Genomic DNA, 57,671 nt, shown 5'->3' with positions numbered 1-57,671 from the left:
AGCCGCTTTGCGCCGTTACTTGCGACAGCTCTCCCTCCTCCATATCGCGTAATTCCGAGGCGGCCATTTCGGAAGCGGTTAGCGCCAGACACACCAGCATTGCGCGACTCAGAAGACGTTTATCAGTGACTGGTTTGTGCTGTGTCATTGTCACTCCGCCTAGTTGCGCACGTTGAATATAAGATGATCCAAGGTGACGCCGTGGATGCGGGATTCATTCAGCTTCGATTGCGTCATCTGCGCCTGGAATGTGAGGTCCACTTTAGGGAAATTGGGATCGTAATCTGGATGCTGGGTATCCGGCAGCCCTCCCCCCGACGGGATGATACCGCCGTCTTCCGTAAAAGGCTGCGGGTCGGAATAGGCGAAGCGCAAGCCGTTGGGCGCGGCTTCAAAGGTGGCGGAGTGCAGGTGTAGATTTTCCAGCCTGAAATTGTAGAGAATAAAATCCGTGGCGGGATCGAACACGCCATCGCCAATCTGAGATTCGACCAGCCACTCAGGGATCAAGAGCTCATTGATGTCCACATTGAGCAGCATTCCCTGACGCGAATCCGCGCCGCGGCTGCCATCATCGACGCGCGTGCTTTCTATCTTATAGCCCTCAGGAATCCCGCTATAGGCCACGCCGCCGAGAATGGAAATGTCATTCATCGACACGCTCCCCAGCATGGTGTGCTCCGACGGTGTTCCGCCAGCGCGGATATTGGGGTTATTGGGATTAGGGACGTCCGGGTTGCCGAACGCCTCATTGAAGCGCACGTCCAGATTGCGCCAGCCTTCCATTCCAGGCAGCCCGATACGCAGCATGGGAAGCCCGGCGCCCGAGTTATTCACCAGAGAACCGTCCATCTCCACCAGACTAAAGGTCAACGGCGACTCAAAGGTGCCGATCGCGTCAGCGGAAAGCTGGAACTCTTTCAGACCCAGGCTGGAGCCGTCCGCAGCAATGATATTGATGCTGCCCGCTTCCGCGCCGTCTATCGCCATCCCTTTGAACTTGACGTTATCGAAAGCGAAACTGAACCCGCTGCGACCGTCCACTTGCCCCAGCTCCTCATCGGTCAACGCCTCCATCGCCGTAGCCGCGGCGCTGAGCGTCAGGCAACAGAGCGCCAGCACTGGTTGCGGATGTTTCATGGTTCCCTCCCGATACAGTTCATCGCCGTTTAAAACAACTTGTTGTTCTGATATCCCATGCGCGGATTGTCATCCCCGACGCCGAAAAAGATCTGCTGCAACGTCGGCCCAACGTCGGTATGCGCTTCCAGATAACCGTCTGTTGGATGGTTGGGGTCGTTGAAAGGAATGCCGAAGTTCCAGCCCGGCAAATCCGGTCGGGAGTCAGGGATAATCCCTTCAAGATGCTGTGACCACATGGCTCCGTTGATCGAACCATTCTGATTCGACATCAGATTGCCCGCGCCCTGCACAAAGGAAATATAGAAGTTTTTAACGTTGTGATAGTCGAGGCTGGTTACATTCGAAAGATTCAACTCCTTCCCGCCGTAGCTGTAACCAATGCCAGCGTTGCCGGTCAGGCCCACATTGTCTGGAGTAAAACCGCACATGCCGCCATTGCACACCCACTCGCCAGGAGCCGGCGTTTGCGGGTAGTTACCGGAGCCATCTGGCATATACCCGATAATGTTAACGAAGGTGTCTTTGGTGCCGCTGCCATATATCTGCGAGCGCACCAACCCGCCCAGGTCCGCCATGATGCTCAATGCCGGGATGTAACCAGAGATGGAATCGATGGTTACCGGCGTCGAGCCGTCGACTCTGCCGAAACCAAAACGAATGCCGCGGATGCTGTCTGTGCCGTCAGCATGATGCTGCTTCTGAATTTCCAGATAGGGGTCTTCAAACACGAAAGGATCTTGCGCCGATTTGCCAAAACCGAAATTCCTCAACGCCACGTCGGGCACGCCCTGGCCATTCTCGTCTTTGTAGATGGAGTTGTTGGCCCCGCCATAGTCGCCGAGGGTCAGCTCTTCCGCGAAGGCATGTAACTCACCGGAGCCATTGAGCTGGAGCCGATACACCGTCGCGTCCACTGACTCGGTTTGTGTACGTTGTTCCACCCGGGTAAATCCAATACCGGGATTTTTGATGAACTCGATGCCGGTCAACTGGCTGAGGTTGTAATTGATGTCCGTTGCGGAAAACTCCAGTGCGGACTGGGCGGAAATTTCGCCCATCTCCTGATCCGCCATCGGCTTCAGCTCACTATGGGCGACAGGATGGCCCAACGCAGGCAGCAGACACAACAGAGTTCTCCACGTTCCTTTGGGTATAAGGTCCATCTCCGTTCCTCTTTATTCTTATTCATTCAGTACTGCACTTCCAACTATGCTTACTGCTGTCGAACAAGAGCTGACGCTCGCGCTCGCTGCGAGCGTCAGCTCTTGTTCGACAAAATAAAACTAACACTTGTTAATTTTTAAACAAGAAGAGGAATAAGAGATATTTCCACAAGCGAGATATTCGGCACAAAAAACACATTAAATGCGCTTAAGTTTGGCCTAAAATTGAATTTGTGCTCAATTTTTGCACCGTCGACAGGGATTTCGCCGATACGAACAGTTGTTAGGAATTACTTCTAGCACCGCTGTAAACCGGCGAATTACTCCGCAGAAACTGACGCCACAGCGCCTTTCGCCATGGCTTCCGAACCATAAATAGCCATACGCGCCTGAATGATCGTGCGCTCGATGATTTCATTACGTTTTTCCGTATTGGCGGACAGGCTTTCAACCCCCGCCTGAAACGCGCAATTAACCAGCATTTCAGAGAGATAAAGCGGATGCGCTACCGGCCTGTCCGTCGCCGCTCCCACCTCCGCAAGCGGCTTGGCCATGGCTTCCACCACATGCTTCACCTCACGCTCAATCGCATCCCGAAACGCCTGCACGCGCCCGACTCGTTCCGCCGCGACGAAATGAAATAAGTCGCCATTCTCTTCCAAATAGCGCCCAAAGACGCGAATCGTGCGACGCACCACCCCTTCCCGCACATCCACCTCTTTCCAGGTTTGCCGCATCAGGCGACGCAAGGTCAGCCCCGCCTCGTCGATAATCGCCAGACCCAGCTCTTCAAGATTCGGGTAATAATTGTAAAACGTCGGCGGCGCAATCCCCGCCTCACGGCAAATCTCCCGCAGACTCACCCCGGAATACCCTTTCGTCCGGCACAAACGCAGCGCGGCGTTACAGATATTACGATTAACTTGTTGTTTCTTCTCGGCTCTTACGGCCATAGCGGTGGTTACCAATAGCTGCCAGAAAATCGTGAGCTTATATCATATTAGCTCTACTTGTTATATCCATTATTACATTTCATAACTAATTTTATAAATAACTGTACGAACGCCAACTAGACAATCCTAGGGTTTATCGATATTCCCAATAAGAAACTAATTTTTTATTGTGAGTGAATATGCCCAATTGAGCTTTCGCCAAAACAGAAAAAAGTATATTACTTAACCTGAAGTTTTGGCGACAGGAACAATAGAAAATCAGGAGAAGGCAATAAAGCAGCGAATGGAGGGGATGGAATGCTTATATTAGTGAACGGAGCCGGAGACCTCTCAGCACATTGTTGACGCCAAGCCCCACAGCTTCAAGCGCCGGTCTGCATCAAAAGATGATCACCAATAAAGAAATCATCTCTATTTGGGAGCCCTTAAATGGCTAGATGTAAATATCGACTACAGATTAGTCTGGCTTTAATTTTGACTACTTATTTATCTGCCGGTTGTTCAACAACTAACGCGGTAGAAAGCAATAATAAAAAAGGGAAAATACAATTATTTCTGCAAGACTCGCCACCGAATGAGTCCGAGCTTTATGCTGACTGGGCAGCTTACTTGAATGACTTTAAAAGTACGGAAGGCGATAACTTGAGTGTCACTCGCGCTTTTCACGCCTCTCCCGCCCTGGATAATATTAATTTGAATGGCTTCCAGGAAAAATATTCCACTCTCTTTGTAGTCTCTGATCGCACCTGTTATCTCTATTCAGGCCCGATACTAGAGCCCGCCGTCTACGATTTCATTCATAGAGTCTCTGCTCAGCAAGAAATACCGGAGTTTTTGAATCAGTTCAGTCCAGAAGCGTTAAAAGGCAGACTGACGATTGGCGAGTACTCTGTTAACTGCCAGTAACCAATTTCCGGGTCGCCGCCTCGATACAAGGCAATACTTTCTCGGCCCGGCATCCGTTGAGGCCGGCGCCCCAGGCGGCGTTGGCTTCGATGATCGCCCAACCGCGTTGGGGGATATAGCCGATATCGATCACACAGGTAGTCGGGAGATGTTCGCTTTGAGCAAGCTGTCTGGCGAATACCAAGCCGTCATCAAGCGCTCCATCGCCTTCGTAGACCGCCGCGTCTAACACGTCTCCCCGCCAGACAAAACAACGAATTTCACAAGCGAACTGTACGATTTCCGAGTGAAGCACCGGCGTATCCGGCTCCAGTCCTCGGGTTTCCGCTGCTAAATCGTCCGGGGTTGCATACACGGCGGCTTTAAACAGCTTGGGCGCGGCAGGTTTGAGGAAAGCCGGAAAACTCAACGTCATCGCCCCTGACAGAGGCAGCAGCGTTACCGAGCGTTGCAACGCCTGTTGCGGCAATTGCACCAACAGGTCGTCTGCGGGTGAAATCAGGGCAAGTCCCAACTTCTGCGCTAGCACCAGAGCAAAAGTGTCATTTCCATAGACCCGCACCTTGGCCGGATCATAGGAAGGTGGCTCCCAGAACCGTCCCAGTCGGGACACCTCGCCTCCGGCGGCGTTCCAGGCCGCCGCCACAGAATCCCGCTCAGGGTCGTTCTTTTCCGGGATGACCAAGGTCAGCCCGGCAAGGGTCGCAGGCTCAGTCAAAACTTAGTCCGCGCTGGCCAAACAAGCCCCGGTGCCGCCCAGGCCGCAATATCCACCAGGATTCTTGGCCAGATACTGCTGGTGATAGGTTTCAGCGAAATAAAACTCTGGCGCTGGCGTAATTTCCGTCGTGATAGCGCCACGGTTTACGTCATGCAGCGACTGCTGGAACTCCGCCTTCGACGCTTCCGCCAATTGCTTCTGTTCGTCGTTAGCGTAATAGACAGCGGAGCGATACTGAGAGCCGACGTCGTTGCCTTGACGCATCCCCTGAGTCGGATCGTGATTTTCCCAAAACAGTTTCAGCAGCTTTTTATAACTGATCACAGCGGGGTCAAACACGACCTGAACCACTTCCGCATGACCGGTCTGCCCGGTGCAGACTTCTTTGTATGTAGGATTGAGCGTATAGCCTCCCGCATAGCCGACACAGGTGCTATAAACGCCTTCCTGCTTCCAGAACAAACGTTCCGCTCCCCAGAAACACCCCAGCCCGAACACCGCCGTTTGCATTTGCGCTGGAAATGGACCTCTCATGTCCACGCCAAAGACAAAGTGCTCGCCCTCAATTTCCATGGGCTCCGCTCTGCCCGGCAGCGCTTGCTCCCGCGCAGGCATGGATGCTTTATCCTGTGAATGACTTCCAAACATATGCTTAACCTCTCCCAATATTCCAAAACTTCGCCGTCATGACGATCGCCCGCCATCTATGCCGATGGCGATGCTAAAAGCAGATCAATATTGTGATAGTAGACACGTTTTCGGGGAATTGGTTCAAGCCCGGCGAGTAGACGGCTGCGTTATATTTATGTAAGAAGCAAGCAGCCAACTGTTTGATTTGGCTGCTCATAATGGAATTGCCGGGACTCGGGACAACGCCGATACAGCGTATCAGGCGGCCTTGGGCGCTTGCTTATCACCAGACAGCCCGCTACTGACAGGAACCGGAAACAAGCCAGGAATAGGCTCTTCGATCCAGGTCGGTTCGGCATCCGGCTCCACCGCCAGCCAGCGGGGCTGCTCCGACCAGTGCAGCAACCTTAACTGTCCTTGGTGGGTCTCCACCAATGCGGAGCAGTGCTCCACCCAGTCGCCGTCATTGCAATAGAGCCTGCCGTCTTTGCGGCGAAATGCAGCGTAATGAATATGGCCGCAGATATAGCCGTCCACTTCCAGGTTGCGCGCCGCTTTCAGCGCCGCATTTTCGTACCGATGAATGAACTCCCTTGCGCGTCCCAAATGGGTCTTCAGATACCCCGCCAAGGACCAGTAAGGAAAGCCGAATACCCTGCGGGTGCGGTTCAGCCAGCTGTTGAGCTTGAGCATTAGACCATGGGCCTTATCTCCCACCAGCAGCGCCAGCGGACTCAGTTGCACGATCTGGTCAAACTCGTCCCCATGGCTGACATGGAAGCGACGCCCATCCGCTGTGCGATGGACGCACTTAAGTCGAATCTTCACGCCGGAGAAGGTCTGTCCCGCCATCTGCCTGAAGAAGTCATCATGGTTGCCGGGGATATAAATGACCTCCATCCCTTCCCGCGCTTTACGCATGATCAGGCTGAGAATGGCCCGGTGCGTCTCGGGAAAGTGGGCTTTGCGTCGCATTTCCAGCAGGTCGATGATATCGCCTACCAGATACAATCTATCTGTCTTGATTTTATTGAGAAAATCCAGCAAGTGCTCAGCCTGGCAGGCGGCCGAGCCCAAGTGCGCATCTGAGATAAAAACGGCTCTTAAGGAATCTTGCATCTGGATGTCCTTTTTTGCGATTAAGCCCTTGCGGCGTAATTATCTATTTTTCCAGCAAACGCAACATATTGATTTGAATATGCAAATACAAAGCTGAAGCAATAGAAAAATTAACTTTAATCATCTTTAGCCGCGATGCTAGAAAGGCTATATGACGCTAAGGTGACCAAATGGCGAAAGTTACATTAAACAGATCAAAAAACATGCTGTTACAATATCTAACCTTATGATTTTTGATAGGAAAGTCTTATTTGATATATCTTTGTCGTACCTTAGTGTTTGTCGAGGTTCCAGCATCGCCCTTTTAACGCCTGAAAAAGCCTGTGGCTAGGGCGTTCAGAGGATGCAGAAACGTCAACAAACCCTATACTAGGATTTTGCCGGCTAGCTTCAAGAATGTGCTAGATTTATCGATGTATCTTAAATTGCAAAAGGTTCCGCAATGTCGCTGCAAACTGCACTGGTGGTAGATGACTCCAAACTGGCGCGTATTACATTACAAAGACTGTTAGAGAAGCATAATTTGCAGGTTCAACTTGCAGAATCCGGGGTACATGCTCTGGAAATGCTGAAAACCAATCTGCCCGATATCATTTTTATGGACCATCTGATGCCTGAGTTGGACGGCTTCGAAGCCACCAAGAAAATCAAGGCGGACCCTCAGACCTCCCATATTCCCGTTATCATGTGCACCGGGAAAGAAGGAAAAGATAATTACGATGCGGAAGCCCGCGCCATCGGCGCCTCGGGCACGCTGTTCAAGCCGCCGCAAGCGGAAAAGTTAGCCATGGTGATTGAGTCCGCGCGCAGCGGAACCCTCACCTCTGTCGCCATACCTCAGGAAGCGGAGCCTGTGGCGGAAACGGTAGAAGAAGTCTCTTCAGAGATTGTCGTCCCCACCCCCATGCCGGAATACACCCCACCGCAACCTCAGCAAGCCGTGGTGTCCGCCTCCGACTGGGAAATCCTGGTGGACCGTCTCGATAAACTGGAGAAAAACAGCCGCGATTTCCCTTCTTTCGATGGTTTCGAAAGCCGCCTGAGAGAAAGCGAAAGCGAGCTGAGCACTCTACGCCAGGATATCCAGCAGCTGCGTGACCAGTCTTCAGAAGCGCCGGAGCAATCCCAACCTGATTTCGGCGCCATGGCGGAACAGCTGCGCGAAGAACTGATGCCAGGACTGGAAAAGCGCGTACAGCAGGTTCTGGAGGCGCACATCGCCAGCATTGAGCCTGCTGAAGCTCCCGCCGCCCCTGCTATTGACGAAGTGCAACTCGCCGCCACCATTACCCGTGATGTGGAGCAAACCCTCACGCCATTGCTGGACGCCGAGCTGAAAAGCCTGGAAGACCGCTTGCTCGGCTCTATTGACGACGCCGTCAGCGAGTCCCGTCGCGATCTGGACGTACAGCTAAGGGAAACCGTCAACGATCTGGAGATGAGAGCCAAGCCAGTGCCGGAAGCGCCCGACCTGGACGACCTCATCGAGCGTATTCGCCCCCAGGTCATGGATATCGCCACCCACTCCGCCACCGCCACCATGGACAACAATGTGGAAGACAGGCTCAGCGCCTGGGAAGCGGAACTGCAGTCAGCCAAGGAAGAGCTCAAGCGCACCCTGATTGAGCGCACCACCAGAGACGAGCCTGCGCCCAGTCTGAACATAGAAGACATCCTCAACGACAAGAAACTGCATACGCTCATCGAAGGCACGGTGGAAGAGCTGTTACGCGGCCAGATCAGCAAGCAGGGACAGGATCTGGTGCAACAGATCGCCAAAGCCCTGCGCGAGCAAATGGCGGAAAAACAAAGCGAGATCGACGCCATGGCGACGCGGGTCGAGCAATTGGAGCGCCAGAAAACCACGCTGGCGACGCAACTCAACAACCTGCAGAACGTCAAGCCGCCGAAAAGCGGCGGCGCAGCGGCCATGGTCATTGGCGGCGTTGCGGTGGTGTTGGCGATTGTGTCTCTGCTGAAAGGCTTCGGCGTATTTTAATACTTGACGCCAATATGAGGTAGTTTGGGCATATGGCTGAGGTCACCGTCCCATGTGACCTGATGTGATTCCTGACCAGTCTCTTCTGACAACGTCATGCTGCAAAGACAGCGTATAACCTGTTTGCCTCGAGCATAAAAAAGGCCCGATTGTATCGGGCCTTTTTTTGTTGGCAGGGACGTCTATATGAACGTCTTAGCCAGCGCCTTAGAACTGGGCGTTGTCCGGAGTTCTCGGGAACGGGATGACATCACGCACGTTTTCCATGCCGGTAACGTAAGCGATCAGGCGCTCGAAGCCCAGACCAAAGCCCGCGTGGGGCACGCTGCCGTAACGACGCAGGTCGCGATACCACCACAGTTCCTCTTTGTGGTGCATGTCGCCGATGCGGGCGTCCAGCACGTCCAGACGGTCTTCACGCTGGCTGCCGCCGATGATTTCGCCGATGCCCGGAGCCAAAACGTCCATCGCCGCAACGGTCTTATCATCGTCGTTCAGACGCATGTAGAACGCTTTGATTTCCTTCGGATAGTTCATCACGATCACTGGCGCGCCCACATGGGTTTCGGCCAGATAGCGCTCATGCTCGGATTGCAGATCCAGACCCCACTGCACCGGATACTCGAATTTCTTGCCGCAGTTCTGCAGAATCTTGATCGCTTCAGAGTAGTCGATACGCACGAATTCCTTGTCGACCATATTCTCCAGGCGAGTAACCACCTCAGGATTGATGCGCTCGGCGAAGAACGCCATGTCGTCGCTGCGCTCGTCCAGCACCACCTTGAACATGTGCTTGAGGAAGCGCTCCGCCAGATCCGCATCGGCGTTCAAATCCGCGAAGGCGATCTCCGGCTCGATCATCCAGAACTCCGCCAAGTGACGGCTGGTGTTGGAGTTTTCCGCACGGAACGTAGGGCCGAAGGTATACACCTTGGACATCGCCAGACAGTAGGCTTCCACGTTCAGCTGACCGGACACGGTCAAGAACGTCTCTTTGCCGAAGAAATCTTTGCTGTAGTCGATCTTGCCACTGTCCGTCTTGGGCAGGTTGACCATATCCAGGGTGCTGACGCGAAACAGCTCGCCGGCGCCTTCACAGTCGCTGGCGGTCAGGATCGGCGTATTGATCCACTGAAAGCCCTGCTCATAGAAGAAATGGTGCACAGCGTGAGCCAGAGCCGTACGCACGCGGGTCACGGCGCCGAACGCATTAGTGCGCGGACGCAGGTGAGCGACGCCGCGCAGGAATTCAAAGGTGTGTCTTTTCTTGGCGACCGGATAGGTTTCCGGATCGTCCACCAGACCAACCACTTCCACAGAGGTGGCCTGAATTTCACAGGATTGTCCTTGCCCGGGCGACTCTACCAGGGTTCCGGTGACAATCAGGGAGCAGCCGGTGGTCAAACGCAGAATGTCAGCGTCGTAGTTCGGCAGCTCCTTGGCTACAACCGCCTGAATCGCGTCGAAGCAGGAGCCGTCATGCACGTGAATAAAAGAGACGCCCGCCTTGGAGTCCCTTCTTGACCTTACCCAGCCTTTGACGGTGACTTCGCTACCGATCTCCGCTTTGTTCTTGAGTAAGTCTGAAATGGCGTAATGAGTCATAAACCTGCCCGCTATCCTCTCTATCTTTTCAATAAATGCTTCTCAAATTTTTGGCCAATGGCGCACAACCGCCAATTAAAGATGGGTTAAGACGCAAAGTCTAGCGTTCTCTTGCGGTTTAAGCGCCTTATACGCCAGTCATCAGGGCTTACAATAACCCAGGCGACTGGACCCTGTATGGGCCGGGGCGGTAAAATGCGCGCCCTGACAGGAGCGAGCGGAAAATGAGCGACAGCAAAGACCGAATCTACCAAGACGCCAAAGGCGCCGTCGGCGCCTTCGAATTTGATGAGCGGGTGGCGCACGTATTCACAGACATGATCAACCGCTCGGTGCCCGGCTACGCCATGATGCTGGAGATGATCGGCGTTATTTCCCGGCGCTACGCCCAGGCGGGAACCCATTGCTACGACCTGGGCTGCTCCCTGGGCGCCTCCACCCTCGCCATCCGCAGCAACCTTGAGCACTTCAATGCGTCCGAGGACAAGCCCAAGGTGATAGGCGTCGACAACTCCGCCGCCATGGTGGAGCGTTGTCGAGTGAACATGGAGCGCATGCCCAGCGCCATCCCCACAGAAATACTCTGTCAGGACATCCAGAGCACGCCCATTGAAAACGCCTCCATCGCCGTCATGAACTTCACGTTGCAGTTCATTCCTCTGGCGCAACGTGAAGACCTGCTGCATCGCATCGCAGTCAATATGAAGTCTGGCGGAGCAATGGTGCTGTCCGAGAAAATCGAGTTCGCCTATGCAGACAAGCAGCATACCCTGTTCGATCTTCATCATGACTTCAAACGTGCCCGGGGCTACAGTGATCTGGAAATCGCGCAAAAACGCAGCGCCCTGGAGAATGTCCTGGTGCCGGAAACCATCGAGGCGCATATTGAGCGTCTGCAAAGGGCCGGGTTCAGCCAGGCTTACTTATGGTTCCAATGTTTTAACTTCGTCTCTTTTCTGGCAATAAAATGATCCGTTTCGACGACTTCCTGGCCCACGCCGACAAAAACCGTCTGCAGCGCTTTATCCCCGACTTCGAACGCGTGTTGGATGAGCGCTATTACTCTCGCACCCATGGCGACTATGAAGGCTGGTGGAACGCCTTGCAGCAGCTGCCCGCGGCGCAGGCGAGCCAAATAAAGTTCGACGTCGACACATTGATGATCGGCGCGGAAGCAGACCTTGATCCAGAAGCGCGGGAGTCGCTGATCAAAGGACTACGCGGTCTGCATCCCTGGCGCAAAGGCCCCTTCAATTTCTTTGGCGCCCATATCGACACAGAGTGGCGCTCTGACTGGAAATGGACACGCGTCGCCCCGCATTTAAGCCCACTAAAAGATCGATTTGTGCTGGATGTTGGCTGCGGCAGCGGCTACCACTGCTGGCGTATGCTGGGTGAAGGCGCGCAGTTCGTCCTCGGCGTGGACCCTTCGCCCAAGTTTCTGTTCCAGTTCCACTGCGTTAAAAAATACGCGCCCACCGCGCCGGTTTATTACCTGCCACTTCGTTCAGAGGACCTGCCTCCGAACATGGGCGCCTTTGATACGGTCTTCTCCATGGGCGTGCTGTACCATCGCCGCTCGCCGTTCGATCATATTGATGAGTTGAAAGCGGCCCTGCGTCCGGGTGGAGAACTGGTGCTGGAAACACTGGTCATTCCTGGCGACGAAAACACTATCCTGACCCCGCTGGACCGCTACGCGCAGATGCGCAATGTCTGGTTTATCGGCAGCTCTCTGGCCACTAAACGCTGGCTGGAGCGTTGCGGCTTCGAAGACGTCCGTATTGTGGATGAAGGCGTCACCTCACTGGAAGAACAACGCCAGACAGACTGGATGACCTTTCAGTCACTCAAAGACTTCCTCGACCCAGAGGACTTCAGCAAAACCGTCGAAGGCTACCCCGCCCCGGCCCGCGCGGTGTTAGTGGCCAGGAAGCCTTAAAATTTTGAAAATAACGCCCTTGGCGGTTACTGCAGTAGACCATTGAGTATCCGCCTTGGATGCAGTCATTTGACATACAGGCCTATAGCGAGAACTATAGTTAGGCCTATTTTTAAATGTCAAAGTGGATTGCAAAAATCTTAAAGAGATACCTTAGTTAATGCTTCGGGGCTCTCTCTTATTTAGCCATCGTTCTCTTTTTACACTTAGCGAAGAAGAGCTTACTTAATATAGGTAAGCGCTTATCGAGAGACCTCCAAACATCAGCCACCTTAGCAACTCGACTGGACTGGGTTGCCCTTCGTTTCCCAAAGGCTACAGGTATCCCTTTTATTGCGTCCCACTTAGCCCTAAGAATAATTCTTCCTTGACCTCTTAATGCAAACAACAAAACCGTCGCCAAGTTCATCAAAATATGCAGAGGCAAAAGCAGCCAAAATAAATAAGATGGCATGTCTTTTATAAAGGTCCACACTAAGTTTCTGTGACCATGATAAACAGAGAAATCGCTTCGCTGTCCACCTGTAGTTGCAGATCCAACATGATAAACCACCGCACTTGGCACATATATTGATTTATAACCGGCCAAGCGCAGACGAAACCCCAAATCTACGTCTTCAACATAGCAGAAATAATCTTCATCAAACCCACCTATCTCATGCAAAGCTTTCCTTCGATACAATGCTGCGGCGGCGCATGGTGAAAAAATTTCTCTGGTTGCCAGATCATTGGGTTGCTGCTTCGCGCCATGTCGATCCCGCCAAACCAATCCACTGATATGGTAACAATCACCAACTCCATCCAGTATCAAGTTGGCGTCACTACAAAGCTGGCGCGATCCAAATGCACCTACATCAGGATTTTCACTCGCAGCAACTAGCAGACTCTCCAGCCAATCGGGTTCAGGGAAAGCATCAGGGTTCAGCAATGCAACAAACTCTGTATCAACACCTGATAGCGCTAAATTGTTACCGCCTGCAAAGCCGAGGTTTTCGTCCAACAGGAGCACATCGACACTAGAAAATGCCTCTGCAATATTTTGAGAACCATCTACGCTACCATTATCGACTACAATTATTTTGTCTGAACGAACTGTCTGCGATTCCAGGTGTTTAAGACATTCATAAAGTAAGGTTCCGCTATTGTAATTAACAATGATGGTCGTAACAGTCATCAATATTTTGTCTATCCATTAGTAAACAAAGCGCCCTATACATTTATATAGCGAATAAACTCAGCCCTTAATTCCTCACGATCCAACAGCACTTCTTCCGGTGAAAAATTTTCTGTTTTCTGATGCGCCGCCATGTACTGCATAAGCATCCAAAAAACCTTATCATTACCCTGAAAATTAATTGAGCTAGCCATCAGATCAATACCATGGGAGAATCGGTCCAAATCAGTAGACTGCAATAGTAACTCACCTGAAAAGTCCTTTAGATGAACAGCAAAGATCCAACAAATTTCAAACAGCATCCAAGCACGATTTGATGAAATAGTGTTTGTAGAGTGAATCCTGTACTTCAAAAGAGGCTTTTCCAGTAGCTCACACCGGAACTTCAGAGCGACTCTTAATAAAAAATCCCAGTCATGTGCGAATCTTAGATTACGCATACCACCGACTGTCTCATATACTTTGCGGGAAAAAACCACATTACTTGTTGTAGACACAAAGTTAGAAAACAACAAGTTTAACTTAAAGTCATCCGCGCCAATAAGCCTTGCGTCCGGCTTCTTAATAGACCAAGGCAACATATTCCGCCACCCTTCTTTAACACCAAGCACCTTACTTTTGTTGTCTATTATCTCAATCCATGTTGCGACTAAATCAACACCTTGCTGCAGCCTTGCCACACACTCAGAAAGCCTTTCCTTATGAAAGATGTCATCAGAGTTTAGAATTGCAAGGTAGTCGCCTTTTGCCAAAGACAATCCTTTGTTAATAGCATTATGAGCGCCCGCATTTTCCTGCTCTATTAATGTATATCGAGGGTCATTTACGCTACGCAGGTAGTCGAGTGACGCGTCGCTGGAACCATCATCAATGACAATCAGCTCCAAGTTGGCATAAGACTGAGAGAGAACGCTTTCCACCGCCTCCCTAATATAATGGGCATGGTTATAGCTGGGTATAACAACTGATACAAGGCTCATAGCTATTGCATTCTCACATTAAATTAAAATTCTTTAACCATATTAAGGTTTCGCGCAAACCATCACGGAGCTCAATACTTGGAGAGAAGCTCGTGTCTCGACGTAGCTTATCATTCGATAATACGTTGTATGGCACATCCACTCCTCGAGGAGGAGTGTATTGACACTGCAAACTATAACCATCGTCTTCTAATATTGGAGTTATGTATTCATTTAACAAAGTGTGCAGTGCGACGCCATTTGATGTTCCAACATTGTATGCTTCACCGAGTTTACCAAACCGGAGTATGGCAACCAATGCATCAGCTAGATCGCGGGCATGTATATAGTCTCGAACAACCGATCCGTCACCAAAAATATTCAATACTTCGCCCTTCAGCGCAGAAGCAAATGCAGTTGCAACAAAGCCCTGGCCACGAAACGGCTTCTGTCCTGGCCCATACGCATTACCAGGACGCGCAACAATAAAGGGTAAATTTTTCTGAATGTTATAGAGAAATCCAATGTTCTCTATAATTAGCTTTGATGTCCCGTATAAGGAAATCGGTTTTGTAGTTGAACTCTCAACAATAGGCTGATGGTTCAGCCGATTTCCATATACAGTACCGCCAGAAGATACAAACAAGAATTTCTTAATTTTCTTCGCGCAGCACATATCCATAAGATGCATTGCAGGCCTGACATTACGCTCAAACTCAACATCCATGTTGCACTCTTGGTTAAGGATCATTGTATCATGAACAAGATGTACAACAGAGTCTACCTCTTCAAGCATGCTCTGTAGAAATTCTGAGTCCTTATAGTCTCCATTTACGTACTCAACTCCGTCTTGCTTCACTTCTGGAGCAGGCAGAAACATATCTGCAACTCTAACGATCATTCCAGCAGAACGACAGGCCAAGGTCAGATGCTGGCCAATAAATCCCATACCTCCGAGTATCAAAACACGGGAGGCCTTTGGCGTATTCATACTGTTACACCTTTTTTCTTGTATTGTCTAATCGCCCTATCCCAGCATTCAACATACTGCTTGGCTATATTCGAGCTGGAAAAACGATCAAGTATATCCTGTTCTCGAGCCTTCAATTCCACCTGATATTCCTGATGGTTTTTGAGCCAATCTTCAAATTCAGAGTTTATATTGATATCTGACAAATTTACTGAAATCACGCCGCCGCCATAGTATTCACTCACTACATCTGCGATGTCGCCTACATCTGTTGCAAATGCAGGAACTCCCATTGCCAATGCCTCAATCATCGCTATTGGCAACCCCTCATACGCTGAGGTAAATATAATTCCGTCAGTCACAGCATGAAGTTCAAGCGTATTTTCGACATACGGTATTCGTTTTACATTTTCCAGTTCATTTTTTTCAATGAATGCATTTGCCTCATCAGCAAGCTCACCATCGCCGACCAACACAAAATACTCGTCCTGGTTGCCACCACGTAGCTTTGCCAGTTTTAAGAACTCAAGAGGCCTTTTCTGTTGCGTAAGCCGTGCTACAAACGTAAATATTCTCTTCCCTTGAGGAAGTCCAAACTTCTTCCTCAACCCAGCCTTATCAGGTTGCGATTGTTTAAACTGCTGAATACGTAAAGTATCAACAGCAGAATAAATTAAGTGCGTCTGCCTTGGGTCGATTCCAAAATCTTCACGGAAGCGCCGCTCTATTTTCTTATTAACAGCAATAAAGTGGTCAAAAGATCTGATGCCTGGCTCACCGTAACGGTTAATCCACCCTTGCTCAACATCATATACTTCCTGATCAATGATTGGCACATCGCGAAATATGCGTCGAATAGAAGAGGCATTATCACAAAACCAAGGTGAGCCATTGCAGACCCAAACCAACTCAGGCTTCAAACTCGACTTTAATCGAGTCAAGACCCGCAAATAGTCTTCATGACGCACAACCTCAGCCATCTCGATCACCTGAGCAGCGACATCCATAGCCTGAGCGGCCAAACTGCCTTGCTCTGGACGTAACCTTTCCATCGTTATCACAATAAAGTCAAATTGATGGTTCAACTTCCTCATAATCTCAACGGTATTACGCTCTACGCCACCTACCGCTAAAAAAATGGGGAATACAAAGACTACTGGCTTTGTATTTATACGTGACGACAAGTACTGAGACTCGTACCGAATCAAGCCTTGAGAAGGTTCCGCCTGACAGGAAAAGAAACCATCTGCATCCACTTCAATACTGCTAGTATCAAGCACTTCATTTATACGCACTTCAACAGCATTGCCCTTTGCCGGTAATAATCGAAGTATTTTCCCGCGCAGCGGAACCTGATTAAGGTTGCCTTCAAAAGCAGCATGAGCGACATCACGTGAGAAGATCATATGATCCCGCAGATTCCCAATACAGATGCTACCTTCTAACGTAAGAGAGTTAGAAATTATAGATAGATCCAAGCTATTTTCTATAAGCGCCACATAAGCAGAGTACAAATGATCGGGACAGAAAGTGAAAGATGAAGATGTCGGCCAAAAGAATGCTGTAGCATCCGCAGCCGAGGGAACAATAGGATTACTGCTAGCGCCACTGTCCTCGATAAGAGATAGCATTCCATCCTGCAGCAACTCATACACTTTTACAGCGTCGCCAAAGGTGCGCCGGAAAGTAGCCACTAAACTCTTTGCTTCCGGGTATTTCGAGTCAACGACAAGAGCAGGAATAGCCTTAATGACAGGAGTGACATCAGTACTAACGACATTTGTTTTATCGCCCATCTTATTTTCGCTGATTAGCTGCCTTGTACGATGGACTAAATATTTTGGGTTATTCAAAAGATGATAAACCGCCCGAGACGCCAATTGCCTGACTCTCTCCATTTTACTAACCAAGGTCACTTGCGACTCTAACAGCAGCTGGGCCTGCATTAATTCATCAAACAACCGGCGCTGCTTTGAACCATAGTGGAGATCTCTTTCGCTTCTTGTATTAAGCGCCTCACACAGATTGTAAAGCTCGGCCGAAGACAAGCTATCTGGCTCTTTTGCATTCTTCTCAAGCTTATCCCAATAATCTGAGCCAACACCCGGGAAGTGCGCCTCCATGGCAATCGCCAAAGAATTAGGGTAGTCGCCCAGCTTTTGAATAACCCCATATTCGTACATCGCCCGGAATAAATGCACATACAAAGTGCTCAAGCATTTCCGAATACCCATAGAAATATCATCAGGAGTGGCTGCAATAAGCTCTTCGTAATACTCACATCTACTGACAAGCGCATCCAATCTCTGTTGCCACGTCTCTTGAGAGTATTGCGATGTGCGATTTTTACGCGCCTTTTTCTCAAGTGATGCAACCCCCAGTAGCGTATCAATACCCGAATGCATTCTTGTAAATACCACCGCCATTTTCCCTGCTGAAATTTGGCGTTTACAGAACTTCGATGTCACATAGGGGTGATAATGATCGCCTTTCGCTCGAGTGGTGTAAAATAACTTGAGTCCACGTTTCGCCAACCGATAACCCAACTCGATGTCTTCAAAACCATACTCGTCAAATCGCTCATCAAAAATCACATCTTCTTCAAGAAGAAAACGTCTATCAACACAAATATTACAGGTATAAAAGTGTCTAAAATCAGTAAAGTCGTTATCTTTAAGGCGATTATAACTGAACTGTTCATTTCCAATTTCTGTAATGTGATGCATCAGATGATTAACATTTAGGTCTTGATGCCAATCAACGACGCCCAGTGTGGCGACCTTTGGTCCAAGCTGCTCACATATTTCAGCGTGAATATTAAGAATTTGAGGATCAGGGAAGATATCATCTCCGATGATAAGCAATTTATCTCCTGAAGCGGCTCTAATTGCGGCATTTCTCGCACTTGAGGCCCCTCCATGAGCATTACGCAGCACTTTTAGCGGCAAGCCGCTCACCGTCTCGAGAAATTCGACTGAGCCATCAGATGAGCCATCGTCAGAGAAAATAATTTCATATGGGAACAGTGTCACTGCATTTACTTTGCGCCATGCAGCAATAATTTCGGGCAGGAGCTTACCTCTGTTATAAGTTGGAATAATTACACTTATTAGAAGTGAGTTAGTAGTGCTCGCCTGCCCGTCCAGAATATCCGCCTTTTCATCCGAGGAGAGTAATATATTCTCCTCAGGTCGGTTCCAGTCCATATCAAACAAAGAGTTGGGGTGACGCCCTTCGGAACATCCATGCAACCAATAATGAACTAGAGGTGGCATGTCTAAGCCAGCAATATCCGGATAGCGAGCTCGGTAATACTTGCTGTCAAAATATGGTCCTGGCTGCCGACTCTCTTTCCAGCCTATCGCCAAGTAGTGTTTAAGAGGATTAACGCCCTTCTGCTCTACATCAGGATAATTCTTCAAGTACCATTCAGAGTCAAATAGAGGAGACCGTAACAGCTTCCAATACCAGTAAAGCAACTTACTACGGCTTTCCAGTCTACTCAAAACCACTTTTCCAATCCCCTTATCTTTTTCGGCAAATACAGACAGCCTATGCTCAACTTGAGTAATGATATGCTGTAGGTTACTAATAGTTTGTTTGTGCTCATGAGCAGCGTTGCTGAATGTAGCAAGCTTTTCATCTCGATCAATAATAGCCTGACTGAGAGCCTCGATTTCAGCATGTTTAGCCGTTGTCTCTTGGCTTAAGCGACCTATCTCCGAGTCACGCTCTTCTATTTCCTGCTTAAACGACAAAGCCTCCAAATCTCGCTCGCTAATCTTTCGCCCAAGCTCTGATATCTTTTGCTCAAGCTCTGATAACTTTTGTCCAAGTGTTAATACTTGCTGTTCGCTATCATGAATAGACTGACTAAGCGTTGCAGATGAGTATGACGCCACCCTCCCAAGCGCATTACACAGCAAGTCTTTATTGCTTATCTGTTGTATCTCATATATTTCTGGGGCTAGCAGACTTACGCGCCCCAGCTCCTCCCACGTTATCCTATCAAGAGCGACAATCGTGGCGGTCCCGACCCCAGGATCTTCGAGATTTCTGGAAGCGCTTAAGCCTACAAATATCTTGTCATCAGTAACACATACCCCACGGGTATAGCCCCCCAGAACTTTTGAACGAACTAATTCCCCGGCGCTATTATATTCAGCTACTTCCTTCTTCTCAGAGTTCGCCAGCAATAGGTTTTCACCAAAAGGCGTCAAGCTATGAGGCTGAGATAGTCCTTTGATTAGTTCCTTTCCACTAAGTAAGTCCTTTACATAACCTGCATCTTTGGTTTTCCCTTTATATTCGCGGTGCTGTTTAAAATCTCCAAATGCAGAGAAAACAATGCGCCCACCCCAAATCCCAAGGCAGTTAATATGAAGCGAATCTAGATCGCCATCAAAGGTCCATCTATCTACTTCTATGGAGTCACCATCAACCTTAATTATTTCGTTACCGGATGTACCTACGAAGTATATAAAGTCGTCCACGATCAACACATCGTGTATGTCGTCAGCTATGACAGCATCGGGCTCTGATTCAGGTTTCTTGTGATTATGAATCAACACTGACGAGGGCTGCAGGCCTCTAGCGAACCTTTCACTAGTTAGCGCAAATCCCGTCGCGCTAAAATTATCCAATTTATGAATAATGCCCTCATGGATTAGGAAAAGGCCTCCTTGATTCGGGCATGATACGAGTAGGTTATTGAATAGTTCATTCATCAATACTTACCAGTGGAGTGCAGCAAAAATCAACGATTTCGGTTGCAGTGCTGGAGGTTTCCGGCAATACACGAAATGCAATTGCATCTATTTTTCTATGCAAAAAAGTTTCCTCTTGACCACAAACCGCTAACACTCCAGCATTCATGAAGTAAACGCCCGGGTTTAAGTAGCAATGAAAGGTAAACTCAACAGATACAACTTTTCCTTGTGGAATAAACGGAACAGACTCAGCAAGAGATGGCGCCGAAATTGATCCTCCAAGCTCTAGCCCTGAGATTGTTTTAAGCAACATACCAAAACGAACATTTGTAGCGGCGACATCAAATTTCACGTTATAGCAATATCTATACTTCTTACCGCGAACAAGTCCATTTACGGGCTCCCCAGTAAGGGTCAAGATCTGGATTGATTCAATCGTAGCGCCACGTGACTCATATTCAATTGTACTAACAGGCTTCAAATGTGGATCAAAGTTTTCCTGGAGATGCTGCCCCCCCTCGTCTTGCTCCTTATTAGTACCCGTAGGTAGACTATCAACCTCGCTCACTCGTTCAGGCATAACCTCACTAGCCTGGAGCAACTGGCTGCGAATACTCTCTCGTTTATCTACGGGAGCATAAAGCAGCTTCTGATAGCTCCCTATAATTTGCTTAGGTTTGCCAACCGCAAGTCTCTCACCAGAATCCATAAGTATGGCTCTGTCGCACAGCTCCACAACCGTACTCCCTGAGTGGGAAACAAATAAAATTGTGGCGCCGCTGTCGCGGATAGCTTCAATTCGCGAAAAGCATTTTCGTTGGAAGAGTTCATCGCCAACAGACAACGCTTCGTCAATAACCAGGATTTCCGGGTCGACATTAATTGCGACAGCAAATGCAAGCCGGACAACCATACCACTGGAATATGTCTTAACTGGCTGATCTATAAACTGCCCGATATCGGCAAATGCGGCTATATCATCAAATCGCTCATCGACTTCGCGTTGACTCAGCCCTAGAACCGCTGCATTGAGATAAACGTTTTCCCGCCCTGTAAATTCCGGATTAAATCCCGCCCCTAATTCCAGGAGCGCAGCAATACGGCCATTTATCTCAACTGTTCCCTCTGTCGGCGACAGTGTTCCGCAAATTATTTGCAGAAGCGTGGACTTGCCTGAGCCATTACGCCCGACAATCCCTACAGTCTCACCTCTCTTAATTTCAAATGAAACATCTCTGAGGGCCCAAAAGTCGCGATAATAACGAGCCGGCGGCTGGTTACTGAAACGTTTTAGCTTCGGAATGACAAACTGTTTGAGTCGATCTCGTGGAGAATCATAGATTTGATAACATTTGCTTAGGTTTCGAATTCGAATAGCTGTGTTATCACGGCAAGGAGACTCGTTTTCACTAAAGGACATCCGAAAAACCTCTTCTTGTCTTTTGGAACCATGCATATCCGGCCCATGCCAGAATTACAGAGACAAGCGAGTAGATACCCAATCCAACCCAATCTGGCGCATGCCCCCATATAAGAACGCCTCTTGACTGTTCAATAATAAATGTCAGAGGGTTCAACATAATTAAAGAGTGATAGTTTTCCGGCAAGGCATCAATAGGAAAAAACACAGGCGAAAGGAAAAGTAAAACCGTAGTAATGATAACAATTGTCTGCCCAACGTCTCTAATAAAAACACCTATAGAAGCCAAGATCCATGCCCCTCCTAATATAAGAAGAATGAAAGGCAAAAATATTACAGGTACGAAGATTGCCGTCCAATGTATAAACCCATTAAAAATAACAAACGCAATCAATAACACTAAAAAACTAATCAATGAATGAAACAGTGCAGCAAATAAACAAACCACTGGCAGTATTTCAATAGGAAAAACCACCTTCTTAACAAAGTTCACATTGCCTAGAATCAATCCTGGAGCTCGATTAATGACTTCAGCAAATACACCATGAACAATAAGTCCCACAAAAAGCACTATCGCAAACTGCGATTTACTTTCTTCACCTCCAACCCCCCACTTGGCTTTGAATATCACTGAAAATACAAATGTATAGACAACCAGCATTAATATTGGGTGAAAAAAAGACCAAGCCAGCCCTAGAAAAGATCCCCGATATCGGCCAATAACTTCTCTTTTTGTCATTTGCCGAATGAGTTGCCAATTACGGCTGATAGAGAGAATCAGCCCTGTTAAAGAAGAAGAATACTGAGGCATTTAAATTAAGAACTTCCAGATAAGTTGTCATGTGGACACAGTTTGCAGGCGGTTTCCACCAAAAGCCCTTTGTGTGAAGGCTGCACTGGGTAGACTCCTAAAGAAATAGCCTCGACGGGCTTCCTTTTACTCTACACCAAACATTTGCTGGTTAATTCCACTAGTGCGCGCAATTTAGTCACGCAAGAGATTTTGCCGGATGCGGCGAGATTATATACACCAGAGGAAAAATTTCCAGCTTTACGACCCTTTAGCGCTGTGCAAACAGTAGCTCCCCTTGGGAGCGCGCGGGCAAGTCATGTAACACTCCACGTAGATGGCACCCGACCTATTTCATGCGTCTACTCCTTCCGGTACAACACATGAATATACCGGCCCAGGGAGAGGTAGGGTTCTTTCTGGGAGTGGGCGCGCTCCATTTCCAGCACGTCTTCATAGCTGCGTTCCCGGGCGATGTGTTTTTGCATGAAATCGTAAAAAGTGCGTATGCCTCGTTTGCATAACTGTCTCATGTCCGCCTGCTCCAACCAGCCGTAGACCTCATCGGGATCAAGTGGATTCTGTGGCGTCAGCCCCCCTTTACGATGGCTCCAGTTGTTCTTCTTGAGTTTGCGGAAATTGCCCTGCAGCAGATTGCGGTAAATCAGGCTATTGCGGTTATAGAAAGCCAGGGACAGCACGCCGCCACTGCGTAACTTGCTTAGCGCCTGCTCCAGGGCGGGGCGAGGGTCGTCCATCCACTCCAGCACTGCGTGGACGATTATCAGGTCATAGGGCCCCTGGAGTTGCGGCAGAACCTCCTGCATCGCGCCTTCACGCCACTCCTCGCAGGCCTGCGCCGCTCCCAGAGACTCCAGATTGGCGCGGGCCGCCGTTAGCATCTCTGCGGACAGGTCGGTCAAAGTCAGGCGATGTCCCGCCTGCGCCAGGCGTCCGCTGATCATCGCCGCGCCGCAGCCGATATCTAAAACTCGCCAGGCGCCCTCTCCCAATTGTTCCGCCAAATGGGCATCCAGGTCTTCGTTGATCAGATCCAGTCGTAAGCGCCCTTTGGGGGTGCCGTAAATATTATTCTGAAAGCGCTCTTTCAGTTCGTCGAAGTTGTGCCCCGGGGAACCCTTTGAATCTTCTTGCATTTTGGGAACTTACTGTTGAATCGAGATTGATGTTGACGCGTATAATACCACTACTGCGCACAAAGCCCTCGACAGGTTATTGAAAAGCCTTCGAAAAAACGTCGCCGCAATATCAATCGCTTCAATGCAACAAGGATACGCTTCACCATGCTTTCGCTACTTAAAATACTTCATGTTCTAGCGGCCCTGGGCTGGGTCGGCGGTATGTTTTTCGCCTATTTCATTCTGCGCCCTACCGCGGCGGAGCAGTTGCAGCCGCCTCAGCGCCTGCCGTTGTGGTCGGAAGTGCTGACCCGCTTTTTCCGATGGGTGTGGATCGCCGTGCTGACGCTCTGGGGCTCAGGGATGGGTATGCTCGCGCTGTGGGGTAGTAAACCGCCGTTGTATGTACATGTCATGCTGGGCGGCGCACTGGCGATGACGCTGATCTTCGTCGGGGTGTTTTTCTTCCCCTTTCGCAAGCTGAAGACCTGTACGCTGGAAAAGACCTGGAGTGAGGCCGGCGCCGCGCTAAACCAAGTGCGGCAGGCGGTGCTGGCCAATCTGTGCCTGGGGCTTATCGTCATCTGCGTCGCTGTTGGTAAGTGGCCGCTCTGATATCAGCTCCGCAATAACGTCAGGGCGGCGTCTAATGGCGCGTCGTCCGCCTCCAGCCAGTGGATGGCGACGCCCTGACGCTCCATGCGACGGAACCATTTCACTTGCTGGCGGGCGAAGAGATATATCGCGGACGCCAGCTTTTGCATCATGTCATTGCGGTTAAGCTGCTCCTGCAGATACAACGCGACATAGCGGTACTCTAATCCCAGCTCATCCAACTGCCGCCAACTCAAACCCGCCGCCCGGAGGCTTTCCACTTCGTCAATCAAGCCTTCGTCCAGACGAGTTTCCAGACGTTCGCGAATGCGGGTGCGCAATCGATCACTGTCGCAGTGCAACCCGATCACGACAGGATCGATACTGATCTGCACACTGGGACTGTCTTCATTCAGCTCTGCGTAGGCAATCTCAATCGCTCGCAGCGTGCGCTCACGGTCCTGGGTGTCAGTGGTGTTATGCAAGGGTCTCAACGAGGCCAGCAGCGCATTCAATCGCTCTTGATCGTGATGTTTGAGCCGTTCCCGCAGCAGCGGATCGACAGGCGCTTCGACCAGTCGATAACCACGCAGGATCGCATCCAGATACAACCCAGAGCCGCCGGCGATAATAGGACGCATCTCTCTTGTTTCCAGCTCCTCGAGTGTCCGCTGCATGACGCTGAGGTAGTCAAACAGGCTGAACGGAGTCCCCGGATCAACAATGTCGATCAGGTGATAAGGCGTCTCGCCGTAATCCTGCAAATCCTTGCCGGTTCCAATATCCATACCCCGAAACACCTGCCGGGAATCCGCAGACACCACTTCTCCCCCCATGGCGCGCGCCAGCCCTACGGCGAGCCGCGTCTTTCCGCAGGCAGTGGGTCCAAGCACCACTACAGGCCTGGCGTTAGGGTTTTCGTTAGCGATACTCATCTGTGACTCTTTTCTTGATTTCGGACAGCCTTCTCCGCCAGGAAGCAATCTAATCTATGCTTATATCAGACCCTGTTTACCTGAGCACGGAGTATGGCAATGATGAAAATAACCATTATCTGGATGGCCGTCGCCGCTGTATTTATGCTGCCAACCATGATGGTGTTGGCGTTTATTTTTCGCAACTCACGCACAGCGGACCTCTATTACAACGGGCTGGCCAACCGGGTGGAACAAGAACGCCTGGGCCAGATGCTGAAACAGAAAGGCGTCGACACCGCGCATTATGTTCGGGGCTCGTCTTCCGTCGAGGTGTTCAAAGCCATTCAAAACTGTCGCAACTGTTCCGAAAAAGCTCACTGTGGAGAACACCTGCAACAGGAAAACGCCAACCTTGGAGTTCCCGACTTCTGTCCCAATCATGACGCCATCGCCGCCCAAGCGCCTGTCAGCGCTGATGAGCCCAAGCCGGAAGCAACCCCTCCGGCATAATTACTCGCATGGCCCGGCGGCGCATGGGACAGTTAAACGCCAGTTCCATCGCCGCCAGCATCAAACCGTCCTCGTGCTTGTTGCCGGAACCATAACGCGGATCGCCCAGTAAGGGATGCCCCAGATCTGCAAAATGGCGTCGAATCTGATGTTTGCGTCCCGTGATCAGTTTGACCCGCACCAGACTGGAATCCGTCGCTTCGTCATAATGCTGGACCTGGTAATAGCTCAACGCTGCTTTGCCGTCCACAGGGAAGTCGATTTCCCCCTGCTCTTGCGCCAGTCGCCCTTTTACCCGCGCCAGATAGAACTTATCTAACGCATTATTCTGCAGCAGCGCGCCAAACCGCCCCGCCGCCGCTTTATTATGGGCAATGATCACCAATCCCATGGCCTCGCGATCCAGGCGATGCAGCAGGAACACCTGACGCTTGCTTTGGAAATGCAGTTCCACCATGCGCAGCAGGCTGCAATGGTCGCCCCATTCGGAGCCCTGCGTCAGCAGCCCGGCGGGTTTGCACCAGATGGAATAAGCATCATGATCCGCCACCAATGTGGGCTGCGGACTGTTCAGCGCGAGAATCTGAGGATCGTAATTCAGCTCCAGCACGTCGCCGACCGCCAATGCAGATTTGGCTCTGCGCAGACGCTTCTGCGGCTTGCCGCCGCGCTTCCACCAGACGGCGCCTTTCAGCATGGCGTCTTTGACTTTTTGCTTCGACAAACCGGTCTGCGCGGCCAGCCAGGTAGACGCATCCGCCACCGCTTCGCCGACGATCAACTTACGACGCCAGCGACTTTGCGCGTCCACTTCCCCGCCCCCGGAACGCCAAACATTATCTGACGGCATGGTACACCTTGAATCGGCTGTTCTCGAACAGAACCCGCACCGGCCCAACATGGGCTTCGATCCAGTCCGGGTATGGCAGGAAACGGTTGGCCACCAGGGTCAATGAACCTCCCGGCTTAAGCACGCGAGCACAATCGCGCAGAAACTGCTGGGTGATGCGCGTATCCTGCTTCACCCCCTGATGAAACGGCGGGKTAGTGACAATAGCGTCTACACCAGGCTGTACTTCAGCGAGCCCGTCTGACGCATAGATATTCAACTCCGCGCTGTTGGCTTCAGCCGTGCGCGCCGCGCTTTTCAGCGCCAGCAGATTGATATCCGTCAGCTCTACCGATGCTTTGGGATAGCGCTTCTTCAAAGTCGTTCCAATAACGCCGCAACCGCAACCAAAATCCAGAAAACGCCGCCCGCGCAACTCCGGCAGAGACTCCAGCAGCACTTGCGTTCCCTCGTCCAGACGACCCGCGCTGAAGACTCCCGGCAGCGTGAAGAGTTGCAGGGTGTCTACTTTCTCCTGCGTGAGTTCGTAGGCGCGCCAGAACTCGTCCTGTTGCGGCCGCCAATCATTCGCTGGCGTCAGTTGCCAAACTTGGCAATGACGCGCCGAGTCCACTTTGGCGGCGTCCCAGCCCTCTTTCGCCAGACGCTTGGCGGCGCTCTCCACGCCTTCGCGCTTTTCGCCCACCAGCCAGATATGCTGTGCGTGTTTCAATGCCAGCGCGACAACGGATAGCATCAGATCCAGCATTTCTCTGGCCTTTGGCATAAACAGGGCGATCTGATTCCATTGCGCGTCCGCAGGCAACGCCAGATCCGTAAATAACCGCTCTTCCGCTACGGCGTTCCGGCAGGCGTTCACCGCCGTGTGATCCCAACTCAGAACGCTGACCTCCGCGCCAGTCTGGCGCAGGTCCGCAGCAATGGCGTCTGCGGGCGGCGAGCACAATAGTATCCGGCCGCTCAAATGCTCACGTTGGCGTAACAGCGCTTGGCTGGGATTGCTTAACTGACTCATGCGGGCCTCGGAATACTGATAACTTCGCCCAATGTGGCGTATTCATCCGCCCCCAGACGGGACAGCGGGTTCACCTGCATTGCGTCCACTTTGTGACGGCCTTTGGCGTCCGTCGTCATCACGCTATCGTCCACAAACAGTTTTTCGATATTGAGCAGCACCATCGCCTGGGGCACGCTGCCCAGCTCTACCACTTCCTGCACCCGGCACCCAAACGCCAACCGACATTCCGCCAATCTGCTCAATTCAAAACCTTCGAAGTCCACCAATGACAGATTAAGCCCTTGCAGCTCGGATTCGCCGTAAGGCAGCGTCCGGGACGAGTCCGTCACCGCCTGCGCCATTTCGCGACCAGCGATATGCACCGTGCAGGGCGCGCCAACCTGTAAATTGCTGCGCGTATCTTTCAGCTCTCCGCTGGGCTTTTTACCGATGGAAATGGCGATGGTGGGAGGCGCGCTGGAAATCGCCGTGAAATAGGAGAACGGCGCCAGGTTCATGCCTCCATCCTCATTCCGGGTCAGCGCCCATGCAATGGGACGAGGGATGATGGTCTGCGTCATCCAATGATAGATTTTGGTCGCTTCTAATTGCTGGAAGTCAATATACATGGGGGGACTCTGTCGCGTTGCGGTGGCTTGAGGTTGCTAAAGCCCGCTATTTTAAGCCCGCCAGCCTCTTTTTTCTAACCTTTACGAAGAGTTGGGAAAATAATGTCGCCCCGACAACGGACTATATAAAAAGACCTATCGACACAGATGAAAATGTGATCAGCATCCACTCAATCTTTGTATCTTTGTGTAACACTGCTCAACATTCGGTCAGAACTGCCCAGGCAGCCAAGCCTGGAGAGCCCTGACGTTATAAAAACAAATACGTCCATCAACCTGTCGCGCCAGGAATCTATAAAGTTATAACAAACCCTGGCGCCGGGGCCTGCACGAATGCTGTCGCAGACCCCAGGGCAAAGAGGCGCCACAATGAACATATCCCCAACGCTATCGTCGATGCTGTTTATCGTCTTGTTGAGTCTGACTAAGCCGTCCTTTGCGGTGACGCTGCAAGGCGTGGAAGTTCCTGAATCCCTGCCGCCGGAGGGCGATCGCCCTTCACTTTCCTTGAATGGAGCCGCTACGCGCCGCTTTCTGGTCTTTGTCGATGTTTATGTCGGCGCCTTATATGTGGAGCGCACGACTCACGAAGCGCCAGCTCTGCTTGCTGATGAAGGTTACCGGCGCATGGAGTTCACCATGCTGCGAGACGTGCGCGGCCGCAAGATCGCTGACGCCTTTTACGAAGGCATGCGTCTGAATATCAGTAAGCAGCAGGCGGAGAACATCCGTGTGGAGATCGAGCAGATGGTGCATATGTTCGATCAAAAGCTGGAAAAAGGAGACACCGCCGTCGTGGAATATATCCCCGGCGTCGGGGCGCAAGTCTGGCTGGACGGGCGTGACCGCGGCGTCATTCCAGGCAAGAAGCTGTTCGACGCCATTCTGTCCATCTGGATTGGCGACTACCCGGTCAGTCAGGACTTCAAAGCCGGCATCCTGGGGGCGCCGCAACAATCGGCGAGTCGAATGGCTGACCGGAATTGACCCCGGTCAATATAAGCGTTACCAGGGAGATGGCCGCCGGGAGAGGTTGACCTGAGTCAAACTCACCATGGCGGACCCTCGCCATAATCCAACTAAAGATCACGTTATTATCGATCAGCCAAGTTGGAGATCCATTATGTACATCGACGAAACCATCATCGCGGGATTACTGGTAGTAGGCATGACCATCGCATTCTTCGGCGGCGTCTATGTCGTGCTGAAAAAAGAAAACGACAAGCATCAGAAACATCATTGATTACAGGCTTTGTCGCCATCCTGGCGTCAGTAGTCCTGCTTCCACTGTAGTTCGACTCCGCCAAAGCCGGACTGTCCGCCAGTGGTCGTCTCCAGGTTGAGGTTGGGGTTCAACTCCACCTCGACGGAGCCTTTCCACGGCTGCGCTGGATCTGGGGTTCGCTCCAGCTCCAGATAGACGCGTTCAGTCAGATATTTGCCCACGCCGACGGACACGCCGCTGCCGTTATCGGTTTCCTGCGTGTCGACGGATAGCGTATCGACCCCCAGCAAATCGCGGGTGGTGGCGATAGGATCAAAGAAACTGCCGCCTTCCCCTCGCAGCGTCTGCACCGCCGCCGCCAGGCGATACGCCTGAATCGGCGTGATGTTGCGCACGGACTTGCCGAACATGAGCTGCGACAGGATTTCATCTTCCGGCAAGGGCGGGTTCGAGCTCAGATTCACCTTCAGCGACGCCAGCGACCCGGACAGTTCCGCACGATATTCCGTGTCCTTGCTGGTGTAGACGCCCACGATAAACATGGTGAAGCTGTCGTTCTCAAACAGCACTTCCCCTTCCTGCAGATCGAATTTCTTACCGAAGACCTCAAAGGTGCCACGCAGGGTTTCAAAGTTGCCGCGGTAAGAGGCGGATTCCAGCGGCCCTTTGGCGAACACACGGCCTTTCAGTTCCGCTTCCAAGCCACGCCCACGTAAAAAAGCCTGTTGATTAACGACCAGACGAATATCCAGAGCGACCTTGGGCAAAGGCAGGATGCTGTCTTCCTCCAGCACTTCTTTAGCCACCTCGCGTACTTCAATCTCCGGAATATCACGGCCCAGCGCCGCGTCCAGCATCATCGCGAACGGCAACACTTCCACTTTTCCGCTAAGCAGCAGGTTTTTGAAGTCTCCTTCCAGCGTCAACTTCCCGGACACCGCCCCTTCCATATCGGAGCGGCGCAGAATACTGGCGTTGGTGGCGACCAGCTGCAGTTCTATCGGCTTGTCGTCACTTTCTTCACCGCCCTTCAGTTCACTCCAGTCCACATGGCCAAGCAGCTCCAGCTTGCCGGAGCCGCCATCGCTGGCGGAGCTGTCGCTCATGGTCATTTTCCGGCCGGAAAACGCCAGATTGGCCTGAGCGTCTTTAAATAAAGTGCTGGTGATGCGGTTTTCGTAAAAACCATCCTGTAGTTTCAAATCGCCATTTAACAGAGGATCGCCAAGAACGCCTTGTGCAGACAGATTCAGATTCAGGTCGCCGGAAAAGCGGTGAATATCCGGGTCCAGCAGAAAATTGAGCCAGCGCGTCTCCAGGTTACCGGCCACCGCCACATCCAGCGGAATCTTACGCACATCCAGCTCGCCCTGCAGTTGGTTGAAGAAATCCAAATATGTGCGCGCGTTAATATCCAGCTTCACTCTGCCGGTCTGCGTATCGTCTTTCTTAATCACTGTCACCAGCGACAAGGTTTCGTTTTCCTGTGTGGCGATATCAGTATGCAACTGCAACGGATATTTTTGCTTTCGTCCTTTATCGTCCATCCCTTCGATTTCCGTGGCGTAGGCGACATAACCGTCCACTTTGGGTTGCTGCAGCGAGCCCTGCAATCGCAAATCCGTATTCAACACCCCATGCTGCATTTGCCAGCCTAAAGCCTGCAAACTCTTCGTGTTCACACCAGAGCCGTTCAGCGAGACGTCAAACCCGGTGGGTCGCCACCAGCCAGACAGATCGACACGCCCGGCATCGCCCAGATTCGCGGTCAAGGAGGAAACATCCACCCCCTGCGTTCCGCCCTCGCCTTCGCCAGTCACCTCAAACGGCAAGGTCGAATAGCGACCCGCCGTGTGCAAACGTCCACTGACTTTGGGATCGGTAAACGCGCCTTCCACGTGTATATCTGCATCCACGTCGCCGCTCAGATCAGGCGGCAACGCCACATCCGCCAATGCAGCCAGTGAGTAAGGCAGTTTATGCGCCACCACATCCAGATTAAGCGTACTTTTGGCGATACTGACCCGCCCGGAGCCTTCCAACGTGGCCAGCTCGTCCTGGCTTGCGGCCGCATCGCTATCTTTAGGTTGCGCGCGGGGCAATTCGGCGCGAAATGAGCGGAAGTTCAATACATCGGGAGAGCCAGACAGGTTCGCACTCACCGCAAAGGCTTGCGATTTGAAGCTGCCCGCCGCCTGCGCCACGCCGGAGAATTCCGGCTTGGTGAACTTGCCTTTCACCTTGGCGTCGACGCCAACCAGTGTGGGTCCCAGTTCAGGCGGCAGCTCTATTTCCAGTTTACTAAGCAGGTCCAGCGGGATTTTGCCGCCCTTGGCGCTCAGGTCGAGAAGAGATTTGCTCCAGTCGATCTTGCCTGCAGCCGTCACCCAGGCCTCCCCAGTGTTGACGCGGGCGTCGCGCAGCGTGACGGAGTCTATGCCGCCTTTCACGCCGCCCTGCACCGTAAAAGGCAAATCCAGGTAGGAGCCGCGAGCAGATACCCGCCCCTCATAGTTGGGCGACACATAGGGGCCGGTCACAGTGACGTCGCTCGCTTCCGCGAACAGCTCCAGCCCTTCCGGCGGCGCAATATCCAACAAACTCAGATAACTTAACGGCGTCTGCGCCCGGGTGACGCGAATATTCAGTAATTCCGCCGCGAGGTCCACCGTTCCGCTGGCCTGCGCCTGCAACTCGTCCAGGCTGGCGGTGAGGGAGTCGATGACAATCTTTTCTTTGCCGCCACTGCCGCGCACGGAGGCGATCAAGGGCTTGCCGCTAAAGTTGGTGCGCACGCTGGCGCTGCCCGAGGCTTGCGGGTCATTCAGAGAGCCCGTCGCACGCAGACTGGCGCTGGCGTTACCGGTGCTGAAGTCTTTGGTCCAGGGCTCCAGCACATCCAGCGGAAAGCGATCGATGTCGACCTGCGCGTCCAGCTCTTCATCCGTCACCCGTCCACGCACCTTTTGCAGACGCTGATCAATATAGATATCCAGTCCTTCGGTTTGCACCAGAAACGCATCCAGATTCACATCCACTTTTCCGGATGCGCGCAGGCTGTGGCCGAACAACGGGGCTTTCAGTTGCTGCAGATCAATGCCGTAAGTCGGACCGCCCTGTGCGCCGCTGGTCGCCTGATCTGAGGGTTCGGACTGCGCCACCACAGCTTTCAATTCCACATCCAGCGCCTGCCAGGCGGGCATTTTCGCCAGTCCGCCCAGCCAGCCGCCAGCCGGCTCATTCAACATTGCGGTCAATGTCAGCCGTTTTTGTTCATCCCATTGCGTGGCGACCGCAATCTGCGCTGGCTTTTCCTCAAGCGTCCCGGCGTTCAGCTCTAACGTTAGGGGAACATCCGTCCAGTACAGTGTGCCGGAACCATGAATCTTCGCAGCGGGAATATCTTCCATGTCTGGAGCTTTTACTTTCAGACGCAGCAGCGACAATTCATCAAGCGCCACCGGCCACATTGCCGTAGTTCCAGACTCCGGCGGAGCCTCTTCTTCCTCGCTGGACTCTGGCAGCGTGTCCACCAGATTGATGTACAAATCATCCGCCGACAGATTGTCCACGTGCACCCGCTGGGCGAACAGGCTGTTGATGTCTACCTGCAGATCCAGGGCCCGCGCCCGCACCAGTTGCTTCTCGTTGAGATAGACTTCCAGCAGCCCAAAACTCCAGTGGCCAAGGTCCGGGCTACCGACATCTTCGACTTCAATTCGAATGGGAGAGCCTTTCAACGCCAGCGGCAGGCCTTTACCCAGCAGCCAGACGCGCCCGCTTTCGCTGCCGACGAAAGTCACCGCCAGCAGCAGCATGAATACAATCAGACTCATGATCAGGGAGAAAAAATGAGCCGGCCAACGCACCCACCATTTGCGCAGCATCAGAAGGCCTGCCCTATGCTGATGTACAACTGAAAGTTGTCATCCACTCCATCCCTGGGACTGAGAGGTACGCCAACGTCAAAACGGATGGGCGCGAAGAAAGTGAAATAGCGCAAGCCGATTCCCGTTCCCCATTTCAGTTCTTCTCCTGGCTGCAGGTTAGCGTCGTCAAAAGCGAAGCCGCCGTCTACAAAAAGCACAGCGCCCCAGCTCTCGGAGAAGCGAAAGCGAGTTTCCACGGAGACTTCGTTAAACGAGCTGCCGCCAAATGGATCATCGTCAGTGATTCGGCTCAGTGACTGATATGGATATCCGCGCACGGAGCCGCCGCCGCCCACATAAAAGCGCTCGTCAGCGGGTATATCGTCCGTTGACTGTCCGGAGATAGTTCCTGTCGCCGCCCGTAACGCCAAAGTGGGCTCCCAGTAAAAGGAGTCAGCAGTCAGATACGTACTGGCGGAGAAAGTGGTTTTCACAAAGCGGCGGGAGGTTTCCAGGGTATCAATGTATGGCTGAACGCCAGCGGTAAGAATAAACCCTTTGCGCGGGTCGAGGAGATTGTCGGTCGTATCCAGCTTCAAGGTGAATGGAAAAGACACTAGACCGAACTCATCAGTCACGCCTTCGTCGGTGACTTCACTGTATTTCAGCTGAGCGCCGATGGAGCCGGACAGGATATCCGTGAACTGACGCTTGATCGTAAAACTGGTCTGAGCACTAAGGGAATCGTAGGCGTCCAATTCCTTCTTGGTCAGGTCGCCGTTAAGAATGGCGCTTTGATCATCACGAAAAAAGTTAGGCAGCGTCAGCTCCCCTTCCACGGTGCGACGCACCTGAGACACGCGTCCGCCTACTTCGATCTTCTCGCCTGCGCCAAGAATATTACGATGTTCCCAGCCCAGCGATAGCCCAATCCCTTCATCCGTACTGTAACCGATCCCCGCTTTGCGCGTGCGGTGGTTGCGCTCCTGCAAGCTGAAGGAGGTATCGACGCGACCGTTCTCCGGTTGGGCGATATTCGTTTCGATGCGCGCAATCAGGTTGGTTTTGAGCAGATTCAAACGCGCCTGATCCACGCGGGCGCGGTTGAAGCATTGTCCCGGTTCATATCCCAGTTTTGTGCGCAGATATTCTTCCTTCACGGACGTCAGACCGGAGACAGCGATCTCGCCGAAGTTGACGCTGGGACTGGGCTCCATGCGATAAGACACCGTCGCGGAATGATCAGCGTGATTCACTTCCGCCACATAGCTGAGCTTCACTTCGTAAAAGCAGGCGTTTTCCTGAATATATTTTTTCAGCGCATCCTGAGTGTCCAGCACATTGGAAGCCACCAGCGCGCGCCCCTCTCGCAAAGGCCACGTGGAAGCTCTGGGCATCTTGAACCCGTCAGGCACGTCGAAAGTGATTTTTTGCACTTTGTACAGGGGACCCGGAGTCAGCAGATAGGTCACGCCTTTGTCATCTTCCTTGAGGCGGTATTCCACGGCTCCCGCGTAATATCCCTGCGAACGCAGCAGACGTTGAATGATGTCTTTTTCGTAGCGGGCGATTTTGACCGGGTTGGTGTACTGCTTGAGCGTGAGGTTCTCATCCCGTTGGCGATCCAGCTCGTCCTCCACCAAGGATTTCAGCTTCTCGTTATCCTCCACCACAACTTCATATTTGAGTTTGTCTGAAAAAAACGGAATGTCGATGGCGTGTGCAAGTCCGGAAACGGCCAGAAAAAATGTGAAACTAGCTAAACACCTTATTAAATGCATCAGGTTGAAATGGCTATCCGAAATATAGAGTCAGGTGATGAAATTGCTTCGTCCTATGAGACTCGGCATTTTGCGATAATTTTCGATGTCCTTCTAGATGAAACCGCAGGAATTACCCGTATTTAATAATGACTAGAGGTGACAACCATGTTTTATCCGCTAACATAGGGCGGCTTCGCCTTTATTCAGGAACATTCGCGAAAAGCACTTACAATTCAGCAGGATCAGGAAGAACCGGAACTCAGCGATTGCAATCAACGAACCTCGGGCCAACGCCCCAACCCCATCGCCAGCATACAACTTTTCCCGGCCGCCTTCCGGCCGGACTCGGACATATACAAGTAATCATAAAGGGAGAACTTCATGGCTAAACGCATGACGATAATGATTGTCGTACTTGCTGTCGTCTTCGGTGGAATTTTCTACTTCCTGGGCTATCTGAAGCCGAAAATGATGGGCGAATATTTCGCCAACTTTCAGCCCCCGCCGGTCACCGTTTCCTCAGAGAGCGCCCGCACGGAGAAATGGACGCCTTTCTACAGCTCCATCGGTAACGTTGTCGCCGTGCAGCAGGTGACGGTGACTTCCGAAGAAGCAGGCGTCATCAAATCCATGCCGATTTCGTCCGGCGCGCAGGTCAACGCCGGCGATCTGCTGGTGCAACTGGATACTGATGTGGATGTAGCGGAAATAAAAGGGATGCAGGCCTCTGCAGAACTCGCGGAAGCCACCTACAAACGCGATCAGAAGCTTTTAGAACGCAATGTCGCCAGCAGCCTGGATTTCGAAACCAGCCGCGCGCAGTTAAAGAATGCGCAGGCGCAGGTGGAAAGCCAGCGCGCCCGCATCAACAAAAAAAGCATTCGTGCGCCGTTCAAAGGCACATTGGGCATCCGCAAGGTCAATCTTGGCGAGTATGTGCAACCAGGAACGCCAATTGTCACTTTACAGGACCTGTCTCGGGTATACGTCAATTTTGCTTTGCCCGAGCAACTGTTCAGCCAGGTGCATAACGGCCTGCAGGTGGAAGCCAAGGTGGCGGCGTTTCCTGAACGCACTTTCAACGGCAAGGTCACCGCCATCGACGCCCGCGTGGACCAGCAAACCCGGAATTTCACCATCCAGGCGACTTTCGAGAATTCCGACCAGGCGCTGCGTCCCGGCATGTTCGCGGAAGTGAAGCTGTTGCTGGGCTCCGAGCGCGATGTGATTACAGTTCCCTCCACTGCCCTGGAAGCCAAGCTGTACGGCACCTCTGTATTCGTAATCAGCAAGGCGTCCGCAGAAGGTCAGGCCGCCACCGAAGACGCCCAGGAAAATATGGTGGTCGAGCGCCGTTATGTTGAAACGGGGCTGTCGCAGAACAACTGGACTGAAATCACCAAAGGGCTGGAGCCCGGCGAGTCCGTGGTCACCGCCGGTCAGCTCAAATTGCAGAACGGCTCCCGCGTGAAGATCAACAACAACGTGGAACTGCGCTGATCCGCACCGGTAAACAAGGAGAAGCCTATGCGTTTTACCGATATATTCATACGCCGTCCGGTGCTGGCGTCCGTCGTCAGCCTGATTATCCTGCTGTTGGGCCTCAACGCCCTGAAAACCCTGCAGGTGAGGCAATATCCGCAACTGGAAAATGCGGTCATCAATATTTCCACCGCTTACCCGGGCGCCAGTTCTGAACTGGTGTCGGGGTTCATCACTTCGCCCATTCAGCAGGCCGTGGCGAGCGCCGAGGGGATCGACTATCTGACCTCTTCCAGCAACCAGGGCTCCAGTCTGGTTGAAGTGCATCTGAAACTGGGCTTTGACTCCAGCACCGCGATGACGGAGATTCTCTCCAAAGTGGCGGAGGCGCGCCGTCAGCTGCCAGCTGATGCGGAAGAGCCGGTGATTCAGAAGTCCACCGCCGGCACCACTGCGCTCATGTACGTCAGCTTCTTCAGCCAGGACATGAGCGAAGCGCAGATCACCGACTACCTGAAACGCGTGGTGCAGCCGCAGCTGGAAACCGCCGATGGTGTGGCCAAAGCGGAAATTCTCGGGGGCAAGACCTTCGCCATGCGCGTCTGGTTGAATCCGCAGAAACTGGCGGCCTTCGACCTGACGCCTCAGGATGTCGCCCGCGCCGTCGGCTCCAACAGCTTTCTGTCCGCCGCCGGCGCGACTAAAGGCCAGTACATCACCGCCAATATCACCGCCGATACGGACTTGCACAGCGTGCAGGAATTCCAGCAGTTAGTGGTGAAACGAGATGACGCCACCCTGGTGCGTCTGCAGGATGTCGCCACCATTGAGCTGGATGCGGAAAGCGACGATTCAGCGGTGTACTTCAACGGCAATCGCGCCGTGTTTGTCGCCATTACGTCCCTGCCCGCCGCCAACCCGTTGGAAGTCATCGACAATATCTACGATCTGATGCCAGCGCTTGAGAAGCAGTTGCCCAGCGCGCTGAACGTCAAAGTGGCTTATGACGCCACCAAGTTCATTCGCGACTCCATCAACGAAGTAATCAAGACGGTTGGCGAAGCGACGGTCATCGTTATATTCGTCATCTTTTTGTTCCTGGGCTCTTTGCGCGCCGTAATGATTCCGGTGGTGACTATCCCGCTGTCTCTGGTGGGCGTTTGCTTCTTCATGCTGGCGCTGGGCTACTCCATCAACCTGCTGACCCTGCTGGCGATGGTGCTTGCTATCGGTCTGGTGGTGGACGACGCCATTGTGGTGGTGGAGAACATTCACCGCCACATTGATGAAGGCCTGTCGCCGTTCAAGGCCGCCATCATTGGCGCCCGGGAAATCGCAACGCCCGTCATTTCCATGACCCTGACTCTGGCGGCGGTGTACGCGCCGATTGGATTCCTCGGGGGACTGACGGGCGGCCTGTTCAAAGAGTTCGCCTTTGCCCTGGCGGGGGCGGTGATCATCTCGGGCGTCATTGCGCTGACATTGTCGCCGATGATGTGCTCCAAGCTGATGACGGAAACCAACAGCAAGATGGCGATCTGGCTGGATGAGATATTTGAAAAGCTCAGAGGCGCCTACCAGCGTCGCCTGCATAACGCGCTCAATTATCGCCCGGTCACGCTGGTGATGGTGCTGACGATGCTGGTGAGCTGTTTTTACCTGTATCAGCTGTCCAACAAAGAGCTGGCCAGGGACGAAGATCAGGGCATCATCTTCAGCATGTCCACCGCGCCGGTGAGCGCCACTCATGACTACGTGGCCGCCTATACCGATGAAGTCATCAAAACCATTGAGACCTTTGATGAGAGAAACGATTACTTCATCGTGCAAGGCGCCAACGGTTCCGCCAACAGCATGTTCTCCGGCATGATCCTGAAAACCTGGGGAGAGCGTGAGCGCAGTCAGATGGAGCTGGTTCCCATCATGCAGCAGCGCATGGGGGATATCGCCGGTTATCAATCGGTCTCCTTCAACCTGCCCACTCTGCCCGGCTCCAGCGGCCTGCCTGTGCAGTTCGTCATCACCACCGCGCAGGATTACAAGGTGCTGTATGAGCTTGGTCAGGAGCTGCTGGCGGAAGCGCGCAAGAGCGGCAAGTTCCTGTTCGTTAATTCCGACCTGAAGTTCGACAAGCCTACCGCGCATATCTCCATCAACCGCAGCAAGGCGGCGGAACTGGGCATCAGCATGCAGGATATCGGCGCAGCTCTGGCGACCATGTTGAGCGGCGGCTACACCACCCGCTTCAGCGTGGAAGGCCGCAGTTACAAGGTGATTCCACAAGTGCTGCGGGAATACCGCGCCACAGCTGAGCAACTGGACGACTACTACGTACGCACCGCTTCCGGCGAGCTGATTCCGCTCTCCACCATCGCGGAAGTCTCCAAAGGCGTGGAGCCCAACAAGCGCGGGCAGTTCCAGCAGTTGAACTCCATGGTGGTGGAAGGCGTCATGACGCCCGGGATCAGTCTGGGCGAAGCATTGGACTTCCTGGACCAGAAGGCGCAGACCATCTTCCCGCAGGGCTATGGATATGAGTACGCCGGACAGTCCCGACAGTACAAGCAGGAAGGCAGCGCGCTGATCTTCACCTTCTTCTTCGCCCTGTTGATGATCTATCTGGTGCTGGCGGCACAGTTCGAGAGCTTCCGCGATCCGTTCATCATTCTGGTGAGCGTGCCGATGTCATTGCTGGGCGCGTTGATTCCCATCGCCTTCGGTGTGACGTCGGTGAATATCTACACTCAGATCGGTCTGGTGACGCTGATTGGCTTGATCACTAAACACGGCATCTTGATTGTGGAGTTCGCTAACCAGTTGCAGGTGGAACAGGGACTGAGCAAGCGTGAGGCCATCGAACAGGCCGCCGGCATTCGTCTGCGGGCGATTCTGATGACCACCGCCGCGATGGTGGTGGGCGTGCTGCCTCTGCTGTTCGCCAGCGGCGCCGGCGCCGTCAGTCGTTTCGATATCGGTCTGGTGATTGCTTCCGGCCTGTCCATCGGCACGATCTTCACGCTGTTTGTAGTGCCCACCATGTACATGATCCTGGGCACGGACCACAGTCTGGTCGAAAAACAGGAAGACGTGGACGGCGAACTGTCCCACGCCTGACCTTTCCCTCTTAGCCTCCGGCGCCCGCCAGCGCCGGAGCCCTATTGAAAAAAGCAATTATCGGGCGGCTCTGGCTTGCCTGATAATGGCTTTTCTGATTTATTCCCCTAACGCCATCCGCTTGACCATCGCTTTCAGGACGACCGCTGTATGACCGACTATTCCGTGTTTCTGGTGTTTCTCTCCACCTGCCTGTTTGTGTCCGCCACCCCGGGCATGTGCATGACGCTGGCGTTGACCATGGGATTAAGCATTGGTTTGAAGCGTACGTTCTGGATGATGTGGGGCGAATTGATCGGCGTCGGCATTGTCTCCGTCGCCTCTGTCGTAGGCGTCGCCACGTTGATGCTGCAGTATCCGCAGGTGTTCTCCGTGCTTAAGTACGTCGGGGGCGCTTACCTCGCCTACCTTGGCGTACAGATGTGGCTGTCCCGGGGCAAAATGGCCATTCCCGAGAAGATGGAGGACTCCCGCGTCGCCAGTCCCACCGAGCTGGCTACACAGGGCTTTGTGACGGCGATTTCCAACCCCAAGGGCTGGGCGTTTATGGTGTCGCTGTTGCCGCCCTTCATTTCAACCGACGCTCCAATGGCGCCGCAATTGGCGACCTTGGTTTCGATCCTGTTGATTGTGGAATTTTTCTGCCTGGTGTTATACGCCAGCGGCGGCCGCACGCTGCGCCACTTCTTGCTGCAAGGCGATAACGTCCGCTTGTTGAACCGTATCGCTGGGACCTTAATGATCGGCGTCGGAGCCTGGCTGGCGTTTTTCTGACGCGGGTTTTCAGACGTCAGGAGGTTTGCGGCGTAACGGGAATTTTATAGCTCAGCGCCGCCGCCAGATCCCGTTTGGAGGCTTCCCAATAAGCAGCGGCGGAGGATGCCAGCTCCAGCATCTTATGGACGGGCGCAGGCAGGTCGTTGAGATCGCCGGTATCCAACAGATTCTTCATCTCATGGCCCAGCTCCGTATCTCCGAGAATCACAATCCGGCGTTGAAAAAACAGCGTATCCGGGTCCATCTTGCGACCCGCAATCAAGGCAAAGGCGGCGGAATCGCCTCGGATTTCCGTATCCGCCGTTTCCGTCCGCGCCACTCTGATGGAGCGATCCTCACCAAGACTCAGGCTCCAGCTCAGCTCCAAATCCACCACCGTCACTTTGACCCAGCGATGGATAAGAGAGTCGAACTCTCCTTCTCTGATCGCCTCGCCGAAGCCGTCCTGCAGCAGCTTGCGAATAAGCGCGGCCTGGAACGGAAACGGCGTGCGCGCCAGGGGATGCAGCAGATAGCGTCCCGGCCGGCGCACCACATCTGTCAGCGCCGGCAACGCGGCGGCAAGCTCTTTGGATAATTGCAGCGGGCTTTTGAACATGAACATCAGTCTCCCTTGTCGCAGCGTTTAGTCGCCGTTATTAAATAGACTCAGGACCCGGGGCATATTGATTTCCATCAAATCCCCCACACAGCGCTTTTGCTACCTTACCTGCATTTGCCGCCCTGGGAGTATGCAATGGAGCTGGTTTGTCCGGCGGGAAGTCCTCCCGCTCTTCGCGCCGCCGTGGATAATGGCGCCGACGCTGTTTACATCGGATTCAAAGACGATACCAACGCCCGCCATTTCGCCGGGCTGAATTTCGACGACGCCAAAGCTCAACAGGCGCTGGCTTACGCCCGCGACCGTGGCGTGAAGCTCTTCGTCGCCATCAATACCTATGCGCAATCCCAAGGTTGGGAGCGCTGGCGCAACGCAGTGGATAAAGTCGCCGGATTACAGGCGGATGCGCTGATCGCCGCCGATATTGGCGTCATGGATTACGCCGCCCGCCAATATCCCCAGCTTAATCTGCATCTCTCCGTACAGGGCTCCGCCACCAACTATGAAGCGCTGCGCTTCTATTACAACCGTTTCAATATCAAACGGGCGGTCCTGCCCAGAGTCTTGTCTTTGCCGCAGGTGCGGCAGGTGGCGTCGCAAAGCCCGGTTGATCTGGAAGTCTTCGCTTTCGGCAGCCTGTGCATCATGGCCGAGGGGCGCTGCTATATGTCGTCCTACATGACCGGTGAATCGCCCAACAACAGCGGCGCCTGCTCGCCCGCCAAGTTCGTAAAGTGGGAACAGAAAGACGGACGCCTGGAGTCCCGCCTAAACGGCTCTCTCATTGATCGCTTCGAAGCGGACGAAAACGCCGGTTATCCCACTTTATGCAAGGGACGCTTTGACGCCGGCGACAGCCATGCTTTTCATGTTTTTGAAGAGCCGACCAGCCTGAATACCCTCGATCTCATTCCAGAACTCGCCGCGACCGGCGTCAAAGCGGTGAAGATAGAAGGCCGGCAGCGCAGCCCGTCTTATGTCGCACAGGTCGTGTCCACCTGGCGTCAGGCCCTCGATTGCTTCCAGCGCGAGCCTGCGGCGTTCCGATGTCAGCAAGATTGGCTGGAGGCGTTACAGGCGCTGTCTGAGGGCGCGCAAACCACATTGGGCGCGTATTCACGTCCCTGGCAGTAAATCAGCGGGCGCATACCTCAGGTCGCGTATGCCCGAACCACCAACAGAAGGCGCAGTACTATGAAAATATCTCTGGGTCCCCTGCCTTATTTCTGGCCAAAAGACATGGTCGTTCAATTCTATTCCCAAGTCGCCGCCGCGCCGGTCGATATTGTCTATCTCGGAGAAACTGTCTGCTCCAAGCGCCGGGAGATGAACTTGCGCGACTGGCTGGACATCGCCGATTCACTGCTTGATGCCGGAAAAGAAGTCGCGCTTTCCACCCTTGCGTTGATAGAAGCGGAATCAGAATTAAAGTCCCTGCGCGCTATCTGCAAAGCGGCCAATGCAAACGAACGCCTGAGCGTGGAAGCCAATGACATGGCGGCGGCGCACCTGATGTCGGAAGCCGGAAGGCCTTTCATCGCCGGCCCTTACCTGAATATCTATAACGCGCCAGCGCTGGAAATCATGCGACAAGCAGGCGCTAAACGCTGGACGCCGCCCGTAGAAATCAGCCGTCACGCCCTGGAAGGCATTCTGGGGAGTCTCGCCTCCCCCATTGAAACTGAGTTATTCGCATACGGTCATCTTCCCCTTGCGCTCTCCGCCCGCTGCTTCACAGCCAGATCAGAGGGATTGCCCAAAGACGACTGTCGTTTCGTCTGCAAGAAATACCCTCAAGGCATTCCCACACGAAGCCAGGAAGGCGAAACCTTGTTCAACCTCAACGGCATTCAGACGCAGTCCGGCAAGTGTTATCACCTGCTGAATCAATGGCGCGATCTGCAGCATGCAGGCGTGAATGTGATTCGTCTAAGCCCTGAGTCGCCGGATACCCTGCGGGTCGCAGAGAGTTTAGCGCTGGCGCTCAAACAGGAGCAGGACAAAGTCCTGCCATACCAGCTCAACCACAGCAATGGATACTGGAGCCGAATCCCAGGCATGGAGCTGGCGGCGGGACCGCAGGAAACGCCTCATCTCTCCTGAGGCTTATCCCGGAGACAAAAGCAGGCTTAAAAATATCCCTGCATGATTTTATCGACGTCGATCTTTTTCAGGCCCTCGCTGAACACCTTGGCGAGCTCTTCCCCACGAGGGCCTTTTTTGAAGCAGATATAAAGCTTCTTGTCTTCCAGTAAGGTCGGGTTGAACTCAATCGCGCCCGCGGCGGATTTAAGGCTCGCCTCAGTGGATAACAGGTATTTCATGACGTTTTTGTCCACCACAGCCAGATCGATACGGTCAGACACCAGCTTCATCAGGTTCTTCACGTCATCTCCCGCCTCGCTCGCATTGAGCTGTTTGTTGGCCACCATGTCGTCAAACTCAGCGGTATTCACATAACCACTGACCACGCCGATGCGATATTTGGCGAGGTCCGGCAGCGCTGACCAGTCAATCTGATGATTTTTACGCTGGGCGAAACCCAAAGGGCCTGAGCCCATCGGCTCGGACAGAATAAAATCGTCTTCCAGCTCTTTGGCGTAGTACTCAGGGAAATAGCCGTCATAGGCCGGATCGTTCTTGGCCAGGGCCACGGCGCGCTTCCAGGGGTAGAATTTCACTTCCAACGTGTAACCCATGGCGGCGAACGCCTCTTTGGCCACCGCCGCGCTGGCGCCCTGGTTGGCCAGACCTTCCGAGGTATAGGGCGGCCAGTCCAGGGACGTCAATTGCACGTTCTTACCTTCAGCCCTCACCTCAAGACCTACAGCGGCGATAAAGACAGTCAAAACAGATAGAATAAGGCGCTTCATTAAAGCCTCCTAATTGCGTTGTTCACAGGCGTCATTTCGTCACTTCTGGCTAAAGTATAGACATTAAGTCTTAGACCGGAATTGACGTTGGCCATGCAATCCACTTTAATCGCGGGGTTGAAGAGGGTCATACGTTAAACGTTGCCAGAAAAGTCACTTTTCCCGCGATTTTCGCGGAGTCACAGAGTCAGGGTTATACACATTGAGCAAACCGCCCATTCTTACGCTTGCCGACATCACCAAACGTTTTGATACGCAAGAAGTGCTGTCGGGCTTCAACTTGAGCATTGAAGACGGAGAATTCTTTACGATTTTGGGGCCGTCAGGCTGCGGCAAAACCACCGTGCTGCGCCTGATCGCCGGATTTGAGGGCGCGGATGAAGGGCGCATCATGCTGAACGGGCAGGATGTTTCCAAGCTGTCCGCGGAAAAGCGACCGGTGAATACGGTGTTTCAGAGTTACGCCCTGTTCCCCCATATGACCGTGTTCGACAATGTGGCCTTCGGTCTGAAAATGGCCAAGGTCAGCAAGCCGGAAATCGCCGAACGCGTAAAAGAGGCGTTAGCCACCGTACGCCTGTCTGATTTCGCCACGCGTAAACCGCATCAGCTGTCAGGCGGTCAGAAACAGCGCGTCGCTATCGCCCGCGCGGTAGTGAATCGCCCCAAAGTATTGCTGCTGGACGAATCCCTCAGCGCCCTGGATTACAAACTGCGCCAACAGATGCAGATGGAGCTGAAACAGTTACAGCGCAAGCTGGGCATCACCTTTATCTACGTCACCCACGATCAGGAAGAAGCCCTGTCCATGTCCGACCGCGTTCTGGTCATGCACAATGGTCAGGCGCAGCAGGTAGGCACACCGCGTGAAATATACGAGTGCCCGAATAATCTGTTCGTCGCCAGCTTTATTGGGGAAATCAACGTATTCAACGCGGAAATCCTGGAAAACCTGGGGGATTACCGCTATCTCGCCGCGATGGACGGCTTCAAGCGTGAGATTCACGCAGACCGCCGTTTCGAGGCGGGCGATAAAGTACATGTATTACTGCGCCCGGAAGACTTGAGGATTGAATATCTGGAGGATGCGCCAGATCGTCCTGGTTTCTCAGGAAAAGTACTGGAGCGCAATTACACCGGACAGACCCTGGACTCACAGATCCAGTTGCCGTCAGGACAGACCATCATGGCCAGTGAATTCTTTGATGAAGACGATCCTGACTTCGACTACAGCATCAATCAGAAAGTCTGGGTCGATTGGGTGCATGGCTGGGAACACGTGATCAAAGCGGAGTCCTGACGTGAGCCAATCGCCTTTTCGCCGTTTCATTATCATTTTGACGCTGGCCTGGCTGGCGTTGTTCGTTCTGGCGCCCCACTTTCTGGTAGTGCTGACCAGCGTAATGACGCCTGACTCCGAGCATCTGGCGGTCTGGCCGATGACACTGGACGCCTACGCCCGTATCTGGGAGCCCCTTTACGCCGACGTTTTCTGGCAGAGTCTGGCGCTGTCCGCCAAGGCGACGCTGATCTGTCTGTTGCTCGGCTACCCGTTCGCCTACATTGTCGCCAAGATGTCACCGGCCTGGCGCGCCTTCATGATGTTCCTGATGATCATCCCCTTTTGGACCAACAGCCTGATACGCACCTACGCCATCAAGCTTTTGCTCGGCAATAAAGGCCTGTTCAACTGGGTGCTGGAGGCCATTGGCGTCATCGATGCCCCTATTCAGATGATTTATACCGAGTTCGCGGTCGTGTTCGGCCTGACTTACATCCTGCTGCCCTTTATGGCCCTGCCGTTGATCTCCAGCTTCGACAAGCTGGACAAGGATCTTATTGAGGCTGGCCACGATCTGGGCGCGGGATTCTGGCAGCGCTTCTATCACATCGTACTGCCGCTCACCATGCCGGGGGTCGTCGCTGGATGTTTGATTGTATTCCTGCCCGCCATGGGCATGTTCTATGTGGCGGATCTGCTCGGCGGCGCCAAGAACCTGCTGTTGGGCAACATCATCAAGAATCAGTTCCTGGTGGTGCGGGACTGGCCGTTCGGCTCCGCTTTCAGCGTCACCCTGATTGTCATCATGGGGATGATGTTATGGCTGTATTACGCCGCCAACAAGAAAGTACAGCGCATGGGAGGCCTCGATGATCAGAATCTTTAAGTCCGGTTTTCTCGGCCTGATCTTCCTGTACCTGTATCTGCCCATACTGGTGCTGGTGGTCAACTCGTTCAATGAATCCAAGTACGGCTATGACTGGAAAGGCTTCTCCTGGCGCTGGTATGAAAAGCTGTGGAATAACGATGCGTTGATGGACGCCTTCGGTAACTCTCTGCTTATCGCCTGTCTGTCCGCGACAGCGGCGACAGTCATTGGGGCGTTAATGGCGCTGGCGATCTATCGCTATAAGTTTCCCCTCAAGAAAACCGCCGGCAGCTTATTGTTCGTGGTGATGATGTCGCCGGATATCGTCCTGGCGATAACCTTCCTGGTTATTTTTATCGCACTGGGAATTCAGCTGGGATTCTGGTCCCTGTTGATCGCCCACATCACGTTCTGCCTGCCTTTTGTCGTGATTACCGTTTACGCTCAATTGAAAGGGTTTGACGATAATTTACTGGAAGCGGCGCAGGATTTAGGCGCCAGTGAAAGCCGCATCTTTCGCCTGATCATTTTACCGATTATCCTGCCCGCCGTTATTTCCGGCTGGCTGCTGAGTTTCACACTGTCTCTGGACGATGTCATTATCAGCTCATTCGTGACCGGACCCGGTTTTGAGATTCTGCCCATTCGGGTGTTCTCAATGGTGAAGGTGGGCATTTCGCCTGAAGTGAATGTGTTGGCCACAGTATTGCTGTTTATTTCTTTAACTCTTGTCACGGTGGTGACGCTACTTATGAAAAGGAAAACCGAAGCATGAAAAAAACCTCCTTTGTAACTGGCTTCCTCTTCGCGGCAGGCTTCCTGTTCGCCGCTATAGGCACAGCCCGGGCGGCGGAAAAAGTGGTCGTGTACAACTGGACGGAATACATACCTGAAGGCGTGCTGGACGAGTTCACCGCCAAGACCGGCATTGAAGTGGAGTACGCCACTTACGAAAGCAACGAGGTCATGTACGCCAAAGTCCAACTACAAAAAGGCAAAGGCTATGACGTCGTCGTGCCTTCTGGCTACTACATCTCGAAAATGCGCAAAGAAGGTCTGTTGGCGCCAATCGATAAGTCCAAGCTTTCCAACTTCAAGCATCTGGACCCGAACCTGCTGAACAAACCCTACGATCCGGACAACCAATACAGTATCCCCTACACTTGGGGCAGCACGGGCATTGGCATTAATGCGGAAGCGATCGATCCCAAGAGCATTACCTCCTGGAAAGATCTGTGGGACCCCAAATGGAAAGGCAGCCTGCTGCTGACTGATGACGTTCGCGAAGTGTTCCACATGGCGTTGAAAATTAACGGCCACTCCGGCAACTCCACTGATCCTGCGGAAATCAAACAGGCTTATGAGCTGCTGAAAACACTGATGCCTAACGTGTTGGTTTATAACTCAGACGCGCCCCGTGAGCCTTATATGGCCGGCGACGTCAACCTAGGCATGATCTGGAACGGAGAAGTGATTCAGGCGCAACAGGAAAACCCGGACATCCAGTATATTTATCCCAAAGAAGGCGCGGCATTCTGGGTGGACAGCTTCGCCATTCCCGCTGGCGCTGAGCATAAGGAAAATGCGCTCAAGTTCATCGACTTCATGCTGCAACCGGAAATCGCCAAGCGTTGCGTGGAGTTTATCGGCTACGCCACTCCCAACAAATCAGCGCTGAGCCTGCTGGACGAAAAGCTGCGTAACAATCAAACCATCTTCCCACCCGCCGAAGTCATCCAGAAAGGCGACTTCCAGCAGGACGTAGGCGAAGCCATGGAAATTTATAACGATTACTGGCAGAAGCTGAAAACCGGCAACTGATCGCAGTTCAAAAGCAGGCCGGAGAGTTATTCCGGCTTGCTTGTCTTCTCACCACTCTCCCCGTTCAACTGACTCCCACCCTCATTACGACGACACAGACTCGCCTGTCGCTCGCTGGGTCGAAAGCCCAAGGATTCATAAATTCGCGCAGCGTGGTAGTTTTCATCCGCCACCATGACCAATATATCTGCCCGATCAAAACCCGCTTTGGCGACGGCGTGCACCAGTGTGTGGCATATCCCCCTGCTTCGATGGGAGGACTTGGTCAGCACGTTCTGAAACCGGCCGATACGCTCATAAAAAAAGAGACCAACACTGCCCACCAACTCTCCCTGCTGAAACGCGCCGAACCAATCTCCTCTTCCCGCAACGATCATGCTGCGGTACATATCCCGAACGCCTTGAAGGAAGGCGACATACTCCTCCTTCGGCTGATCGACATCCCGCTCCTGCAGCTCAAGCTCATACCAAGCGCGCCAATCTTCCTCCGACTGCAGCGTCCGCACATCAATATCAGCGTTAACCTTCTGCGGCTCTAACAGCGCTGCTTGCCTCGCAGTGAGGACCGCACATTCCATGTACTCATAACCCCGCTGCATAAAACCGCTCATATCAGCCCCGTCCTCTTCACCGCTGACGCGCCACTGAAACGCAAAATGCTTAATCCGCGGCGGCGCGCCAACATAACGCGCAAAATCCAACTCCAAATCAGTCCACTGCCCCGCCTGCGGCGGCGCCTTCAACAACAGATAATTGCCAAAGTAATAATTCGGATTGCTCGGCGTGGTAATCACAACATACCGACCCACATCCTCAACCACACCGGAATACTGGCTGAACACCAAATCAGTCTGTAATCCCAGGCTTGGCATGGGGTGCTCCTTTATTACGTCTACTCACATTACTGGACGTTGGTAATGCCTGCCCAACAGGCTGAAGTTAATATGCCCGTCACTTGTTTTCTAAAATTTAGTTAATCTTTTGGGAAAAAGCTTATAAAATAGCGCGCTTGTTAACCAGTAGTATGCTGGAGCTTCATCGAACGGAATCATCCCTGTCGTAGCATTCCCATCAATGCAGTCGCCCCATACCCCCTGATAAATAGTAATTCCCCCAACCAGATTAGTCTGATCATTGGAGTTTTTAGTGTCTTTTCGCTGTATTACACACTTCATTTACTTATCCTGTGCTTTAGTTCTCTCTGCTAGCGCTTACGCTGAAGAAATCAACCCATTGCTTCCTAAAGAGTGCAAGTTTCCAAAAACTTATTCTCATAGGCAGCTTGATAATGGCCTAAGGGTACTAACCATATCTGACCCTTCTCTAAATAAAGCACGTTTCTCGCTGGAAGTTGGCGTAGGAACTCAACAAGATCCCGAGGACATTCTTGGCATGGCTCATTTTCTAGAGCACATGCTTTTTCTTGGATCAAAAAATTATCCAGCTGTTGACAGTTTACAGTCTTTTCTCGCTCAGCATGGGGGGTCAATAAACGCCACTACGGACTATGAGGCTACAAACTACCACTTTGATGTTGATCCAGAGCACTTAGAGAAAGCCCTGGACCTTTTTTCCGACGCTATGGCCGCCCCTACCCTTGATACTAAATATGTAGGCAGGGAGAGAAAGGCAATCCAAGCGGAATATCGGTATAGAAAAGACATGTACTACTGGCGATTAAGCGAGGTCGCCGCTGAGTCCTTCGCAGATCGTCATCCGATCACTCGTTTCGGTATGGGCAACCGAAAATCTTTTGCCGCATTTAGCGATGCAGAGCTGGCGCAGCGTGTTAGAGCTTGGTGGGAAGCTCACTATAGCGCAGACAAGATGGTGCTTGTTGTAAGCGCTCCGCAATCCAATGAGCTACTTGAAACATTGTTGAAAGACAGGTTTAGCCACCTACCTATACGACCTTCAGCAACGCCACCGTCGCCCCCGAAAGCATTGAGCTTGGAGAAAGTTCCTTCTATTGTTAAAGCCAAACTCAATGACGACGAAAGATATATGATCCTATATTTTCCAATCGAAAATATTCGAAGTGAGTTTAAGTCAGCGCCAGAAGAGTTTATAAGCTACCTACTGGAGCAACAGGTTCCCAACACACTGTCCAGCAGCTTACGCGATAATGATTATGCCAGTGGTTTATCAGTTCAGTTCAATACAAGCGACCCCGATGCATCAAGGATAGAGATATACATCGACTTATACTATCAAGGAGGCGAGCAGTACTGGGATGTCATCCGACGCTTAATGGCCTATGCTGATTTATTAAAAAAAGAACCACTGGATGAATGGAGATATAAAGAATTTCTGAAACATAAAGGCCTGCAAAAGTGTTTCTTTGAGTCGCTAAACATCACAGAAACCACGAGTAATTTACGTCGCTATGGGCCGAATTATGCATTAGCCAAAGGCTACGTGTCGGAAGAGTTTAAACCACAGCTTTATCAGAAGTTACTAGACGCCATACGCCCAGACAACATGATAGCTGTTATCGCACACCCTAATTTTATAGTATCTGGTGAAACAAAATGGTTTCATACGGCCTATTCCGCTAATAAGCTTTCGGTTTCTGATCAAAAGCATTATAAGCCTAAAGGCGATTATGGATTTCTTCTTCCTTCCGCCAACCAATTTTTGCCGAAGGGCGAGATAGAAGTTATAAGTGGCTCAGATGACGAGCCTCATAGGCTCAGCTCTCACCCCAATATTAATGCATGGCATGGAAAAAACACTGAGGTCGGCAGCCCACTTGCCTATTATTACGTATTACTGCGATCACCCGAGATGGATCAAGACCGACGCTCTTCAGCGTTATCCCAATTATTTTGGAGTCTATTGCAAGACAAACTTAAAGAGCAGCTATCCATTGCTGAAGAAATTAACACCAGTCTGAATATTAGCAGGGTTAAAAACGGCTTTGAACTGCAGTTTCAAGGCTATCCCGAAAGCATAGAACTCTTACTTACGAATGTACTTAATGAAATCAAGGATTTTCGTGAGAAAGAACGCCATTACGAAGAATATCGCTATGGCTGGATGTATCACTTAAAAAAATATAAAGAGCGGACACATCCATTGGTTATGGCCAATTTTTTTACAGATGAAATTATTCACTTACCTAGCTATGGCTTAGCTGAGCTCGCTTCAGGTATGCGCGAAGCATCTTATCCCAGAATGATTAATCTCTTGGGCGACTTTAGAGACAATCTACATGTAACCACTTTTTCCTATGGAAACATTGAGAAACCACAGGCTGAAAAATGGAGCAAAATGATTTCAGATACAATTATCAGCGAAACCAACTCCGCTAAAGTAAGAGAGTATATTACTCGTCTACCATTAGGAATCACGCATGTTATTGAGGAGTCAGAGTTCACTGACTCTGTCTCTATGATATATGTCCAAGGCAACTCTGCAAGTTATAGTGAGCAAGCAAACTTTGGTCTTCTGGAAAAAATGTTATCTGACTCTTTCTTCAAAGAGTTACGCACAGAAAAACAGCTTGGCTATGTAGTGCACGCAACTATTAGTAATTATTTGAATATTCCTGGCATGAATTTCATCATGCAGTCGCCTGTTTCCGCGCCGGATAGATTAGAGCAAGAAACACTAAGCTTTTTGGAATACTTCCAGGGGCGGTTGACAAGTATGCAGGATAACGACTTTGACGTGTTTAAAAACTCTTTAACGGCAGAGCTTAACGCCCCGAAAAAAACACAAGAGAAGTCTTCTTTATACTGGAGAGAAATTGCGAATGGAAGCCTCCATTTTGACAGCGAAGCACGTATGGCGGATGCAATAAAGTCGATCTCTAAAGATAGCTTCATCGAGTGGTATAGAAACAGTTTTGTAAGCAAAAATAAGCGGGTATTGTCCGTACTTATTGAAGGAAAATCTCACGCTATTGGTTCCAAATGGAAATCCAAAATATCAGATACCTTATTAGGCTCATTAGAAAAGTTCCATGACAAAAACCCAAAATGGGTCTTGGAGTCACCACAGCTCGAAAGTGCTGAGATAATGCTTAGCAGGCAGTAATTTAAAACTGCCCATAGGTGACGCCACCTATGGGCTAGCCTCCACCAAGTCTTAGTCCCCCAGCCACTTATACATAACCAACGCATCCACCAGTCCAAGCTTTGAGTGACGGAAGGCTTTGGGAAGGCGGCCGGCGATGTCATAGCCCAACTTGCGCCACAGATTAACCGCGACTTCGTTAGTGGATACCACAAAATTGAATTGCATGGCTTTGTACCCATACTTTTTCGCCATGGCCTGCGAGTGTTCGCACAGGGACGCCGCCACACCTTTGCCACGGGCGGCTTCCGCCACCATGTAGCCACAATTGCTGACATGGGAGCCCAACCCCAATTGATTTTGTTTCAGGTAATAGGTTCCCAGGACTGTATCGCCTTCAACTGCGACATAGGTTTTCTGTGGCTGCCGCAACCATAATTCGTAGGCTTCCTCTTTACTTGTGTCAGGGGCGTAAGCATAGGTTTCTCCCGCGACAGCCACAGAGTGAAATATCCGCCAAATCTGCTCAAAGTCCTGTTCTAACGCCTCTCTTATTTCCATGAATGCCTCGTTGTCACATGTTTCGCTTTTCCTGTAACCGCTTATTTAAGCGGGGCCGTTTGGAAGCATAACTGAATATCCATGGCCTAAAAAAGAGTAAGTAATCTCCATTTTGACAAAAATACTGTTTTTATATACAGTGTTTTTATTTAAACTTAATTCTACTCAGACAATGAACAAATCAGGGCTAGAACAAGCAATTAATCGAGGCCAGATATGGCGAGGAAGACATTTCTCTTCAGCCCCAATAAAAGGATTGGATACTGGCTTTCCATCTTTGAACCAAGCATTGGCCGACGGTGGATGGCCAGCGGATGGCGTGACAGAAATAGGATATAGATCACCAGGTATGGGAGAGGTCAGCCTTTTGTTTCCGGCTTTGGCTCCATTAAGCCATCAAGAACAGTGGATACTGTGGGTAGCGCCGCCGTATCCACTATATGCGCCTGCATTAATTAATGGCGGTTTAAGTCTCTACAACAACCTGATAACGCAACCTCAATCTCGCAGGGATTTGCTCTGGTCGATAGAAGAAAGTCTGAAAAGCTCATCGTCCGCCGCGGTACTGGCATGGCCTGGGAGCATGCGACCAGAGCACGTGCGTCGACTACAGATTATTGCCGCTCAACAGCAAAAGCCGTGCTTCTTGTTTCAGGATAGACAGTACGCCAACTCGCCCAGCTCATTGAGAGTTCGTTTAAATATGCTCTCTCAAGGAGTCTTATGCGTGGAGATCCTAAAACAGCGTAGAGGGTGGGCGACATCCAAAGTGGCCATAGACTCGCTACATCCGCTCTCTCTTTTTAGGCGCTCCTCATTTCACACGGAAGCCGAAAGTGACGCTCGTAGGGAAAGAACCAGGTAAGTTCAAAGGCGGTATGATCTTATGCGATGGTTATATCTTTACTTTCCACACCTGTATGCAGAAACGTGGAGTCCAGATTTCAGAGAAACCACTCCCATTGCTCTGATTCAGGAAAATGGTTCTGTCATTGTTGACGCAAACGCGAGCGCCTCGGACTCAGGCGTGGATACTGGGATGCTATTAAACACAGCATTCTGCCTATGCCCCACCTTACAGGTTCTCCACATAAAGCCCCACAAGCAAACGCAAGCAATACATCGAGCAGCGCAAATTGCTAACCGCTTTTCCTCTTGGGTCAGCCTGGACGAGCCTAACGGTTTGTATTTGGAAGTCGCCTCAATGAAACGCCTGTATACACGCCCTTCACAATTGCGCCAGGACATTCAGCAGGCGTTTTCAGCCCTTGGCGTTACCACGTTGAACGCAACAGCGCCTCACCCCAAAGCCGCCCGCCTCCTTGCTCGCTCAAACCTAGAAAAAGATGTAAACGCCGAGAGTTTTTGGCGGGCGCTCAAGCTCCTGAAATTAGATCGCCTGAAGCTGGAGAGTCGTACTGAATATAAGCTGCGCAAGGTGGGTCTAAAAACTATTTATGATATCGCCAAACTTCCAAGCTGCGATCTTGCGTATCGAATCGATGCAGACCTTGCTTTGTATCTTGACCACGCGCTTGGCCGCAAACCTTGGCGGCCTTCGCCTTTTACTCCTCCAAGCCGTTTCAAAAAGCGGCTAGACCTGGAGCAGGAATTTGAAAGCCTACAGCCTTTGCTCTTCTACTTAGCCAAAGCCATTAAAGAGTTCTGCCTTTTTTTACAGGAGCGCTGCCTGATTAGTCAGTCCTTGGAAGTACGCCTTATTCATCGTCATCAACCGCCGACCCTAGAGAGCATCAGACTCGCACAGGGAGATAACCGGCCCGACTCCTGGTTATACATCCTGAATAAGAGCCTGGAGAGAATAGAGCTGTCCGCCCCGGTTGTAATGGTTGAGCTTTTCGCCTCCAACTTTGAAGAAGCGCCCCAACAGTCAGAGTATTTATTCGCTCATTTCAACGAAAATATTGCTGCTGAAAAAACACGCTTGCTCAATCGACTGGCTGCCCGGCTGGGCTCCGATCATGTGCATTTTCTTAGTCTGACCACCGACCATAGACCAGAACTAAAAACCCAACAAACGCCGTTACCCGCGCTTGTAAAACATCCACGTTCACGCACCTCACCACAGCCGGTTTGGCTGCTGCCTTCGGCGCCGCTTATCAATATTGAGTCTTATAAGCTGCTTCATGGGCCACTACGCATAGATTCGGGCTGGTGGGATAAATATGCCGTAAAGCGGGACTACTATGTTGCCGTCACTCCAAACAATAGTTTGCACTGGATTTTTCATACCCCTGAAAAACAGTGGTTCCGGCACGGTTTTTTTTCCTGAAACAGCAATTATTCCATGTCCTTCGCCGAGCTCCATTGCATAAGCAACTATTCATTTCTAAAAGGCGCGTCTCACCCTGAAGAGCTAGTGCAACAAGCCATTGAACAGGGCTACAGCGCCTTGGCGATCACGGACGAGTGCTCCGTCGCCGGCGCTGTCAAAGCGTGGCGAGAGCTACGCCGACTCAGGGAGGAAACTCCTGAAGCTTCAGCGTTTAAGCTAATCATTGGCAGCGAGTTTAATTATGAAGGAGATTGCTTTGTCGTACTGACGCCCCATAAAAAAGCTTATGGCGAACTCTGCCGGTTTATTACCAACTGCAGGAGAAAGGCAGAAAAAGGGGACTATCGATTTTCACCTCATGACCTTAATGAAAGCATCAAGCAAGGCCTCCTACTTTGGCGCCCCAAGCGAAGTGATCAAGAGTTTATCCCAGCGTTAGTACAAGCGTTCTCTGGCCGTCTATGGCTATTGTTGGAGCTATCCCTGTCAGAAGAGGACAGCTCAAAGCGAGAGCTTATACAAACGCTATCCGAGGCCTATAGCCTCCCTGTTGTGTGCAGCAATGAAGTCAAGATGCATACGCCCGAGCGAAAGCCGCTTCACGACGCACTGACAGCAATTCGCCTCAATCAATCTGTGGACTCTATAAAAGAGCGCCTGGCTCCTAATGCGGAAAACTATTTACGCCCTTTAAGTGAAGTTCATGAAACTTATCCCCCTAGCGCAATACAAGAGAGCCTGAAGGTCGCAGCGAGGTGCACATTTGAGTTGAATGAAATCCGTTACCAATATCCCAAGGAAGTCGTTCCCGAAGGAGACGACCCTAGCGCTTATTTACGTCGCCTGACTTATGAAGGGGCGCATCTTCGTTTTCCACAAGGCATACCTGAATCAGTTTTAGCTACATTGGAGAAAGAACTTAAGATCATCAGTGAGTTGCAATATGAGTATTACTTCCTGACTATTTTCGACATTGTGGATTACGCGAAAAAATCAGACATACTCTGTCAGGGAAGAGGCTCGGCCGCAAACTCTGTGGTTTGCTATTGTCTTGGTATAACCGCTGTTGACCCCACCAAAGCCAGCCTTCTTTTTGAGCGCTTTATATCCAAGGGACGTGACGAACCACCAGATATTGATGTGGATTTCGAAAATGCGCGCAGAGAAGAAATTATCCAATATCTCTATCGGCGCTACGGCCGTGAGCGCTGCGCCATTGCTGCAACCGTAATTACTTATCGCCCCAAAAGCGCAATAAGGGACTTGGGTAAGGCGCTAGGAGTCGACTTATTGCAGCTCGAAAATGTGATCGCTAACTATGGCTGGCGATATCGGGGACAGAACTGGATAGATGAAGTCATCACGCCTCAGGTTTCTCAGGACAATCATATCCTGACATGTTTTAAAGAGTTGCTACCTGAACTGCTAGGCTTTCCAAGGCACTTATCTCAGCACGTAGGCGGCTTTGTTTTATCCGCTGGCCCTTTAGTTGAATTGGTCCCAATAGAAAATGCCACAATGGAAGAGCGTACAGTCATACAGTGGGACAAAGACGATCTTGAGTCTCTTGGATTAATGAAAGTCGATGTGTTGGCGCTAGGCATGCTGACAGCACTGAAAAAATGTATGACATATATTAGTGAAATAACGGGAAAGACGTTCTCTTTGGACAGCATCCCCAAAGAAGAAGATTCCCAAGTTTATGGCATGTTGCAGCAGGCCGACACAGTTGGGCTCTTTCAGGTGGAGTCTCGCGCCCAAATGAACATGCTTCCTCGTCTCAGACCAGAAAAATACTATGATCTTGTGGTGCAAGTGGCGATTGTCAGGCCTGGTCCGATTCATGGCGATATGGTTCACCCCTATCTGCGTAGACGACATAGTCTGGAAGATCCTGAAGACGTCCCGTTACCTGAGCTAAAACCCATTCTGAAACGTACCTTCGGCGTTCCCATCTTTCAGGAACAGGTTATCGCCATAGCCATTGTTGGGGCTGGTTTCACTTCCGAAGAAGCAGAAGAACTAAGACGCTCTATGGCTAGCTGGAAACGCCGCGGTCATATGGGCAAGTTAATGGACAAACTGATAACCAATCTGCTTAACAAAGGTGTACGCCAGGAATATATTCAGCGTTTATGTCGACAAATAGAGGGCTTCGGCGAATACGGCTTTCCTGAGTCCCACGCCGCCAGTTTTGCGCTGCTGGCCTATCATTCGGGCTGGCTTAAATACTATTACCCTTCCTCTTTCTGCTGCGCACTCTTAAACAGCCAGCCAATGGGCTTTTATGCTCCCTGGCAATTAGTCCAAGACGCTCAACGACATGGCGTTATCGTCTTGCCCGTGGATATAAATAATAGTTACTGGGAGCACCGTTTAGAACCACACACTGACAACACAAAAGAAGGTGCTTTACGGCTGGGGTTCAAGCTCGTTAAAGGGTTATCAGAAGAGGCTGTAGTCTCTATTATCCAGCATAGAACCGACGAAGGTTTTACTTCTCTCGCACAGGTAATGCATCTTCCGAAAATAACTAGAGAAGACCTTGAAGCCCTTGCCTCCGCCAACGCTCTGACTTCGTTAGGCGACAATAGATATCAGCAACGTTGGGAGTGCTCAGGCTTTCTTTATTACTATCAACTCTTCTCCGAGTTTGAATACAGAGGCGTAGACTTCAAGCCTCCCAGCCGTTTGGACAACATTTATGAAGATCATGCCAGCACAGGCGTAGTGCTAGGTGACCACCCCCTGGCCTATCTCCGAGAAGCCAATCTAATTCCTCACTGCTCAACAGCGGTTGAACTGCTAAACCAAAAATCCGGCCTCAAGACCCATGTCGCAGGCGTAGTCATTAATAGACAACGCCCAAAAACCTCGACCGGAGTCACCTTTCTCACGCTGGAAGACGAAACAGGCTCAATCAATATCATTGTCTGGAAAAAAACCGCGATGGCGCAGATGGACGCTCTCGTCAAGTCGCGACTGCTAATGGTATACGGGGAGATCGATAAGGACGACGAAGGGAGGACTGCGCACGTCATCGCCCACCGGTTGATAGACCTGACGTCACATCTGGAAGGTCTGGAGTCACACTCGCGGGACTTTCACTGAGTGTTTGCAGAAGGGATAGCTGTGGCGCAGGGCCCGACGTTAAATTTCAGGCAAAAAAAACCCGTCACGAGGACGGGTTCTTCGTATTAAGAGCCTGACGACGACCTACTCTTGCATGGGTAATCCACACTACCATCGGCGCTGGACTGTTTCACTTCTGAGTTCGGAA

At 51.9% G+C, this 57,671-nt stretch carries 46 protein-coding genes (1 of these 46 running past the window's edge); 21 read left to right on the top strand and 25 right to left on the bottom strand.

The features are described 5' to 3' along the window. The 4 genes from KP814_RS23765 to fabR all read right to left on the bottom strand — a co-directional run. A protein-coding gene (locus tag KP814_RS23765; protein WP_216739106.1) for a DUF6160 family protein crosses the window boundary here: on the bottom strand, positions 1-148 show its 5' end (the start). The gene continues 404 nt to the left of window position 1, outside the view; only the first 148 of its 552 coding nucleotides appear in the window; the start codon lies at positions 146-148; its stop codon lies beyond the left edge, outside the window. A gap of 11 nt (positions 149-159) precedes the next feature. After that, positions 160-1,140: a hypothetical protein gene (locus KP814_RS23760; RefSeq protein WP_216739105.1), complete on the bottom strand. Its 981-nt coding sequence runs from the start codon at positions 1,138-1,140 to the stop codon at positions 160-162. Positions 1,141-1,169: 29 nt separating this feature from the next. Next, the gene (locus tag KP814_RS23755) at positions 1,170-2,306 is read right to left on the bottom strand and encodes a hypothetical protein (RefSeq protein ID WP_216739104.1); all 1,137 of its coding nucleotides are present in this window, start codon (positions 2,304-2,306) and stop codon (positions 1,170-1,172) included. 320 nt (positions 2,307-2,626) lie between these two features. Beyond that, positions 2,627-3,259, bottom strand: a complete 633-nt coding sequence (gene fabR / locus KP814_RS23750) for an HTH-type transcriptional repressor FabR (RefSeq protein WP_216739103.1) — start codon at positions 3,257-3,259, stop codon at positions 2,627-2,629. Positions 3,260-3,688: 429 nt separating this feature from the next. On the opposite strand from fabR, the gene KP814_RS23745 reads away from it, so the two are divergent. Then, a complete protein-coding gene (locus KP814_RS23745; RefSeq protein WP_216739102.1) occupies positions 3,689-4,165 on the top strand; it encodes a hypothetical protein in 477 nt (158 codons plus the stop codon). Here the strand turns inward: KP814_RS23745 and KP814_RS23740 are convergent. The 3 genes from KP814_RS23740 to KP814_RS23730 form a co-directional block, all read right to left on the bottom strand. Then, positions 4,152-4,883: an ATP-grasp domain-containing protein gene (locus KP814_RS23740; RefSeq protein WP_216739101.1), complete on the bottom strand. Its 732-nt coding sequence runs from the start codon at positions 4,881-4,883 to the stop codon at positions 4,152-4,154. The two genes, KP814_RS23745 and KP814_RS23740, sit on opposite strands and share 14 nt — an antisense overlap. A gap of 3 nt (positions 4,884-4,886) precedes the next feature. Next, positions 4,887-5,534, bottom strand: a complete 648-nt coding sequence (gene msrA, locus KP814_RS23735) for a peptide-methionine (S)-S-oxide reductase MsrA (RefSeq protein WP_216739100.1) — start codon at positions 5,532-5,534, stop codon at positions 4,887-4,889. Between the two features lie 240 nt (positions 5,535-5,774). Further along, positions 5,775-6,635, bottom strand: a complete 861-nt coding sequence (locus KP814_RS23730) for a UDP-2,3-diacylglucosamine diphosphatase (RefSeq protein WP_216739099.1) — start codon at positions 6,633-6,635, stop codon at positions 5,775-5,777. A gap of 442 nt (positions 6,636-7,077) precedes the next feature. On the opposite strand from KP814_RS23730, the gene KP814_RS23725 reads away from it, so the two are divergent. Continuing rightward, positions 7,078-8,634: a response regulator gene (locus KP814_RS23725; RefSeq protein WP_216739098.1), complete on the top strand. Its 1,557-nt coding sequence runs from the start codon at positions 7,078-7,080 to the stop codon at positions 8,632-8,634. A 207-nt stretch (positions 8,635-8,841) separates the two neighbouring features. On the opposite strand, the gene asnS is transcribed toward KP814_RS23725, so the two are convergent. Beyond that, positions 8,842-10,239, bottom strand: a complete 1,398-nt coding sequence (gene asnS, locus KP814_RS23720; protein ID WP_216739097.1) for an asparagine--tRNA ligase — start codon at positions 10,237-10,239, stop codon at positions 8,842-8,844. Between the two features lie 224 nt (positions 10,240-10,463). Between asnS and cmoA the strand changes: the two genes are divergently transcribed. Together cmoA and cmoB are read left to right on the top strand one after the other, a co-directional pair. After that, positions 10,464-11,210 (top strand): carboxy-S-adenosyl-L-methionine synthase CmoA, encoded by a 747-nt coding sequence (cmoA, locus tag KP814_RS23715; RefSeq protein WP_216739096.1) that lies wholly within the window; start codon positions 10,464-10,466, stop codon positions 11,208-11,210. After that, entirely contained in the window at positions 11,207-12,181 is a 975-nt protein-coding gene (cmoB, locus tag KP814_RS23710; RefSeq protein WP_216739095.1) for a tRNA 5-methoxyuridine(34)/uridine 5-oxyacetic acid(34) synthase CmoB, read from the top strand. The genes cmoA and cmoB overlap by 4 nt, the downstream gene beginning before the upstream one ends. A gap of 178 nt (positions 12,182-12,359) precedes the next feature. On the opposite strand, the gene KP814_RS23705 is transcribed toward cmoB, so the two are convergent. The 7 genes from KP814_RS23705 to KP814_RS23675 all read right to left on the bottom strand — a co-directional run bounded on the left by KP814_RS23705 (position 12,360) and on the right by KP814_RS23675 (position 23,360). Next, on the bottom strand, positions 12,360-13,355 hold the full coding sequence (locus KP814_RS23705; protein WP_216739094.1) for a glycosyltransferase family 2 protein: 996 nt from the start codon (positions 13,353-13,355) through the stop codon (positions 12,360-12,362). A gap of 35 nt (positions 13,356-13,390) precedes the next feature. Next, positions 13,391-14,335, bottom strand: a complete 945-nt coding sequence (locus KP814_RS23700; RefSeq protein ID WP_216739093.1) for a glycosyltransferase — start codon at positions 14,333-14,335, stop codon at positions 13,391-13,393. A 13-nt stretch (positions 14,336-14,348) separates the two neighbouring features. After that, the gene (locus tag KP814_RS23695) at positions 14,349-15,305 is read right to left on the bottom strand and encodes an NAD-dependent epimerase/dehydratase family protein (RefSeq protein ID WP_216739092.1); all 957 of its coding nucleotides are present in this window, start codon (positions 15,303-15,305) and stop codon (positions 14,349-14,351) included. Beyond that, on the bottom strand, positions 15,302-20,011 hold the full coding sequence (locus KP814_RS23690) for a glycosyltransferase (RefSeq protein WP_216739091.1): 4,710 nt from the start codon (positions 20,009-20,011) through the stop codon (positions 15,302-15,304). Before KP814_RS23690 ends, KP814_RS23695 begins: the two co-directional genes overlap by 4 nt. Then, on the bottom strand, positions 20,004-21,413 hold the full coding sequence (locus tag KP814_RS23685; protein WP_216739090.1) for an ABC transporter ATP-binding protein: 1,410 nt from the start codon (positions 21,411-21,413) through the stop codon (positions 20,004-20,006). Before KP814_RS23685 ends, KP814_RS23690 begins: the two co-directional genes overlap by 8 nt. Next, positions 21,403-22,224, bottom strand: a complete 822-nt coding sequence (locus KP814_RS23680) for an ABC transporter permease (protein ID WP_216739089.1) — start codon at positions 22,222-22,224, stop codon at positions 21,403-21,405. Before KP814_RS23680 ends, KP814_RS23685 begins: the two co-directional genes overlap by 11 nt. A gap of 341 nt (positions 22,225-22,565) precedes the next feature. Further along, a complete protein-coding gene (locus KP814_RS23675) occupies positions 22,566-23,360 on the bottom strand; it encodes a methyltransferase (protein WP_216739088.1) in 795 nt (264 codons plus the stop codon). 147 nt (positions 23,361-23,507) lie between these two features. Between KP814_RS23675 and KP814_RS23670 the strand changes: the two genes are divergently transcribed. Continuing rightward, positions 23,508-23,957 (top strand): CopD family protein, encoded by a 450-nt coding sequence (locus KP814_RS23670; protein ID WP_216739087.1) that lies wholly within the window; start codon positions 23,508-23,510, stop codon positions 23,955-23,957. Positions 23,958-23,959: 2 nt separating this feature from the next. On the opposite strand, the gene miaA is transcribed toward KP814_RS23670, so the two are convergent. After that, positions 23,960-24,871: a tRNA (adenosine(37)-N6)-dimethylallyltransferase MiaA gene (gene miaA / locus KP814_RS23665; RefSeq protein ID WP_216739086.1), complete on the bottom strand. Its 912-nt coding sequence runs from the start codon at positions 24,869-24,871 to the stop codon at positions 23,960-23,962. Positions 24,872-24,970: 99 nt separating this feature from the next. Here miaA and KP814_RS23660 point away from each other — a divergent pair, with 99 nt between their 5' ends. Beyond that, positions 24,971-25,363 (top strand): DUF6455 family protein, encoded by a 393-nt coding sequence (locus KP814_RS23660; protein WP_216739085.1) that lies wholly within the window; start codon positions 24,971-24,973, stop codon positions 25,361-25,363. On the opposite strand, the gene KP814_RS23655 is transcribed toward KP814_RS23660, so the two are convergent. The 3 genes from KP814_RS23655 to KP814_RS23645 are packed head-to-tail and all read right to left on the bottom strand — an operon-like array spanning position 25,320 to position 27,839. Beyond that, positions 25,320-26,213 (bottom strand): RluA family pseudouridine synthase, encoded by an 894-nt coding sequence (locus tag KP814_RS23655; RefSeq protein WP_216739084.1) that lies wholly within the window; start codon positions 26,211-26,213, stop codon positions 25,320-25,322. The genes KP814_RS23660 and KP814_RS23655 overlap by 44 nt on opposite strands. Continuing rightward, on the bottom strand, positions 26,200-27,228 hold the full coding sequence (locus tag KP814_RS23650; RefSeq protein ID WP_216739083.1) for a class I SAM-dependent methyltransferase: 1,029 nt from the start codon (positions 27,226-27,228) through the stop codon (positions 26,200-26,202). The genes KP814_RS23655 and KP814_RS23650 overlap by 14 nt, the downstream gene beginning before the upstream one ends. Continuing rightward, a complete protein-coding gene (locus tag KP814_RS23645) occupies positions 27,225-27,839 on the bottom strand; it encodes a flavin reductase family protein (RefSeq protein ID WP_216739082.1) in 615 nt (204 codons plus the stop codon). The genes KP814_RS23650 and KP814_RS23645 overlap by 4 nt, the downstream gene beginning before the upstream one ends. A 369-nt stretch (positions 27,840-28,208) precedes the next feature. Here KP814_RS23645 and KP814_RS23640 point away from each other — a divergent pair, with 369 nt between their 5' ends. Continuing rightward, positions 28,209-28,826 (top strand): chalcone isomerase family protein, encoded by a 618-nt coding sequence (locus tag KP814_RS23640; RefSeq protein ID WP_216739081.1) that lies wholly within the window; start codon positions 28,209-28,211, stop codon positions 28,824-28,826. Between the two features lie 136 nt (positions 28,827-28,962). After that, positions 28,963-29,082 (top strand): cytochrome c oxidase subunit CcoM, encoded by a 120-nt coding sequence (gene ccoM / locus KP814_RS33265; RefSeq protein ID WP_279508102.1) that lies wholly within the window; start codon positions 28,963-28,965, stop codon positions 29,080-29,082. A gap of 26 nt (positions 29,083-29,108) precedes the next feature. On the opposite strand, the gene KP814_RS23635 is transcribed toward ccoM, so the two are convergent. Together KP814_RS23635 and KP814_RS23630 are read right to left on the bottom strand one after the other, a co-directional pair. Continuing rightward, positions 29,109-32,951 carry a translocation/assembly module TamB domain-containing protein gene (locus tag KP814_RS23635; RefSeq protein WP_216739080.1) on the bottom strand — a complete coding sequence of 1,281 codons (3,843 nt, stop codon included), beginning with the start codon at positions 32,949-32,951 and terminating at the stop codon, positions 29,109-29,111. After that, entirely contained in the window at positions 32,951-34,603 is a 1,653-nt protein-coding gene (locus tag KP814_RS23630) for a BamA/TamA family outer membrane protein (protein ID WP_216739079.1), read from the bottom strand. Before KP814_RS23630 ends, KP814_RS23635 begins: the two co-directional genes overlap by 1 nt. 474 nt (positions 34,604-35,077) lie before the next feature. On the opposite strand from KP814_RS23630, the gene KP814_RS23625 reads away from it, so the two are divergent. From KP814_RS23625 to KP814_RS23615, 3 genes are all read left to right on the top strand, one after another. Further along, the gene (locus tag KP814_RS23625; protein WP_216739078.1) at positions 35,078-36,196 is read left to right on the top strand and encodes an efflux RND transporter periplasmic adaptor subunit; all 1,119 of its coding nucleotides are present in this window, start codon (positions 35,078-35,080) and stop codon (positions 36,194-36,196) included. Positions 36,197-36,223: 27 nt separating this feature from the next. Then, on the top strand, positions 36,224-39,292 hold the full coding sequence (locus tag KP814_RS23620; protein ID WP_216739077.1) for an efflux RND transporter permease subunit: 3,069 nt from the start codon (positions 36,224-36,226) through the stop codon (positions 39,290-39,292). Between the two features lie 150 nt (positions 39,293-39,442). Next, positions 39,443-40,066 carry a LysE family translocator gene (locus KP814_RS23615; RefSeq protein ID WP_216739076.1) on the top strand — a complete coding sequence of 208 codons (624 nt, stop codon included), beginning with the start codon at positions 39,443-39,445 and terminating at the stop codon, positions 40,064-40,066. A 16-nt stretch (positions 40,067-40,082) separates the two neighbouring features. Here KP814_RS23615 and KP814_RS23610 read toward each other — a convergent pair whose 3' ends face one another. After that, positions 40,083-40,667, bottom strand: a complete 585-nt coding sequence (locus KP814_RS23610) for an SCP2 domain-containing protein (protein WP_216739075.1) — start codon at positions 40,665-40,667, stop codon at positions 40,083-40,085. Between the two features lie 138 nt (positions 40,668-40,805). On the opposite strand from KP814_RS23610, the gene KP814_RS23605 reads away from it, so the two are divergent. Both KP814_RS23605 and KP814_RS23600 read left to right on the top strand, forming a co-directional pair. After that, positions 40,806-41,804 carry a peptidase U32 family protein gene (locus tag KP814_RS23605; protein WP_216739074.1) on the top strand — a complete coding sequence of 333 codons (999 nt, stop codon included), beginning with the start codon at positions 40,806-40,808 and terminating at the stop codon, positions 41,802-41,804. A 60-nt stretch (positions 41,805-41,864) separates the two neighbouring features. After that, a complete protein-coding gene (locus KP814_RS23600) occupies positions 41,865-42,773 on the top strand; it encodes a U32 family peptidase (RefSeq protein WP_216739073.1) in 909 nt (302 codons plus the stop codon). A 26-nt stretch (positions 42,774-42,799) separates the two neighbouring features. Here the strand turns inward: KP814_RS23600 and KP814_RS23595 are convergent, their stop codons facing one another. Beyond that, positions 42,800-43,543: an ABC transporter substrate-binding protein gene (locus KP814_RS23595; protein WP_216739072.1), complete on the bottom strand. Its 744-nt coding sequence runs from the start codon at positions 43,541-43,543 to the stop codon at positions 42,800-42,802. Positions 43,544-43,745: 202 nt separating this feature from the next. Here KP814_RS23595 and potA point away from each other — a divergent pair, with 202 nt between their 5' ends. From potA to KP814_RS23575, 4 genes are read left to right on the top strand one after another with little or no spacing between them, the layout of a single operon-like run. Continuing rightward, positions 43,746-44,843, top strand: coding sequence for a spermidine/putrescine ABC transporter ATP-binding protein PotA (potA, locus tag KP814_RS23590; protein ID WP_216739071.1), 1,098 nt, complete (start codon positions 43,746-43,748; stop codon positions 44,841-44,843). Position 44,844: 1 nt separating this feature from the next. Beyond that, a complete protein-coding gene (potB, locus tag KP814_RS23585; protein WP_127972307.1) occupies positions 44,845-45,711 on the top strand; it encodes a spermidine/putrescine ABC transporter permease PotB in 867 nt (288 codons plus the stop codon). Further along, entirely contained in the window at positions 45,695-46,468 is a 774-nt protein-coding gene (potC, locus tag KP814_RS23580) for a spermidine/putrescine ABC transporter permease PotC (RefSeq protein ID WP_216739070.1), read from the top strand. Before potB ends, potC begins: the two co-directional genes overlap by 17 nt. After that, positions 46,465-47,514 carry an extracellular solute-binding protein gene (locus KP814_RS23575; RefSeq protein ID WP_216739069.1) on the top strand — a complete coding sequence of 350 codons (1,050 nt, stop codon included), beginning with the start codon at positions 46,465-46,467 and terminating at the stop codon, positions 47,512-47,514. Before potC ends, KP814_RS23575 begins: the two co-directional genes overlap by 4 nt. A 26-nt stretch (positions 47,515-47,540) precedes the next feature. On the opposite strand, the gene KP814_RS23570 is transcribed toward KP814_RS23575, so the two are convergent. Beyond that, complete coding sequence (locus KP814_RS23570; protein ID WP_216739068.1) at positions 47,541-48,386, bottom strand: GNAT family N-acetyltransferase; 846 nt, start codon at positions 48,384-48,386, stop codon at positions 47,541-47,543. A 274-nt stretch (positions 48,387-48,660) separates the two neighbouring features. On the opposite strand from KP814_RS23570, the gene KP814_RS23565 reads away from it, so the two are divergent. Continuing rightward, entirely contained in the window at positions 48,661-51,555 is a 2,895-nt protein-coding gene (locus KP814_RS23565; protein WP_216739067.1) for an insulinase family protein, read from the top strand. A 51-nt stretch (positions 51,556-51,606) separates the two neighbouring features. Here the strand turns inward: KP814_RS23565 and KP814_RS23560 are convergent, their stop codons facing one another. Beyond that, entirely contained in the window at positions 51,607-52,095 is a 489-nt protein-coding gene (locus tag KP814_RS23560) for a GNAT family N-acetyltransferase (protein ID WP_127972315.1), read from the bottom strand. Between the two features lie 172 nt (positions 52,096-52,267). Between KP814_RS23560 and imuA the strand changes: the two genes are divergently transcribed. From imuA to KP814_RS23545, 3 genes are read left to right on the top strand one after another with little or no spacing between them, the layout of a single operon-like run. After that, positions 52,268-52,960: a translesion DNA synthesis-associated protein ImuA gene (imuA, locus tag KP814_RS33490; protein WP_371824087.1), complete on the top strand. Its 693-nt coding sequence runs from the start codon at positions 52,268-52,270 to the stop codon at positions 52,958-52,960. Between the two features lie 21 nt (positions 52,961-52,981). Then, entirely contained in the window at positions 52,982-54,388 is a 1,407-nt protein-coding gene (locus KP814_RS23550; RefSeq protein ID WP_216739065.1) for a DNA polymerase Y family protein, read from the top strand. Between the two features lie 15 nt (positions 54,389-54,403). Further along, positions 54,404-57,502 carry an error-prone DNA polymerase gene (locus tag KP814_RS23545; RefSeq protein ID WP_216739064.1) on the top strand — a complete coding sequence of 1,033 codons (3,099 nt, stop codon included), beginning with the start codon at positions 54,404-54,406 and terminating at the stop codon, positions 57,500-57,502. The last annotated feature ends 169 nt before the right edge of the window (positions 57,503-57,671 follow it).

The organism is Hahella sp. HN01 (assembly GCF_018986435.1).
GTDB lineage: Bacteria > Pseudomonadota > Gammaproteobacteria > Pseudomonadales > Oleiphilaceae > Hahella.
Note: the sequence above shows the minus strand (reverse complement) of the source record. Positions and strands in the feature narration are given on the sequence as shown.

What these genes read in the sequence shown, in the direction of transcription:
- KP814_RS23620 (WP_216739077.1), top strand. Translation starts at nt 36,224, where the DNA reads ATGCGTTTTACCGATATATTCATACGCCGTCCGGTGCTGGCGTCCGTC.
- ccoM (WP_279508102.1), top strand. Translation starts at nt 28,963, where the DNA reads ATGTACATCGACGAAACCATCATCGCGGGATTACTGGTAGTAGGCATG.
- KP814_RS23745 (WP_216739102.1), top strand. Translation starts at nt 3,689, where the DNA reads ATGGCTAGATGTAAATATCGACTACAGATTAGTCTGGCTTTAATTTTG.
- potC (WP_216739070.1), top strand. Translation starts at nt 45,695, where the DNA reads ATGATCAGAATCTTTAAGTCCGGTTTTCTCGGCCTGATCTTCCTGTAC.
- KP814_RS23570 (WP_216739068.1), bottom strand. Translation starts at nt 48,386, where the DNA reads ATGCCAAGCCTGGGATTACAGACTGATTTGGTGTTCAGCCAGTATTCC.
- KP814_RS23760 (WP_216739105.1), bottom strand. Translation starts at nt 1,140, where the DNA reads ATGAAACATCCGCAACCAGTGCTGGCGCTCTGTTGCCTGACGCTCAGC.
- KP814_RS23545 (WP_216739064.1), top strand. Translation starts at nt 54,404, where the DNA reads ATGTCCTTCGCCGAGCTCCATTGCATAAGCAACTATTCATTTCTAAAA.
- KP814_RS23675 (WP_216739088.1), bottom strand. Translation starts at nt 23,360, where the DNA reads ATGCAAGAAGATTCAAAGGGTTCCCCGGGGCACAACTTCGACGAACTG.
- KP814_RS23605 (WP_216739074.1), top strand. Translation starts at nt 40,806, where the DNA reads ATGGAGCTGGTTTGTCCGGCGGGAAGTCCTCCCGCTCTTCGCGCCGCC.
- KP814_RS23610 (WP_216739075.1), bottom strand. Translation starts at nt 40,667, where the DNA reads ATGTTCAAAAGCCCGCTGCAATTATCCAAAGAGCTTGCCGCCGCGTTG.
- fabR (WP_216739103.1), bottom strand. Translation starts at nt 3,259, where the DNA reads ATGGCCGTAAGAGCCGAGAAGAAACAACAAGTTAATCGTAATATCTGT.
- imuA (WP_371824087.1), top strand. Translation starts at nt 52,268, where the DNA reads ATGAACAAATCAGGGCTAGAACAAGCAATTAATCGAGGCCAGATATGG.
- KP814_RS23645 (WP_216739082.1), bottom strand. Translation starts at nt 27,839, where the DNA reads ATGTATATTGACTTCCAGCAATTAGAAGCGACCAAAATCTATCATTGG.
- cmoA (WP_216739096.1), top strand. Translation starts at nt 10,464, where the DNA reads ATGAGCGACAGCAAAGACCGAATCTACCAAGACGCCAAAGGCGCCGTC.
- KP814_RS23660 (WP_216739085.1), top strand. Translation starts at nt 24,971, where the DNA reads ATGATGAAAATAACCATTATCTGGATGGCCGTCGCCGCTGTATTTATG.
- KP814_RS23550 (WP_216739065.1), top strand. Translation starts at nt 52,982, where the DNA reads ATGCGATGGTTATATCTTTACTTTCCACACCTGTATGCAGAAACGTGG.
- KP814_RS23730 (WP_216739099.1), bottom strand. Translation starts at nt 6,635, where the DNA reads ATGCAAGATTCCTTAAGAGCCGTTTTTATCTCAGATGCGCACTTGGGC.
- KP814_RS23680 (WP_216739089.1), bottom strand. Translation starts at nt 22,224, where the DNA reads ATGCCTCAGTATTCTTCTTCTTTAACAGGGCTGATTCTCTCTATCAGC.
- KP814_RS23670 (WP_216739087.1), top strand. Translation starts at nt 23,508, where the DNA reads ATGCTTTCGCTACTTAAAATACTTCATGTTCTAGCGGCCCTGGGCTGG.
- KP814_RS23640 (WP_216739081.1), top strand. Translation starts at nt 28,209, where the DNA reads ATGAACATATCCCCAACGCTATCGTCGATGCTGTTTATCGTCTTGTTG.
- KP814_RS23695 (WP_216739092.1), bottom strand. Translation starts at nt 15,305, where the DNA reads ATGAATACGCCAAAGGCCTCCCGTGTTTTGATACTCGGAGGTATGGGA.
- KP814_RS23635 (WP_216739080.1), bottom strand. Translation starts at nt 32,951, where the DNA reads ATGCTGCGCAAATGGTGGGTGCGTTGGCCGGCTCATTTTTTCTCCCTG.
- KP814_RS23685 (WP_216739090.1), bottom strand. Translation starts at nt 21,413, where the DNA reads ATGTCCTTTAGTGAAAACGAGTCTCCTTGCCGTGATAACACAGCTATT.
- KP814_RS23725 (WP_216739098.1), top strand. Translation starts at nt 7,078, where the DNA reads ATGTCGCTGCAAACTGCACTGGTGGTAGATGACTCCAAACTGGCGCGT.
- miaA (WP_216739086.1), bottom strand. Translation starts at nt 24,871, where the DNA reads ATGAGTATCGCTAACGAAAACCCTAACGCCAGGCCTGTAGTGGTGCTT.
- KP814_RS23615 (WP_216739076.1), top strand. Translation starts at nt 39,443, where the DNA reads ATGACCGACTATTCCGTGTTTCTGGTGTTTCTCTCCACCTGCCTGTTT.
- KP814_RS23560 (WP_127972315.1), bottom strand. Translation starts at nt 52,095, where the DNA reads ATGGAAATAAGAGAGGCGTTAGAACAGGACTTTGAGCAGATTTGGCGG.
- asnS (WP_216739097.1), bottom strand. Translation starts at nt 10,239, where the DNA reads ATGACTCATTACGCCATTTCAGACTTACTCAAGAACAAAGCGGAGATC.
- KP814_RS23595 (WP_216739072.1), bottom strand. Translation starts at nt 43,543, where the DNA reads ATGAAGCGCCTTATTCTATCTGTTTTGACTGTCTTTATCGCCGCTGTA.
- KP814_RS23700 (WP_216739093.1), bottom strand. Translation starts at nt 14,335, where the DNA reads ATGAGCCTTGTATCAGTTGTTATACCCAGCTATAACCATGCCCATTAT.
- KP814_RS23600 (WP_216739073.1), top strand. Translation starts at nt 41,865, where the DNA reads ATGAAAATATCTCTGGGTCCCCTGCCTTATTTCTGGCCAAAAGACATG.
- KP814_RS23575 (WP_216739069.1), top strand. Translation starts at nt 46,465, where the DNA reads ATGAAAAAAACCTCCTTTGTAACTGGCTTCCTCTTCGCGGCAGGCTTC.
- KP814_RS23625 (WP_216739078.1), top strand. Translation starts at nt 35,078, where the DNA reads ATGGCTAAACGCATGACGATAATGATTGTCGTACTTGCTGTCGTCTTC.
- KP814_RS23655 (WP_216739084.1), bottom strand. Translation starts at nt 26,213, where the DNA reads ATGCCGTCAGATAATGTTTGGCGTTCCGGGGGCGGGGAAGTGGACGCG.
- KP814_RS23690 (WP_216739091.1), bottom strand. Translation starts at nt 20,011, where the DNA reads ATGAATGAACTATTCAATAACCTACTCGTATCATGCCCGAATCAAGGA.
- KP814_RS23705 (WP_216739094.1), bottom strand. Translation starts at nt 13,355, where the DNA reads ATGACTGTTACGACCATCATTGTTAATTACAATAGCGGAACCTTACTT.
- KP814_RS23755 (WP_216739104.1), bottom strand. Translation starts at nt 2,306, where the DNA reads ATGGACCTTATACCCAAAGGAACGTGGAGAACTCTGTTGTGTCTGCTG.
- cmoB (WP_216739095.1), top strand. Translation starts at nt 11,207, where the DNA reads ATGATCCGTTTCGACGACTTCCTGGCCCACGCCGACAAAAACCGTCTG.
- msrA (WP_216739100.1), bottom strand. Translation starts at nt 5,534, where the DNA reads ATGTTTGGAAGTCATTCACAGGATAAAGCATCCATGCCTGCGCGGGAG.